The sequence below is a fragment of the Xanthomonas sp. BRIP62415 genome, assembly GCF_003993515.1.
GTDB classification, from domain to species: Bacteria; Pseudomonadota; Gammaproteobacteria; order Xanthomonadales; family Xanthomonadaceae; genus Xanthomonas; species Xanthomonas euroxanthea.
In genome coordinates this window covers 57672-114335 of sequence record NZ_QEZH01000032.1, presented here as the reverse complement: position 1 = coordinate 114335, position 56664 = coordinate 57672, and the positions used below count along the sequence as shown (strand labels likewise).

At 65.4% G+C, this 56664-nt stretch carries 54 protein-coding genes, 1 other RNA gene and 1 pseudogene (2 of these 56 running past the window's edge); 26 read left to right on the top strand and 30 right to left on the bottom strand.

The window, feature by feature from the left end; translation table 11 throughout:
• From EO141_RS17670 to EO141_RS17615, 10 genes are all read right to left on the bottom strand, one after another.
• Nucleotides 1–327, bottom strand: partial view of a hypothetical protein gene (locus EO141_RS17670; protein ID WP_127169832.1) — the beginning only. 465 nt of this gene lie to the left of the window's left edge; the window shows 327 of its 792 coding nt (coding positions 1–327); it begins with the start codon at nt 325–327; its stop codon lies off the left edge, out of view.
• Between the two features lie 72 nt (nt 328–399).
• Nucleotides 400–846, bottom strand: coding sequence for a GNAT family N-acetyltransferase (locus tag EO141_RS17665; protein ID WP_127169831.1), 447 nt, complete (start codon nt 844–846; stop codon nt 400–402).
• Between the two features lie 117 nt (nt 847–963).
• Nucleotides 964–1326: a hypothetical protein gene (locus EO141_RS17660; protein ID WP_127169830.1), complete on the bottom strand. Its 363-nt coding sequence runs from the start codon at nt 1324–1326 to the stop codon at nt 964–966.
• 97 nt (nt 1327–1423) lie between these two features.
• Nucleotides 1424–1753, bottom strand: coding sequence for a hypothetical protein (locus EO141_RS17655; RefSeq protein WP_127169829.1), 330 nt, complete (start codon nt 1751–1753; stop codon nt 1424–1426).
• A gap of 703 nt (nt 1754–2456) precedes the next feature.
• A complete protein-coding gene (locus tag EO141_RS17650; protein ID WP_127169828.1) occupies nt 2457–2810 on the bottom strand; it encodes a SymE family type I addiction module toxin in 354 nt (117 codons plus the stop codon).
• Between the two features lie 1631 nt (nt 2811–4441).
• Entirely contained in the window at nt 4442–4951 is a 510-nt protein-coding gene (locus EO141_RS17640; protein WP_127169827.1) for a hypothetical protein, read from the bottom strand.
• Between the two features lie 70 nt (nt 4952–5021).
• Nucleotides 5022–5633 carry a hypothetical protein gene (locus EO141_RS17635; RefSeq protein ID WP_126961804.1) on the bottom strand — a complete coding sequence of 204 codons (612 nt, stop codon included), beginning with the start codon at nt 5631–5633 and terminating at the stop codon, nt 5022–5024.
• Between the two features lie 321 nt (nt 5634–5954).
• On the bottom strand, nt 5955–6443 hold the full coding sequence (locus EO141_RS17625) for a hypothetical protein (protein ID WP_127169825.1): 489 nt from the start codon (nt 6441–6443) through the stop codon (nt 5955–5957).
• A 70-nt stretch (nt 6444–6513) separates the two neighbouring features.
• On the bottom strand, nt 6514–6834 hold the full coding sequence (locus EO141_RS17620; RefSeq protein ID WP_127169824.1) for a hypothetical protein: 321 nt from the start codon (nt 6832–6834) through the stop codon (nt 6514–6516).
• A 76-nt stretch (nt 6835–6910) separates the two neighbouring features.
• Nucleotides 6911–7600, bottom strand: coding sequence for a DUF2971 domain-containing protein (locus EO141_RS17615; RefSeq protein ID WP_164739279.1), 690 nt, complete (start codon nt 7598–7600; stop codon nt 6911–6913).
• 277 nt (nt 7601–7877) lie between these two features.
• On the opposite strand from EO141_RS17615, the pseudogene EO141_RS17610 reads away from it, so the two are divergent.
• Nucleotides 7878–8343 (top strand): annotated as a pseudogene (locus tag EO141_RS17610) (phage integrase N-terminal SAM-like domain-containing protein); the annotation flags it as partial.
• A 241-nt stretch (nt 8344–8584) separates the two neighbouring features.
• On the opposite strand, the gene EO141_RS17605 reads toward EO141_RS17610, so the two are convergent.
• Nucleotides 8585–9025 carry a DUF2846 domain-containing protein gene (locus EO141_RS17605; protein ID WP_102583183.1) on the bottom strand — a complete coding sequence of 147 codons (441 nt, stop codon included), beginning with the start codon at nt 9023–9025 and terminating at the stop codon, nt 8585–8587.
• Nucleotides 9026–9356: 331 nt separating this feature from the next.
• Nucleotides 9357–11195: a dihydroxy-acid dehydratase gene (ilvD, locus tag EO141_RS17600; protein WP_127169823.1), complete on the bottom strand. Its 1839-nt coding sequence runs from the start codon at nt 11193–11195 to the stop codon at nt 9357–9359.
• A 409-nt stretch (nt 11196–11604) separates the two neighbouring features.
• Here ilvD and EO141_RS17595 point away from each other — a divergent pair, with 409 nt between their 5' ends.
• Together EO141_RS17595 and EO141_RS17590 are read left to right on the top strand one after the other, a co-directional pair.
• Nucleotides 11605–12972 (top strand): cellulase family glycosylhydrolase, encoded by a 1368-nt coding sequence (locus tag EO141_RS17595; protein WP_127169822.1) that lies wholly within the window; start codon nt 11605–11607, stop codon nt 12970–12972.
• A 48-nt stretch (nt 12973–13020) separates the two neighbouring features.
• Nucleotides 13021–13287 carry a YkgJ family cysteine cluster protein gene (locus EO141_RS17590; protein WP_104650573.1) on the top strand — a complete coding sequence of 89 codons (267 nt, stop codon included), beginning with the start codon at nt 13021–13023 and terminating at the stop codon, nt 13285–13287.
• 256 nt (nt 13288–13543) lie between these two features.
• On the opposite strand, the gene EO141_RS17585 is transcribed toward EO141_RS17590, so the two are convergent.
• Entirely contained in the window at nt 13544–14089 is a 546-nt protein-coding gene (locus tag EO141_RS17585) for a gamma carbonic anhydrase family protein (protein ID WP_164739302.1), read from the bottom strand.
• A gap of 731 nt (nt 14090–14820) precedes the next feature.
• Between EO141_RS17585 and EO141_RS17580 the strand changes: the two genes are divergently transcribed.
• The 6 genes from EO141_RS17580 (at nt 14821) to EO141_RS17555 (ending at nt 22035) form a co-directional block, all read left to right on the top strand.
• Nucleotides 14821–16128 (top strand): MFS transporter, encoded by a 1308-nt coding sequence (locus tag EO141_RS17580; RefSeq protein WP_127169821.1) that lies wholly within the window; start codon nt 14821–14823, stop codon nt 16126–16128.
• A gap of 137 nt (nt 16129–16265) precedes the next feature.
• On the top strand, nt 16266–17510 hold the full coding sequence (locus tag EO141_RS17575; protein WP_119130636.1) for an HD-GYP domain-containing protein: 1245 nt from the start codon (nt 16266–16268) through the stop codon (nt 17508–17510).
• 587 nt (nt 17511–18097) lie between these two features.
• Nucleotides 18098–18574, top strand: coding sequence for a MarR family transcriptional regulator (locus tag EO141_RS17570; RefSeq protein WP_104583863.1), 477 nt, complete (start codon nt 18098–18100; stop codon nt 18572–18574).
• 208 nt (nt 18575–18782) lie between these two features.
• Complete coding sequence (locus tag EO141_RS17565; protein ID WP_127169903.1) at nt 18783–19724, top strand: transporter; 942 nt, start codon at nt 18783–18785, stop codon at nt 19722–19724.
• Nucleotides 19725–19757: 33 nt separating this feature from the next.
• Complete coding sequence (locus EO141_RS17560) at nt 19758–20525, top strand: coniferyl-alcohol dehydrogenase (protein WP_127169820.1); 768 nt, start codon at nt 19758–19760, stop codon at nt 20523–20525.
• Nucleotides 20526–20553: 28 nt separating this feature from the next.
• A complete protein-coding gene (locus tag EO141_RS17555; RefSeq protein ID WP_104650575.1) occupies nt 20554–22035 on the top strand; it encodes a benzaldehyde dehydrogenase in 1482 nt (493 codons plus the stop codon).
• A gap of 585 nt (nt 22036–22620) precedes the next feature.
• On the opposite strand, the gene EO141_RS17550 is transcribed toward EO141_RS17555, so the two are convergent.
• Nucleotides 22621–23517 (bottom strand): helix-turn-helix domain-containing protein, encoded by an 897-nt coding sequence (locus EO141_RS17550; RefSeq protein WP_127169819.1) that lies wholly within the window; start codon nt 23515–23517, stop codon nt 22621–22623.
• Between the two features lie 98 nt (nt 23518–23615).
• On the opposite strand from EO141_RS17550, the gene pobA reads away from it, so the two are divergent.
• Both pobA and EO141_RS17540 read left to right on the top strand, forming a co-directional pair.
• Nucleotides 23616–24800 (top strand): 4-hydroxybenzoate 3-monooxygenase, encoded by a 1185-nt coding sequence (gene pobA, locus EO141_RS17545; RefSeq protein WP_127169818.1) that lies wholly within the window; start codon nt 23616–23618, stop codon nt 24798–24800.
• A gap of 257 nt (nt 24801–25057) precedes the next feature.
• Nucleotides 25058–25570, top strand: a complete 513-nt coding sequence (locus EO141_RS17540; RefSeq protein WP_104583857.1) for a nuclear transport factor 2 family protein — start codon at nt 25058–25060, stop codon at nt 25568–25570.
• Between the two features lie 135 nt (nt 25571–25705).
• Here EO141_RS17540 and glpK read toward each other — a convergent pair whose 3' ends face one another.
• From glpK to EO141_RS17505, 7 genes are all read right to left on the bottom strand, one after another.
• Nucleotides 25706–27205 carry a glycerol kinase GlpK gene (glpK, locus tag EO141_RS17535; protein ID WP_104583856.1) on the bottom strand — a complete coding sequence of 500 codons (1500 nt, stop codon included), beginning with the start codon at nt 27203–27205 and terminating at the stop codon, nt 25706–25708.
• A gap of 133 nt (nt 27206–27338) precedes the next feature.
• Complete coding sequence (locus tag EO141_RS17530) at nt 27339–28160, bottom strand: MIP/aquaporin family protein (RefSeq protein WP_104650579.1); 822 nt, start codon at nt 28158–28160, stop codon at nt 27339–27341.
• 179 nt (nt 28161–28339) lie between these two features.
• A complete protein-coding gene (gene glpD / locus EO141_RS17525) occupies nt 28340–29854 on the bottom strand; it encodes a glycerol-3-phosphate dehydrogenase (RefSeq protein ID WP_127169817.1) in 1515 nt (504 codons plus the stop codon).
• A gap of 223 nt (nt 29855–30077) precedes the next feature.
• On the bottom strand, nt 30078–30905 hold the full coding sequence (locus EO141_RS17520) for a DeoR family transcriptional regulator (protein WP_104650580.1): 828 nt from the start codon (nt 30903–30905) through the stop codon (nt 30078–30080).
• A 55-nt stretch (nt 30906–30960) separates the two neighbouring features.
• Nucleotides 30961–31944: a PDR/VanB family oxidoreductase gene (locus EO141_RS17515; protein ID WP_119130288.1), complete on the bottom strand. Its 984-nt coding sequence runs from the start codon at nt 31942–31944 to the stop codon at nt 30961–30963.
• Complete coding sequence (locus EO141_RS17510) at nt 31937–32740, bottom strand: GntR family transcriptional regulator (RefSeq protein WP_127169816.1); 804 nt, start codon at nt 32738–32740, stop codon at nt 31937–31939. The genes EO141_RS17515 and EO141_RS17510 overlap by 8 nt, the downstream gene beginning before the upstream one ends.
• A 22-nt stretch (nt 32741–32762) precedes the next feature.
• Entirely contained in the window at nt 32763–33839 is a 1077-nt protein-coding gene (locus tag EO141_RS17505; RefSeq protein WP_104583851.1) for an aromatic ring-hydroxylating dioxygenase subunit alpha, read from the bottom strand.
• A 256-nt stretch (nt 33840–34095) separates the two neighbouring features.
• Here EO141_RS17505 and EO141_RS17500 point away from each other — a divergent pair, with 256 nt between their 5' ends.
• The 9 genes from EO141_RS17500 (at nt 34096) to EO141_RS17460 (ending at nt 42692) form a co-directional block, all read left to right on the top strand.
• Complete coding sequence (locus EO141_RS17500) at nt 34096–34959, top strand: CoA-transferase (RefSeq protein ID WP_127169815.1); 864 nt, start codon at nt 34096–34098, stop codon at nt 34957–34959.
• The gene (locus EO141_RS17495; protein WP_127169814.1) at nt 34956–35744 is read left to right on the top strand and encodes a CoA-transferase subunit beta; all 789 of its coding nucleotides are present in this window, start codon (nt 34956–34958) and stop codon (nt 35742–35744) included. The genes EO141_RS17500 and EO141_RS17495 overlap by 4 nt, the downstream gene beginning before the upstream one ends.
• The gene (gene pcaF, locus EO141_RS17490; RefSeq protein WP_104650584.1) at nt 35741–36949 is read left to right on the top strand and encodes a 3-oxoadipyl-CoA thiolase; all 1209 of its coding nucleotides are present in this window, start codon (nt 35741–35743) and stop codon (nt 36947–36949) included. The genes EO141_RS17495 and pcaF overlap by 4 nt, the downstream gene beginning before the upstream one ends.
• 80 nt (nt 36950–37029) lie before the next feature.
• A complete protein-coding gene (gene pcaH / locus EO141_RS17485) occupies nt 37030–37758 on the top strand; it encodes a protocatechuate 3,4-dioxygenase subunit beta (protein ID WP_126941557.1) in 729 nt (242 codons plus the stop codon).
• 4 nt (nt 37759–37762) lie between these two features.
• Nucleotides 37763–38326: a protocatechuate 3,4-dioxygenase subunit alpha gene (pcaG, locus tag EO141_RS17480; RefSeq protein ID WP_127169813.1), complete on the top strand. Its 564-nt coding sequence runs from the start codon at nt 37763–37765 to the stop codon at nt 38324–38326.
• A gap of 312 nt (nt 38327–38638) precedes the next feature.
• Nucleotides 38639–40021, top strand: coding sequence for a 3-carboxy-cis,cis-muconate cycloisomerase (locus EO141_RS17475; protein ID WP_206514820.1), 1383 nt, complete (start codon nt 38639–38641; stop codon nt 40019–40021).
• 10 nt (nt 40022–40031) lie between these two features.
• Nucleotides 40032–40820 (top strand): 3-oxoadipate enol-lactonase, encoded by a 789-nt coding sequence (pcaD, locus tag EO141_RS17470; protein ID WP_127169811.1) that lies wholly within the window; start codon nt 40032–40034, stop codon nt 40818–40820.
• A 275-nt stretch (nt 40821–41095) separates the two neighbouring features.
• On the top strand, nt 41096–41500 hold the full coding sequence (gene pcaC, locus EO141_RS17465; RefSeq protein WP_104583844.1) for a 4-carboxymuconolactone decarboxylase: 405 nt from the start codon (nt 41096–41098) through the stop codon (nt 41498–41500).
• 265 nt (nt 41501–41765) lie between these two features.
• On the top strand, nt 41766–42692 hold the full coding sequence (locus tag EO141_RS17460; protein WP_164739278.1) for an alpha/beta fold hydrolase: 927 nt from the start codon (nt 41766–41768) through the stop codon (nt 42690–42692).
• Nucleotides 42693–42708: 16 nt separating this feature from the next.
• Here EO141_RS17460 and EO141_RS17455 read toward each other — a convergent pair whose 3' ends face one another.
• Entirely contained in the window at nt 42709–43566 is an 858-nt protein-coding gene (locus tag EO141_RS17455; protein WP_127169810.1) for an IclR family transcriptional regulator C-terminal domain-containing protein, read from the bottom strand.
• A gap of 147 nt (nt 43567–43713) precedes the next feature.
• On the opposite strand from EO141_RS17455, the gene EO141_RS17450 reads away from it, so the two are divergent.
• Entirely contained in the window at nt 43714–44574 is an 861-nt protein-coding gene (locus tag EO141_RS17450) for a PA4780 family RIO1-like protein kinase (protein WP_115675730.1), read from the top strand.
• 322 nt (nt 44575–44896) lie between these two features.
• Nucleotides 44897–45865, top strand: coding sequence for an alpha/beta hydrolase (locus EO141_RS17445; RefSeq protein ID WP_127169809.1), 969 nt, complete (start codon nt 44897–44899; stop codon nt 45863–45865).
• 131 nt (nt 45866–45996) lie between these two features.
• Here EO141_RS17445 and EO141_RS17440 read toward each other — a convergent pair whose 3' ends face one another.
• The 3 genes from EO141_RS17440 to EO141_RS17430 form a co-directional block, all read right to left on the bottom strand.
• Nucleotides 45997–46644 carry a DUF2490 domain-containing protein gene (locus tag EO141_RS17440; RefSeq protein ID WP_164739300.1) on the bottom strand — a complete coding sequence of 216 codons (648 nt, stop codon included), beginning with the start codon at nt 46642–46644 and terminating at the stop codon, nt 45997–45999.
• 281 nt (nt 46645–46925) lie between these two features.
• Nucleotides 46926–48830 carry a tRNA uridine-5-carboxymethylaminomethyl(34) synthesis enzyme MnmG gene (gene mnmG, locus EO141_RS17435; RefSeq protein ID WP_127169808.1) on the bottom strand — a complete coding sequence of 635 codons (1905 nt, stop codon included), beginning with the start codon at nt 48828–48830 and terminating at the stop codon, nt 46926–46928.
• 578 nt (nt 48831–49408) lie between these two features.
• Nucleotides 49409–49888 carry a hypothetical protein gene (locus EO141_RS17430; protein ID WP_047124571.1) on the bottom strand — a complete coding sequence of 160 codons (480 nt, stop codon included), beginning with the start codon at nt 49886–49888 and terminating at the stop codon, nt 49409–49411.
• A 157-nt stretch (nt 49889–50045) separates the two neighbouring features.
• Here EO141_RS17430 and EO141_RS17425 point away from each other — a divergent pair, with 157 nt between their 5' ends.
• The 3 genes from EO141_RS17425 (at nt 50046) to EO141_RS17415 (ending at nt 52107) form a co-directional block, all read left to right on the top strand.
• Entirely contained in the window at nt 50046–51005 is a 960-nt protein-coding gene (locus EO141_RS17425; protein WP_127169807.1) for a pyridoxal-phosphate dependent enzyme, read from the top strand.
• Nucleotides 50990–51607 carry a YdcF family protein gene (locus EO141_RS17420; RefSeq protein WP_104649188.1) on the top strand — a complete coding sequence of 206 codons (618 nt, stop codon included), beginning with the start codon at nt 50990–50992 and terminating at the stop codon, nt 51605–51607. The genes EO141_RS17425 and EO141_RS17420 overlap by 16 nt, the downstream gene beginning before the upstream one ends.
• 80 nt (nt 51608–51687) lie before the next feature.
• The gene (locus EO141_RS17415) at nt 51688–52107 is read left to right on the top strand and encodes a nuclear transport factor 2 family protein (protein WP_127169806.1); all 420 of its coding nucleotides are present in this window, start codon (nt 51688–51690) and stop codon (nt 52105–52107) included.
• A 270-nt stretch (nt 52108–52377) separates the two neighbouring features.
• Here EO141_RS17415 and lpxO read toward each other — a convergent pair whose 3' ends face one another.
• A complete protein-coding gene (lpxO, locus tag EO141_RS17410; protein ID WP_016903250.1) occupies nt 52378–53283 on the bottom strand; it encodes a lipid A hydroxylase LpxO in 906 nt (301 codons plus the stop codon).
• Nucleotides 53284–53379: 96 nt separating this feature from the next.
• On the opposite strand from lpxO, the gene EO141_RS17405 reads away from it, so the two are divergent.
• Nucleotides 53380–53455: non-coding RNA, sX9 sRNA (locus EO141_RS17405), on the top strand.
• 170 nt (nt 53456–53625) lie between these two features.
• On the opposite strand, the gene bioC is transcribed toward EO141_RS17405, so the two are convergent.
• From bioC to bioF, 4 genes are all read right to left on the bottom strand, one after another.
• Nucleotides 53626–54510, bottom strand: coding sequence for a malonyl-ACP O-methyltransferase BioC (bioC, locus tag EO141_RS17400; RefSeq protein ID WP_047124575.1), 885 nt, complete (start codon nt 54508–54510; stop codon nt 53626–53628).
• Nucleotides 54511–54775: 265 nt separating this feature from the next.
• Nucleotides 54776–55558, bottom strand: a complete 783-nt coding sequence (locus EO141_RS17395) for an SDR family oxidoreductase (protein WP_127169805.1) — start codon at nt 55556–55558, stop codon at nt 54776–54778.
• A gap of 43 nt (nt 55559–55601) precedes the next feature.
• Nucleotides 55602–56363, bottom strand: a complete 762-nt coding sequence (bioH, locus tag EO141_RS17390) for a pimeloyl-ACP methyl ester esterase BioH (protein ID WP_104585657.1) — start codon at nt 56361–56363, stop codon at nt 55602–55604.
• A 275-nt stretch (nt 56364–56638) separates the two neighbouring features.
• On the bottom strand, nt 56639–56664 hold the final stretch of the coding sequence (gene bioF, locus EO141_RS17385; RefSeq protein ID WP_127169804.1) for an 8-amino-7-oxononanoate synthase. The gene runs 1180 nt beyond the window's last position; only the last 26 of its 1206 coding nucleotides appear in the window; its start codon lies off the right edge, out of view; the stop codon is at nt 56639–56641.

Genomic DNA, 56664 nt, shown 5'->3' with positions numbered 1-56664 from the left:
GAACGGCTGAAACCTGATCCCGGATGCCTTGCCGGTCGCAAATGCGTCCGGATCGAGCTGCTCGGTCTGCGAAATGACGCAGTCCGCCTGGCACCCGAGGTTGGGATGTACGCGAACCGAGAAGTGGAACCACCCGGTCGCAGTACCAAGTTCATGCCGGTGCACCTCCCCCGCCGAGTCGGCAAACTCCAGGATGCTATCGGCCCTCAACCACGCAGAAGGCTTGATCTCGCACGGAACATCGCTCTGGTCAACGCGACACAACTCCTGTCCATTGGCTCGAACGATCAATAACGGAGCGGCTTTCTTCTTGAAGATGGAGAACATGCTTTCCTTGGCGGCAGTGCGTGAGTGACAGATTGGAACGCTGGGCGCGAGCGCAGCAGAACAATGGTAGCTCTACCGAAGGTTTGGCGCTGCGCTCGCGGTGTTCCTCTTGAAGGCCATGCCTACACTGGCGGGCGCAGTCAACACGAAACCGAACTGCTGATAGAGCCTGTACGCCTGGCCATCCGCAATCAGGCTGACGTACGCCGAATCAGGAACTTCCTGCTCAATATAATTGGCGATCTCGCCCATGACAGCCTTACCCAGACCACAGCCCTGATGCTCTGGCAAGACGGCAATATCGACCACCTGATAGAAACAGCCGCCATCACCGATAACGCGCCCCATCGCCACCGGCTCGCCCTCGCAAAGTACCTGCACGCTGAAGAGCGAGTTGGGCAGCCCGCGCTCGGCGGCTTCAAGTGCCTTCGGACTCAAGCCGCTTGCTTGCCGAAGATGCCGATACGCCTCGACAGTCGGTGTTTGATGCACAACGCGGTAGGGCGTTGAATGAGTCATTGCAAATCCCTGCAGCACCGAACGGCTACGCTCATTCGATTTGATAGGTGGATGAGGCTTGATTGAAATTCTAGGACGAATCAGCGGGAGAACCAACAAATGCTCTGTTTGCCTCGGTCACTGGAGCAAGTATTTCCAGGAGAGCTTAGCCAACAAGCGAACCTGCTCCCAAGCGGGGTGCTGCATTGCTACAAGATTTACGGTGCGCCCCGAGCCTCCTGGTATGTCATTGACCGGAACAAGATGTGCCGCGCCCATAAATGCAAGAACAGCAGATTCCTGCTGTTCTGTGAAGAAGCCAGTACCTATCAGGTTATGTCCGTACAGAGCATCATCTCGTAGCTCCCAAGCGGTGTTGTAGTCGCCCATCGCTTGGCACTGCTCTTCCGCTGGCTCGGCCAACGTCTCTACAGTAAATAGGAAAGCATTGTATGAGAGGTGTGATGCCTCAATTGCCGACATTTGTGGGGGATCAGACATGGATTTCAATAGCCTGGCTATGTTGGACTGTTAGGCGTCTTCGGCTTGAGCGAATAGCTAAGTCGACCGGCGAAGCGGCTTCGGCTCGAATGAATTGTCAGGCCGCATGCCGATACGTCACGGCTGCAAACCAAATGATTGCTGCAAGGACAAGCATGACGATCCATCCTGATCTTTGATGGAACGGCACGGGATTGCAACCAATCTGCGCTTCTGCCGCCGAAGCGTTAACTATCCAGCCGTGCGAGCAAACAGGACAAATGAGCTGGTACTGCTTGGAGATGACCCACCCGAAGAGATGATAAAAGTGTCCGTACTTGTACTTGAGACGCAGTGTGAAGTCCTGCTTCTGCTCGCACCTCTGGCAGTACTCATGTTCTGCCAGGTCGAAGGTCAGCACTCGCTCGCCCCATCCCCAAAGAATCATCTGTCTCTCTCGAAATATCTCTAACGGTCTAACAACTGGATTAAGCCAGCCCGCGAGGTGGATCCGGCTTGAATGAATTGCCAGGCGTCGCCACTAGTCACTGCTCCCGGCACAGCCAGAGTCCCCCGCATCGCAACCGGAAAAACCAATGTCCTGACCACCCGATGCGCCACCATCGGACGACGAATAGAGCGGGTCACTTGTACTGGACGATGTGGAGCCAGGTACCTGAGAAGAAGCAAACGCAGTACAAACGACTGCGCCGATGACTGGAACAAGCCAGACGACAGCAACTTGCAATGCGCGTTGTGATGGCGACAGCGTCGAAACGCGAAGCACTGCAACCGATGCGACGATATTGCCAAGCGCAAGTACCGCACCCACTAGAAGCATCAACTCCATCCAAACCTCCAAGTCCCCTGACTATTACTGGGGCTGCCCGTGTGGCGTATAAACGATCCTCCCCGAGTCGTCCATGGCCGTCAATTGCTGCAAGCGTTTGCGGCAAACGTTCGTTATGCCAGTGCGGCTTGCCGTGACCGTGTGCTATGCCTTAGTCGAGTTGTTCCAACGTGAGATGCAGGACGACGGTTTGGTGCTCCATCTTTGTCCTGCACGAGGAGCGGCGAGCACGCGCGGCGTGGTAATAAAATGCGTTGCGTTCGATGCGGGCTTGGGCATGTGTGCTGCATGGCTCACCCGCCTAGTCCTTGGGCGCCACAGTCACGACCAGCTCACCGTTGCGCATGCGGATGTCGAGCTTGCTGCCGATGGTGAAGCCCAGTTGTTCCAACCAGCGGCCGCGTAGGCGCAGCGTGGGGATGCGCTGGTGGCTGTCGGGGTAGTAGCCATAGCCAACAGTGCAGTGTTGCGGCGCGCGCGGGTGGCCTGGGCGGCGCGGTTTGGTGGGATCGGGGCGGGGCTCCGGGATAGAGGGGCGGTCGAGGTAGGGCCGCGGCGTGATCGTTGGGTCGAGCGAGCGCCAGACGATCTCGGTGGGCGGTGGCACCGTGGCGCGCTTGCGCGCTGGCTTGGGACGGGACGTGGATCGACGCATGGCAAAGCCCTCCTTGACGAACAGGCCCCGCCGCCGGGCGGCGACGGGATGTCGGGAGGTTAGAAACCGCGAACAGTCGGCGGGCGTATTTCCCCGGAGGGTATTGTATTAGCCGCCCTCCCGACGCAGGCATCGCGTCGGTTGCACCCGCAAGAAGCTGCAGGCACAAAAAACCCACCGGTTTGACGGAGGTGGGTACCGCTGTTCGAGGAGTTTCTACGCTCCTTGAGGAAGAGATTGCTGCGTGTTTGTTGGGATGTCAACTGCCTCGACAAGCAGGGAGCCGATCAGCGTCCAACGAAGCCGTTGCCCATACCGATGAGGAATCTGGAAAACAAGTCTGGCCTCTTATTCTCAATTGCTAGCAGCTACCGGAGCCATGCGTAATACATACACTTGTTTGCCTGCTGCTCGCAGAAGAACACCCACGTGGTATCGGAGTCTCGATACTGCCATTGAGTGTGTCTGGTATCGGCGTAGTCTCCTACGATTCCGACCAGCTGCCGATTCTGGATGATGTGGGGAGTCCGGACTGAAGATTTGAGTAGAAAGCGAAGCTTTCTCCACTCTTGAAGCTGAACTCACCGACAGATGTATTGCTGTCCAAGTCGTTGGATGTGCGGATGTCAGTTGTACTGGGCGGAAGTATGTCGGGAAGCCAACCGCGACCGAACAGTTGATCGGATCTTGCATCGGCCAGGGTGGGGTAGTTGCTCGTCACAGTGTCTGATAGATGGTCGCAACCTCCAGCCAAGAGGCATGAAATCAACAGTACTGGCATCTTTTTCATGCGGCTAACGCCTGAGTGAAGCCGAGCCGCGAAGCGGCTTCGGCTTGTATGAATTGTTACGCCCCGCCCGGAGTGCCCGGTGCGCGCTCTAGCTCAGACGCGAATACATCTGCTAGCCAGATAGTGCAGCCGTCCGAATCTACGCGCTCGACCACGAAAGTCGCCGAGTGGCCCGGCTGAGCCGCATGAGCAAGAACGACTGCCCCAAGGTCTCCAATCTGAGGAGGCCTTTTGCTGGCGCCGTGATCTATACGGTCGGTCGGGATGTTTGCGATGACACGTACTACTTCGTGCTTAGAGATGGGCATTGCGGACAATAATTCTTGAACTAGGCGGAGACGCGTAGTGGAGAAAACATAACAAGCTCTTTCTGCCGTGTTTGCTCTTACGAACGTGTTCGACCTGAGCGAATGGTTAGGGCGTATCTGACAGAATGAAAGAATTACTTACCTGCAGCAAGATGCTCACGTATAGCTTGAAGCTTGGCTCGACCAATCTCCGTATCCACGTCTGCTAGTAGAATTAAAAAGATGAGATCAATCTTTGCTGCCTGTGACTTCTTACCCCAGCGTGAGTCAGAGCCAAGTCGCGCCACCATTGGAGCGAAAAGCGGCGCGACGAAATGCACAATATCTTGTTCATCTTGGTCCGGGTTTTCTGCCTTGTAAGCGAGCCACCACTCTTGGACAACTGCAAGGCCGTGCTCATATCTTTGTCAGCACTCGAGCTTGCTAACGAGTCGATAAGTTTTTTGAACACCACGGATAGTATCCTGTCCATCCTAACGTCTGAGTTAAGCCGCGCGGCGAAGCGGCATCGGTTTTAAAAACCTGTGGGAGGTCTATCCGAGCAACCCTTTGTTGAACAAGTCCTGCGCGCGCCCCAACTGTGCCCGCACTTCTTGCGCGCAGAATAGCGCAGAGTCGTGGGCCACGCGGTCATTCTCAATTAGCGAACGGAATCTCGGTGTGTGGTGTGCGAAGGCACTTCTACCCGACTTGTCGCGCCATGCATGAATCTCATCCCAGAGCAGGTCGGCTTGTCGCTCTGAATCCACAAGCCTCGGCAGGAACTCAGTGAACAAATTGTCGTAGTTCTTTAGGGCGCCCTGCACCTGTGGTGGCTGGTGGAACAAGACAAATTGAAGTTGCTCGATCTCGCGGCGCGACGACGAGAATAGGTTGCGGCTTTGCTCCACGTGCATCAGTAACTCAGATTTATCTCTCTCAAATGCTAGTGTCGACTCGAGCTCATGCACACTGACGGAATGTGAGAAGGCTCTGTAGCTGATGTAGGCAGATGCCAAGCTAACAATGAGCGCGAGAACTGCAATGATATCGGAACTTCCCATGGCTCTCTGACGCCTGTATTAAGCTGACCCGCGAAGCGGGTTTGGCTTGAATGAATTGTTAGACAACGGGCTAGGGAATGCGCCCGTTGAGGTCGTCGAGAATGTTGCGGATATCATCAAGCTTGTCATCAAGATCATCAAGGCTTGCAAATCCACTGCCGGACATGTTGCTGATGTGTTCAAGTAGCTTTTCCGCCAGATCAGGATCTGTTTGAAGCAGCCGAACATTTTTGGCTAATGAAATCGGTGAGTCTGCTTTGTGGCCGGACATAAATTCTTTGACATGGCCGTCCAGATCGCTCTTTGCACTCTCAATACTGTCCGGGTCGGTCAAATCAACAAAGATGGTGCGGAGTCCAGAAATATCAAAGGGTATCTTTTGTCCAGCGATGGCCACCTGAATGAACGGCTTTGCTGTGGCATGCCGAAGTGCGAGTTCGTAATAGACGTTTGGATTGTTATCAGTGAGGTCCGCAATAACAAGATCAGCCTCAATAATTAGATTAATGATCTGGCTCGTGATGAGGCCAGACTTGAGTATCTTGTCTGCTCGAACGATCTCGTAGCCAAATTTTGCTAAAGCCGGCTCATGCACATACTTGAGCATTTGATCGGAGCGACGGCGAGTTTCTGAACCAGTTTCGCCGATCGGACAAACTACAAAGCATATTTTGGACACCATCTAAATTGATCCTGTTATCCGACGCCTGAATTAAGCCGACCCGCAAAGCGGGTTCGGCTTGAATGAATTGTTAGCGCCCACCTTTGCTAATTTTTTCGACTCGGTCGCTGCGTCAACGCTGAACCAGCTGAAGTTTTTGATGACTTGCTTGTTGACGAGTCTCTAAGCGTCTTTGACGCGGCAGACGCTGCAGATGAGGAAGTGACTTTTTTGCTCCGAGACTGAGACAGGGCAGAGCCAGCGGCTGATTTTGAAGACTTGCTGCCGCTACCGTCACTTAGGATCTTAGATGCGGCTGATGCTGCGCGACGAGACGTCTTTTCACTTGCCATTGGGTGACTCCTGCAGTTGGCGGATCAAAGCAACGGGCGATGGATCTTTAAGAACGACAGCAGCCAGAATGACAAGAACTACTGAGAAAATAAGTGTGCTTACGAGCCCAGCGGCAACGTTAGCGCCAAATTGTGGCCAGAATCTATTGTGTGACCGAATCTCTCGGATAAGAGTGCTTTGTTGTATCTCCTGACGGTAGTCTTCCTCTAGCGTCGAAGCAACCTCCTGTGCGTAAAGTTGCAAGGCGCTCTCAGCTGCACCGCTTGCTCTCAATAGTACGCCGCTCGGCTGCTGCAGGTACCAGTCGTGGACTAACTGATCTGAGGGCAGTGCGCCATTTTTAGTTTCGTAATGTCGCATCCATTCAATGCGCTGCTCTTCGATCGTTGCAAATGCTAATAGGCCGAGCAGCCAGCTCTTGTCGGACTGTTCAACCAGCTGCCTGTATGTGTCTTCTGGCCCGTTCAGGTTAATCATGTGGTCTCCATGTGGGCGCTAACGCTTGAATTAAGCCGTGCCGCGAAGCGGCATCGGCTTGAATGAACTGTTAGGTGGAACCCAGTGGGCCGCCATGGAGAACGTAACCATCCCAGTCGAACTGGGAGATATGCTTCTCAGCGCAAGCGAGAATTCCGTCCTTCTCGTCCGGCGAGATCTCTTGCGAGAACTCAAACGAACAGCAGTCGCTCTTAGAGTCATAGAAAACATTAGATACAAGCGGATGCAGGCCGCGAGCGGATAAGGCGCTTGTGAACATGAGCATCTCGGCCATCTGCCAAGCCTTTCCGTAGCGCGTAATCACGCCAATGCCAAAAGACGTCATCGAATTAACGGATATTTCTTCGCTTTTCTCTTCAAAATAACTCATTTGATATTATCCTTTGTGTGCCGCCTAGCGCCTGAGTTAAGCCGAACCGTGAAGTGGTTTCGGCTTGAGCGAATTATTAGCCCCCGTACTGCGCAAGTTGAAACTCCATCTTGAACTCAGCAGCACTAGGCTTTGATATGTAGAGAGGCACGCGCTGCTCATAGCCTTTCAGCATCGCAGCAACCAGATTGGCCATCTCGTTCGTAATGCGCGGTCCTAGATACACTCCGGCCAGACTATTTGACTCGTAGCCAAATTTCGTCCCAGCTGTCTCGTGAAAAGAGCGCCACTCCCGCTCGTAAGACCAGTCTTTAGACTTTGTGCAATAAAGCTCAAAGATTCGGGAGTAGTTTTTGTCTATGAGAAGTTCATCCGCAGCTACAGCAGGAAACGCATCAACGTACTTCACGCGATGCACTTTGCTGAAAATGGCGTCTTTTGTGTCGAACTGCAAGCACATCCCCGTTCCACTGTCCGCATAGTGCGACCACATAAGAAGATTTTCATTAGTCTCAGAAAAGCAGGTAACGCCCCGCTTTTCTAGGAATTCTCCAGCCATCTCCTGCAAAGTAGATCGGGCTTGTGCAGACAACATCTTTCGGATATTTGGCTCGATTGCCGCAATGTGTGAAGCATCAATCCTTGACAGGAGTTCAGTTAGCCCCTCATCGGACAATTCTTGAACGATTGCGCTGACAGCGCAGTCGTAAGGATCGTTGAAATTCTTTGGCGATCCAAAATACACAACCCGAGCCAGTAGGCTCACGAGCGAGTTTAGATCTACTCGCTGGTACTTAAAAAGGTGCGGCGGCAAGATCATAGATTAGGGGCCAATTACTTTGGACCGCCGAAATGCGGTGTTGTGGCGAGTATCTTCGATCACGGATACTTTGTGAATGGGGAACTCCTAGCCCCAGTCACAGGGTCGCACGGTAGTAAGCGGCCGCGACCATGCGGATGCTTGCGGTGTTAGCCAGCAAGGACGCAGGCGTACGAAATACACCCCCAAACACGACGGCGTAACAGCACGTCCACCGGTTCGGTTGCTCGATCAGGTGCGCGACCACCTGCGGTTACGGCATTACAGCCTGCGAACCGAGCAGGCTTATCTCAGTTGGATACGACGCTTCATCCTCGCCAGCGACAAGCGCCATCTGGCGCAGATGGGGCAGGTGGAGGTCGAGGCGTTCCTCACCCGGTCGGCGACCGATGGGCAGGTGTCTGCGGGTACGCAGAACCAGGCATTAGCTGCGCTGCTGTTCCTCCACCGCGAAGTCCTGCGCATCGTGCTGCCGTGTATGGAAAACCTGGTGCGTGCCAATCGTCCGAGGCGTATTCCGTGGCGCTTTCGCGCGAGGAGGTTGCACGCCTGCTGGCGGTGCTGGCGGGCCGTGTTGGTTGATGGCTAGCCTGCTCTACGGCAGCAGCATGCGGTTGATAGAATGCCTGCAGCTGCATATCAAGGATGTGGATGCCGTACGCGGTGAGCTCCTGGTGCGCGATCGAAAACGCAGATCGGTGGGAGCTACTGTAAATCAGCTTGTGCAGTGCGAATAGACGGTGATCTTGCACAACCAAATCAGTTCGGAAGGGCGCGCGCATGCTTGCTACTTTATTCCTGAAATGCTCAAGCCTATTTATAGAACATATTTTTACTGACGATCTGATAGATGAATCATGTGATGCTCGGGATCAGGAGAGGCATGAATGGATGTCTGGAGCCAGGCCAAACATCCATTCTTGATATGAATTATTTGGCGAGTCCAGAGTTTAGAACGCCTTTCTTGCCTTCTTGCTCAGACACAAGTTTGACGTTTGCACCGCCTACAAAAACGCCGATTTTGATATACTGCTCAATGAAATAATTCATGCCTGCCTGCGCGATGAAGTTGAACGCGTTGTCACTGAACTCGGACTCGGTCGAAACCGTGTGTTCGCCAGGCTTGACCTGTTGATAGAAGTAAGTTTTATTTGCGCTCTCGCCCAAAAATTTGCCATCAATATAAACGTTCTTCTTAAGGGCATGTCCGGCAAAACTGTTTCTGTAGATATACACTCCCGCTTGCCCCTCTGCGGGGGCGGGAAAATTTTTCAGTGCTGCATCTTGTGCGGCAGGCCCCATCGGCACCGAGGCGCAGCCAGATGCAAGGGCAACGAATGAGACTAGCGCGAGAGCAAAAAATTTGGTCATGGGTCCCCTGGCATATCAAGTAAGTATCTGATCGACGACTCGCACCACATCAGCTGCAGACCGCAACTGTGCCCCCGGTGCTCATGTCTGACTTAGTGTGCCACAGTCGCCAGAGAACGTCTTACCCAAGACTTGACGTCGGTATTTGCTTTAGCGAATGATGGAGACTAGGCCGTGAGTAGCCGATCAGTTGAGTGCACACCAGTATCTGTGCCACCGGTACTCATTTAAGAGAAGCGCGATTCACCCGCGCAACACTAATCGAAGCCTGTACCGATGACGCCACCATGTCAATCTACATGCATCACATCAGGTTGCTCTGCGTGCAATCTCAGCCGTCCAACAACGCCTTGTCGCGCACCGCACCCTTGTCCGCACTGGTCGCCAGCAACGCATACGCCTTCAGTGCCGTGGTGACCTTGCGTGGACGTACCTCGACCGGCTTCCAGCCCTTGGCATCCTGCTCGGCGCGACGCAGGGCAAGTTCCTCGTCGGAGATCAGTAGGTTGATCGAACGATTCGGGATATCGATCAGGATCTTGTCGCCGTCGCGCACCAGGCCGATCGCGCCGCCTGCGGCGGCTTCCGGCGAGGCGTGGCCGATCGACAGGCCCGAGGTGCCGCCGGAGAAGCGGCCGTCGGTGAGCAGGGCGCATTGCTTGCCCAGGCCCTTGGATTTGAGATAGCTGGTGGGGTAGAGCATTTCCTGCATGCCGGGGCCGCCCTTGGGGCCTTCGTAGCGGATCACCACGATGTCGCCGGCCTTCACTTCGTCGGCGAGGATGCCCTTGACCGCCGAATCCTGGCTCTCAAAGACACGCACATTGCCTTCGAACACGTGGATGGATTCGTCCACGCCTGCGGTCTTCACCACGCAGCCGTCGCGGGCGATATTGCCGTACAGCACGGCCAGGCCGCCTTCCTGCGAGAAGGCGTGTGCGACATCGCGGATGCAGCCTTCACTGCGATCGGTATCCAGGCTGTCCCAGCGGGTGGCCTGGCTGAAGGCAATCTGCGTGGGGATGCCGGCCGGGCCGGCCTTGTAGAACGTGTGCACGGCCTCTGCGTCGGTCTGGGTGACGTCCCATTGCGCGATGGCATCGGCCAGCGTGCGTGCGTGCACTGTAGCGGCGTTGGTATGCAGCAAACCGCCGCGTGCCAGCTCGCCGAGGATGGCCATGATGCCGCCGGCGCGATGCACGTCTTCGATGTGGTACTTGGGCGTATTCGGCGCCACCTTGCACAGCTGCGGCACGCGCTTGGACAGGCGGTCGATGTCGCGCATGCCGAACGGCACCTCGCCTTCCTGCGCCGCTGCAAGCAGATGCAGGATGGTGTTGGTGGAGCCGCCCATGGCGATGTCCAGCGTCATCGCATTCTCGAACGCTTCGAAGGTGGCGATGCCGCGCGGCAGCGCGGTGGGGTCTTCGCCGCCATACCAGCGATGGCACAGCTCCACCGCCACGCGCCCGGCGCGCAAAAACAATTGCTCGCGGTCGGCATGCGTGGCCACCACGGTGCCGTTGCCGGGCAGCGACAGGCCCAGCGCTTCGGTCAGGCAGTTCATCGAGTTGGCGGTGAACATGCCCGAGCACGAGCCGCAGGTGGGGCAGGCACTGCGCTCGAACTCGGCCACCTTTTCGTCGGAGGCGCTGTCGTCGGCGGCGATCACCATCGCGTCGATCAGGTCGAGCTTGTGTTCGGCCAGCTTGGTCTTGCCGGCTTCCATCGGCCCGCCGGAGACGAACACGGTGGGGATGTTGAGCCGCAGCGCGGCCATCAACATGCCGGGGGTGATCTTGTCGCAGTTGGAAATGCACACCAGCGCGTCGGCGCAATGCGCGTTGACCATGTACTCGACCGAGTCGGCGATGATCTCGCGGCTGGGCAGCGAATACAGCATGCCGTCGTGGCCCATGGCGATGCCGTCGTCCACGGCGATGGTGTCGAACTCCTTGGCCACGCCGCCGACGCGTTCGATCTCGCGCGCGACCAGCTGGCCGAGATCCTTCAGGTGCACGTGCCCGGGCACGAACTGGGTGAACGAGTTGGCGATGGCGATGATGGGCTTGTGGAAGTCGCCATCGCGCATGCCGGTGGCGCGCCACAGTGCGCGGGCGCCGGCCATGTTGCGGCCGTGGGTGGAGGTCTTGGAGCGGTACTCGGGCATGGCGAAGTCGACGGCTGATTGGCGAGCGGTGGCTGGCAATTAGACCGCGTCGCAACTGTTGCTGCTGCAACGGTCGCGGCGCGTTCCGGTGATCTGGCACGGTAGCACGCGGGCGCATGCACGCCGTGCTGGCGGGCGGGCGAGGGCATCGTGCGCAGCGCACGCGGAATGCAGCAGCGCCGGCCGGCACTGCACGTGAACGCGCGCCTTTGGTCCCGCTGCATCACGTCGTCGGCCCGGCATGTAATGCGATGTAAACGTATGCGGGCGCGCATGCAGTGCCCGGAGTGCGAACCGGAGCGCAGATCGCGCCGCCGGGACATCGGCAGGATTGTCCCTAGACCGGTGCGGCCAATGGGGGGAGCAGCACCGCCAAGGATCTCCACCAACGGCACCGCAGGAGGCGCCCATGTCCGACCATCCTCATTCACGCCGCACGGCGGCAACGTCGCATCCCATCGACCAGACGCCGGCGGCAACGGCCGGCATCACGCGGCGCCGCGTGCTGCAGGGCGCAGCCGGCGCGGCGGCGCTGGCCGGCCTCGGGTGGGGCGGCCGCGCGGCCGCGCAGAGCGCCACCCTGCCGTTCGCGGGCCTGAACCTGTCGGGCCTGGCCTCCAACAGCTATGTGGAGAATGCCGAGATCGGCACGCACTACCGCGCCATCACCGCGCAGCACGTGGCTGCCGCCGGGGCCTGCCCGCTGTTCCGGCTGCCGACCACCGCCGCGCGCTTCACGCGTGGGCAGGGCGTGGCCCTGAACGAGACCTACTGCCGCCAGGTCCAGGACGCACTGGACCACATCGCTGCACGCGGCAAGCGCGCCATCGTGGAGCTGCACGACTACATGCGCCTGCCGCAGCGGGTGGCCGTCAAGTCCGGCTACCGGCGCGACGCCAGCGGCACGCTTGTCGATGCACGCGGCAACCGCGTCGACAACCCGGCCGCAGCCGAGGTCTGGGCCGACACCTATCCGCTGCGCAGCTTCGGCTACCAGGGCTATTTCGATCGCCGCGACCAGTTGCTCAAGCTCTACGAATACCGCGTGATTGGCACGCCGGGGTGCACGCTCTACAACGAGGCCGGCCTGCCCGACCTGTGGGCACGCATCGTCAACCGCTTCAGGCAACACCCGGCGGTGTTCGGCTGGGGCGTGATGAACGAGCCATACCAGGGAAAGGAGCGCAACGCCGATGGCAGCGTGTTGTCGATGTCGGCGCACTGGCAGAACACCGCCACCGCGTGCTGCAAGACCATCATCGATCGCGACCGCGACCACTTCATGTTCGTGTGCGGCAACGGCTATGCCAGTGCCCGGCTCTGGCAGCAGGACTCGATGGGCCTGTTCGACATCCCCGATCCCTACAACCGCATCGTCTACGAAGCGCACAACTACCTGGATAGCGACGGAGCTGGCGGCGGCAACTGGGTCGGGCCCGGCGGGCGCAACGAGGTGGTCAAGCCGGACACCGGCATCGAGATGGTGGCGCCCTTCATCGAAGCCCTGCAGCATGCCGGCAAACGCGGCTATCTGGGTGAGCATGGCTATCCGGCCGGCAACCACAGCGCGGAGGTCGCCACCACCCAGATGCTGGCGCATCTGCAGGCCAACAATATCCCCAGCACGCAGTGGTGCTTCGGCCCCGGCTGGCCGGATGACGATGTGCTGGGCATGAGCTACGACGTGGGCGCGGACATCCAGGCCAAGAGCAATCTCGCTGCGGTGCAGGCCTTCTTCGACGTGCGCCTGTCCGGCTACGTGCCGCCACCTCTCTAACCCCGGCGCCGCCGCGGCCCGGAGGACGCGGCGGTTTACACTGATGGCATGCGCATGGACTTCCCGTGCCGCGCCGGCTGCGCGGCCTGTTGTATTGCCCCGTCGATCAGTTCGGCGATCCCCGGCATGCCGCAGGGCAAGCCGGCGGGCGTGCCCTGCGTGCAGCTCGATGGCCGGGGCCGGTGTCGCCTGTTCGGCTTGCCGACGCGGCCGGCGGTGTGCGCCAGCCTGCGTCCATCCGAGGACATGTGCGGCGCTTCGCGCGCCCAGGCGCTGGCCACGTTGACGGCACTGGAGCAGGCCACGCGGCCGTAAGCGGCGCCAGGTCACCGGCGTCCTTGCTGCCATGCAACCCCGCCGCCATGCAACCCGCGGCTGGCTGCAGCTGCGCTGCATCCCGGGCGGCCAGGGATGCGCGGCGTGTGGCGCGTTGCTGCCGTCATCTCTCTGCGCGTCGGCCTGCCAGCATCAGGCCACGGGCGTCTGCGGCAGGTGCATCCAGCTCGAAGGCGGTGTACCCGTGTCGCAGAGGGCCGATGCTGGCCTGCAGCCGCAGGGCGGGGACCCGGATTCAGCCCGCGCTGGCGCCGCCCAGATACTGATCCTTGAGCCGCACGTAATGCTGAGCGGAGTAATGCAGGCTTTCGATTTCCTTGTCGCTGAGGGTGCGGGCCAGGCGCGCGGGATTGCCCAGCCACAATTCGCCTTCGCCGACGATCTTGCCCGGGCCGACCACCGCGCCGGCACCGACAAAGCCGTAGCGCCTGACGGTGGCGCCGTCCAGCACGCAGGCGCCCATGCCGATCAGGCACAGGTCTTCGATGGTGCAGGCATGCAGGATGGTGCCGTGGCCAACCGTGACGTCGGCGCCGATCAGCGTCGGGTAGCCGGCCTTGTTGAACGGGCTATGGTGACTGACGTGGATGATGGTGCCGTCCTGCACGTTGGTACGCGCGCCAATCTGCACGTGATTGACGTCGCCGCGAATCACCGTGCCCGGCCACACCGATACGTCATCGCCCAGGCTCACCTTGCCGATGATGGTGCAGGCAGGGTCGACATAGACGCGTGCGCCCAGTTGCGGGGTGTGGTCCAGGAACGAGCGAATCGGGGTCACGATGATCTCCAGCATGTCGGCGTGCCGCTCGGTGCGGGCACTGCCGGCATGATAGCGGGGCGACTGTCGCATGCGGCAAGCGCTGGCGTGGCAAATGACCTGTCTGGCTGTGGCCGTGGATGACGCAGCAGCGCGGCGTGTTGAAACGACCGACGCCAGAACCTGTGGGGCTACGCCTGAATGTTTGCTGCAGCTTCGAAGGGATCGAGTTGCACTGCGTGTGGAGGTTTGCAGTCATGCGCATCTTGCGTCGTTCAAAGTTCGCTACCGCGAAATCTCGCATGCCATGCCTGCGCGACGAGTGCAGCAATGCGCTTCGCACCCCGGACCAGACGAACGTGATGGTTACCCGGTCCGATCGCACGCCAGGTCACGCGCTGCCGCAGTAGGCGCGAGGTCGATCGTGTCCGTGCAAGCAATCCGCATACCCCGGGTGCCGCCATGCAGACACCTCAACGAATGCATGGAGAGCCAGGCGAAGCGCTCTGCCGGCCTGTTCGATAAGCGCACACCAGTGCGTGCGGGTGTATTGAACGTCCCCTGCGATCGGCCTAGCGTGCCGATGGCGCTTTGCAACGCGGCGCTCGTGCTGCGTTGCAGTGCCGATGCATTGTCGAGTGCCGCTGCTGCTTCGAGGCTTGCCCGCATCTTCGTCGTGCTGCCGCTGCACGCTCGCATGGCCACGCATGCGGCTGCCGACGCACCTGCCATTCCTACACCAGGATCACCCGATGACCCCGAGCGCCGCGACACCTGCACCTTTCGTACTGGAACGCATGACGCCGTTCCAGTGGAGGGCGGTGGCGGTGTGCGTGTTGCTGACCATGCTCGATGGTTTCGATGTGATGGCGATGGCCTTCACCGCCCCACATGTGTCGGCGCAATGGCAGTTGTCGGGCAAGCTGCTCGGGGCCTTGTTCAGTGCCGGATTGGTTGGCATGGCGGCGGGTTCGTTGCTGCTGGCGCCGCTGGCCGATCGCATCGGGCGGCGCGCGACGATCCTGGCCTGCCTGGCGATACTGACCGTGGGCATGGGCGCCTCGGCGCTGGCCACCGGCGTGTGGCAACTCGGCGCGTTGCGTGCGTTCACCGGCATCGGCATCGGCGGCATGCTGGCCTGCGTTGCGGTCATCGCTGCCGAGTATTCCACCGCCCGGTGGCGCAGCACGGCATTGGCGCTGCAGGCCACCGGTTACCCGATCGGCGCGACGCTGGGCGGCGCAATCGCGGCGTTGCTGTTGCAGCAATGGTCCTGGCACGCGGTGTTTGTGCTCGGTGCGCTCGGGTCGCTGCTGTGCGTGCCCTTGGTGCTGGCGTTTTTGCCCGAGTCGCTGGATTTTTTGATCGCGCGGCGCCCGCCCGGTGCAGCCGCACGCTTCAATGCGGTGCTCGCACGCATGGGCATGCCGCCGCATGCGGTACTGCCGTCACCGCCGCAGATTCCCAATCGGGCGCAGGGCTATGCGGCCCTGTTCGTACCGGCATTGCGGCGGCAGTCGCTGTTGATCGCGCTGGCGTTCTTTCTGCTGATGTTCGCGTTCTATTTCGTACTCAGCTGGACCCCGAAGCTGCTGGTCGTGGCCGGCTTGTCGGCGGCGCAGGGTGTAACCGGTGGTGTCTTGTTGAATCTGGGCGGCATTGCCGGCGGGGCGGTCTTCAGCGCATTGGCCGCACGTGCGCGCCTGTCGCGGCTGACCGCCGGCGCGCTGGGGATCTCGGCGCTGGCGCTGCTGGCCTTTGGCCTCTACAACACCGTGCTGAGCTGGGCGTTTGCCACGGCGGTGCTGAGCGGCGCGGCGCTGTTTGCCGCCATCGCCGGGCTGTATGCGGTGGCGCCGGTGGTCTTCACGGCGGCGGTGCGTTCCACCGGCATGGGCTGGGCGATCGGGGTGGGCCGCTTCGGCGCGATCGCCTCGCCGCTGTGCGTGGGCCTGCTGGTGGACGCGGGCTGGTCGCCGGCGGCCCTGTACCTGGCCTGCAGCGTGCCGTTGCTGCTTGCGGCCATCGCCGTGCTGGGCATGCGCCTGCCGGCGCGCTGAACTGCCCGGCTGGCGGTTGTCACGCAGCCGAGCGAGGTCGACCGGGCCAAAGAAATGCTGCGCACTGCCGATACCCCGACAGACCCTCCATCGTTGTGGCGGGCTCTTCCGCGGACCATTTGCAGATCAGCGCCGGCATGCTCAGAACCATCGACTCCGATCAACTCCGCCCCGGCATGTATGTCTACAAGCTGCTGGGCGCGTGGGTGCACCATCCGTTCTGGAAGACCTCGTTCCTGGTCGATTCGGATGACGTGGAGAAGATCCATGGCAGCCGGATCGAGCAACTGGTAATCGATACCGCGCGTGGCCTGGATCTGGAAACGGCGGCGCCGGACGCAACCAGTCCGGAGCCCGAGCCGGCGGCACCATCACCATCACCATCACCGACGCCCGAACCGCCCACCGCCACGCGCACCGCGCGCACCAACAGCGTCACCGCGCAGGTCGGCATCGAGTCCGAAGTGGTGCGCGCACGCAAGATCTTCGAAGACGGGCGCGACACGGTCGAGGCGATGTTCCGCGATGTGCGGCTTGGACGTACCGTCGACACCGAGGCGGCGATGCCGCTGGTGGAAGCCATCAACGAGTCGGTCCTGCGGCATCCGCAGGCCCTGATCAGCGTAGCGAGGCTCAAGACCGCCGACGACTACACCTATCTGCATTCGATGGCGGTGGCCGGCCTGATGAGCGGGCTGGCGCGCCAGCTCGGCTTGCCCGAAGGGCAGGTCGTCGAGGCGGCCATGGGCGGCCTGCTGCACGACATGGGCAAGGCGGTGACGCCGCTGGACATCCTCAACAAGCCGGGCAAGCTCACCGACGACGAAATGGAGGTCATGCGCCAGCATCCGCTGGATGGCCATCGCCTGCTGGTGGCCGGCGGCGTGCAGAACGCGGTGGTGCTGGAGATCGCGCTGCACCATCACGAGAAAATGGACGGCAGCGGCTACCCGAATCGGCTGGTGGGCGAGAACATCGCGCTGATGTCGCGGATGGGTGCGGTGTGCGATGTGTACGACGCCATCAGCTCCGACCGCCCCTACAAGCGCGGCTGGGATCCGGCCGAATCGCTCAAGCGCATGGCGTCGTGGCAGGGGCATTTCGACCCGGTGGTGTTCCAGGCCTTCGTGCGCCGGCTGGGGATTTATCCGGTCGGCTCGCTGGTGCGGCTGGAGTCGCAGAAACTGGCGGTGGTGATCGAGCAGACCGCCGATGCGCTGCTCAAGCCCAAGGTCCGCGTGTTCTATTCGGCCAAGTTGCGCAGCCATGTGCTGGTGCAGGACATCGATCTGTCGCGGCCGGATTGCCAGGACCGCATCGCACAGATGGAAAGCCCCACCGACTGGGGCTTCCGCGATCTCGAGAAGCTATGGTTGCCGTAATCGGTAATTCGTAACCCGTAGGCCGCCAGTTAGCAGTTGGCCTAGCTGGCACGCAGATGCATCGAGCGAGCGCCACGCCAGTTGAGGAATCCCGCTGGGCGATTGGGCTGGATGCGCAAGCGTCGCGTGGTGACAACCGCAGCGTTGTCCTCGTGCTTGCCACCACCGCTGCCAGGCCCGGCACACCGCACGCACCCGTGCCCGGCGCGCCGGCCGCAAGCCGGTTGCCGCCACCACCACCAGGCGCATTGGTCAGCCTGGCGAGCGCGACCATGCTGCGCTGCAGCTTGGCAATGTAGTTATGATCCATAACTATTCCGGAACGCAATCACTTGCCGACCTGGAACCCATGTCTCAGCCGTGCCTGGATGACCGTCGCTTCCCACACCTGCCTGCCGCCGCAGACGCCCGCCATGTGCTGGCGCTGGACCGGCACCTGCATGCTGTGGCCTGCCTGCACGACGGGGCCAAGGCCCCCTCGGCATGCCTGAGCGCGTCTACAATGCAGCTCACGCCGCGGACCGGCGTTGCGGGCAGTGTGCGTTGCGCGCACCGGTCCGCCCGTCGTCTTCGCTGCGAGAACCGTCATGTCCGTCACTGCCAATGCCGCCCTGCCGCCGGATGCCGTCACCACGGTGGATCAGGCGCGCCTGCTGCGGCTGCTGGGCTACCGCATCACCCGCACCGAGTTGCTGGTGCGGCGGATGTTTCAGGACTGCGTGGCAGCGTTCGATCTCAAGCCGGTGGACTTCTCGCTGCTGATGCTGGTGGACGGCAACCCGGGCATCAATCAACGCCAGATCGGCGATGTGCTGCACGTGTCGGCGCCCAACCTGGCGATCGTGGTGGCACGCCTGGTCAAGCGCCGCCTGTTGCGGCAGGTGCGGGGACGCCAGGACCGACGCATGCAGCACCTGTCGCTGACCACCGCCGGTGTGACCCTGCTGAGCGCCGCCGAGGCCGAAGTGCTGCGGATGGAACAGCAACTCAGCGTGGTGCTTGGCAGCAGCGAGGCGCCGTTGCTGCGCGCGCTCGACCGGCTGGACCGTCTGGACACCGCCTGATCCGCAGCTGCCGTGCAGGCGCACGGCCCGCTTTCTACCTGAACTTTGCACGCGCCGTCGCCGGCGTGTCGATCGCGCCTGCCTGACCGTTGTTCCGCCGCAGTGTCCGCTGTCCCTCCCCATGCTGGAGATGTTTGCAGTGAACTATCGATCGGTCCTGCTTGGGTTGTCTTCCCGCGCGTCGGGGCTGCGCCGCGCAGCGCTTGCCATGGTGGCGCTGCTCGCTGCCGGCACCGCCGGGGCGCAGAACCTGCCGCAGAGTACGACGCTGACCAACGGCATCAATACCGGCGGTACCAGCTACCTGGACGGCTTCACCCGCACCACGCCCGGCTGGGCGGTGATCACCTATCTGCGTCAGAGCTCACTGGATGCGATCAAGGATTCCCGCGGCAACGACGTGCCGGTGTTTGATCGCCCGCGCATCGATTCGACCCTGCTGCTGACCCAGGTCGCCTATGTCACGCCGTACAAGCTCTTTGGCGGCGCGGTTGGCATCAACACGCTGCTTCCGCTGATCAACCTGGATGCCTCGTTCGGGCGCAACAGCATTGCCAGCTTGCGCGACAACGGCGCCGGTGTGGGTGACCTGACCTTTGGCCCCTATCTGCAGATGCTGCCGGTGATCCGCAATGGCAGGCCGGTGTTTTCGCAGCGTTTCGAAATCAATGCGATCGCGCCGACCGGCAAGTTCGACCGCGACCGCGACCTCAATCAGGGCGCCGGCTACTGGTCGCTGGTGCCGCAATACGCGTTCACCGTGTTCCCGACGCCCAACTGGGAAGTCAGCGCACGCATCAACTACATCTACAACTTCCGCAGCGAGCGGCGTCCGAACCTGCCGCCGGGTTTTGCGTTCCGCAACGGCCAGGCCGGCGATGCGGGCTGGATCAACTTCGCCACGTCCTGGGAAGTGGTGCCCGACATCCGCCTTGGCGTGAATGCCTATTACCTCACCCAGTTCCGCGACAACCGCACCAACGGGCAGCGCGTGGCCGACACCCGTCAACGCGTGTTCTATGCCGGCCCCGGCGGTGTGTGGCGGATGGATGCCAACAATATGCTGTTTGCCAATGTGTATCTGCCGGTGGAGGTCAAGAACGCTGCCTCCGGCAACAACGTCAACCTGCAGTACGTCCATGTGTTCTAGCGCCGGTACGGCCGGCCTCTTCGGAGAGTGGCAATGAATTTGCAGAACAAGACGATCGTGGTCACCGGCGTGGCATCGGGCATCGGTGCCGAAGTCGCACGCCTGGCCCGTTTCCATGGTGCCAGGGTGATCGGCGTCGATCGCATGCCGGTGCAGATGTCGCTGCACGGGTTCCACCAGGCCGATCTTGGCGATCCGGCATCCATCGATGCGCTGGTGCAGGCCTTGCCGGAGCGCATCGACGCGCTGGCCAACGTGGCCGGCGTTCCCGGCACCGCACCGCTGGAGGTCGTGGCGCGGGTCAACTACCTGGGTCTGCGCCATTTGAGCCAGGCGCTGCTGCCGCGCATGACGGCTGGCGGTTCCATCATCAACGTGGCCTCCATCCTGGGCGCAGAATGGCCGCAACGCCTGGAACTGCACAAGCAACTGGCCGCCACCGACAGCTTTGCGTCCGGCACTGCGTGGTTGCAGGCGCATCCGGTGAGCCACGACACCTGCTACCAGTACTTCAAGGAAGCGCTGATCGTCTGGACCCTGCTGCAGTCGCGGCCCTGGTTCGCCGAGCATGGCGTGCGCGTCAACAACGTCGCGCCCGGACCGGTGTTTACGCCGATTCTCGGCGATTTCGTCACCATGCTCGGCGAGGAGCGCGTCAAGGAAGACGCCAAGCGCATGACGCGTCCGGCGTACGCCGACGAGGTGGCCGAGGCCATCGTGTTTCTCGCCTCCGATGCTGCGCGCTGGATCAACGGCATCACCTTGCCGGTCGATGGCGGGCTGGCGTCCACCACTCTGTAACACCACCCCCTCAGCAGGAGGCTAGACCATGAACGCTCTCCCCAACACCGCGATTGCCGCGTCGTCCGTCCCGGCGTGGCATGGCTGTATCTTCAATGGCGACTGGGTGCCCGGCAACGGCGGCACCGCGCAGATCATCGAACCGGCCACCGGCAAGCTGCTGCACGAAGTCGGCAAGGCCGATCTGGCTGATGTCGCCGCTGCCGTGGCGCTGGCGAAAAAAGCGCAACGTGCCTGGGCAGCCACGACGCCGCGTGAGCGCGCTGCCGTGTTTCACCGTGCCGCGCAGCTGATGGAAGCACGCAGTGCGGAAGCGGCGCTGCTGATCGCGCGCGAAACCGGCGGCATCCTGCCCAAGGCCCAGCGCGAAGTGAACGAGTCGGTGGTGTTCTATCAGCAGGCGGCGGCGCTGCCGCTGCAGGCCGTCGGCCAGGTGCTGCCCACCGGCGCCGGCCAGCTCAGCCTGGCCCGGCATCTGCCGCTGGGCGTGATCGCGGTGATTTCCCCGTTCAATTTTCCGTTGATCCTGTCGCTGCGGTCGGTGGCTCCGGCGCTGGCGATGGGCAATGCGGTGGTGCTCAAGCCTGACCCGCGCACGCCGTACACCGGTGGCGTGGTCATCGCGCAGGTGCTGGAGGAAGCGGGCCTGCCGAAGGGCTTGTTGCACGTGCTGCATGGCGATGCCGCCATCGGCCAGGCGCTGGTCGAATCGCCGGATGTCCCGATGATTGCCTTCACCGGTTCCACCGCTGCCGGGCGACGCATCGGCGAGATCGCGGGCCGGCACCTGAAGAAGGTGTCGCTGGAGCTGGGCGGCAACAACGCGGTGATCGTGCTCGACGACGCCGATCTGGACAGGGCGGCCTCTGCCGTGGCGTTCGGCGCCTACATGCATCAAGGGCAGATCTGCATGGCCACCGGCCGCGTGCTGGTCCAGCGTGGCATTGCCGATGCGCTGACCCAGCGGCTGGCTGAAAAGGCCAGGCATCTGCCGGTTGGCGATCCGGTCAGCGGCACCGTGGCCCTGGGCCCGATCATCGACCAGCGCCAGCTGCAGCGTGTGATCGATATCGTGGACGACAGCGTTGCCGCCGGTGCGGTGGTGGAAGCCGGTGCCAGCAACGAAGGCCTGTTCTATGCGCCGACGGTGCTGTCCAACGTGCGTCCGGGCATGCGTGCATTCGACGAGGAAGTCTTCGGGCCGGTGATCAACATCACCGTGTTCGACACCGACGAAGAAGCCGCGGAACTGGCCAACCATGGCGAGTACGGCCTGGCCGCCGGCATCCTGTCGGCATCGGTGTCGCGCGCGATGAACCTGGGCGACAAGCTCCATACCGGCCTGTTGCACATCAACGATCAGACCGTGTCCGACGAAGTCATCAACCCCTTCGGCGGTACCGGTGCCTCGGGCAACGGCACCAGTGTCGGCGGGCCGGCCGACTGGGAGCAGTACACCCACTGGCAGTGGCTGACGATCAAGAACGAAGTGCCGCAATACCCGTTCTGACCGGCGTGGGGCAAGGGCCCTTCAGCAAAACTCGCAGCGTCGAGGGCGCGGTGCCCTCACCGCTTGCAGGACACGCCGTGAACCCGTCCTTGGGGGCTCGGTGGCGGCATCCATGCCGCCACACGGTCCCGCAACCGGCAAGGACACCGCACCAGACAGTTGGCCGGCACTCATCTGAATAGCTGTCTCTCGTGCGGTGTGCATCAGACATGGAGCCGATGCTCCATGGTCGAACAAGGCGCATCCAGCACGGCTCTTAGCCTTGCACACCGACCATCTCGCCTGGGTCCTTGCCCGCTCACCGTCGCGGGACCCTGAGCGGCATGGATGCCGCGCCGGAGCCTACAAGGACGTACTTGCGGCGTGTCCCGCGATGGTGGGCGGGCAAGGGCCGTGCAGCCAGCTAGCAGCGTCGAGGGCGCGGTGCCCTCACCGCTCGCGGGACACGCCGTGAACCCATCCCCGGGGGCTCGGTGGCGGCATCCATGCCGCTACACGGTCCGGCAATCAGCGAGGACACCGCACCGGACAGTCCGCTGGTTACTTTGTTGAAAACCCTGCAACCAGCCCACGGATCGGTCGCTCTTAATCGCCAGCGCGAAAGCGCGTCGGCGAACAGCCGGCGTGACGTACGAAATAGCGGCTGAAGTACGCAGCGTCGAAAAATCCAAGGTCGGCGGCGATCTGCTGCACGCTCAGGCTGGTGTAGCGCAGGCTGCGGCGGGCTTCGAGCATGATGCGGCGCTGCAGTAATTGCAGTGCCGAGGCGCCGGCCAGTCGCTGGCACAACGCGTTGAGATGGCCCGGCGTCAGGCCCAATTGCTCGGCATAGCGGGAGATCGGCCAATGCGCACGGTAATGCTCGTCGATCAAGGCCTGATAGCCGCGGAGATGGCGTAGTGCCGGGTCGGCATACGGACTCACCGCAGCGGCATCCTGCGCGTGTTCCAGCGCCGTGCGGGCGGTCCAGATCAACAACTGCGCTGCGGCAGCGTGCAATGCAGCCTCATGGCCGACGCGTCGGCAGGCATGGTCGTCGGCAATGCTGGCGAACAGCACGTCGAGCAGCCCGCGTGCGCGCTGTGCGCGCAGGACCTGCGGGATGGTCAGGGCAGCCTGCAACAGCGGTGCAGCACTCAAGGCGTCGCGCACCAGCGGCATGCACAAGGTGATGATGTGGCCGCGCACCCGCGGATCGAACCCGAAGCCATGCACGCACAGCGGCGGCAGCCAGATCACGCGCGCGCCACGCACGCGCTGGCTGCGGCCATCCAGCTGCAGCGTCGCCGGCCCGCGTTGCACGTACAGCAACTGTGCCAGGTCCTCGTGCCGGTGCGGAGCGATGTGCCAGTCATGTAGCCGGCTGCGTGCGGCAATCGACTCCCAGTGCAACAACTCGGGCGTGTCGGCGTGCTGCTCGCCGTACAGGCCGAAGGCGGGCACCGCGGTGGCTGCAGCAATGGCGTGCGCGCGTCTGGGCATCGTCGAAAAGTCCAAGCACTGCGCGCAATCATCCCTTCACTGCACGCGCTTGGCTACCCACACTGGCGTGCATCCGTCAGCTGGGGCAGGAGCATTGCATGCGCACCCAAATCGCGATCATCGGCGCCGGCCCGTCCGGCCTGTTGCTGGGCGAGCTGTTGCTGCGGGCCGGCATCGACACCGTGGTGATCGAGCGGCAGACGCCGGACCACGTGCTGGGACGGATTCGTGCCGGCGTGCTGGAACAGGGCAGTGTGGCGCTGTTGCAGCGGGCAGGGGTTGGCGAACGCGTGCAGCGCGAGGGCCTGCCGCATCACGGCTTCGAACTGTCGCTGGATGGCCGCCGGGAGCGGATCGACCTGCTGCGCGGTTGCGGACGCAGCGTCACCGTCTACGGCCAGACCGAGGTCACTGCCGATCTGATGCAGGCACGTGCACGCAGCGCTGCGCCGACGTACTACAGCGCGCAGGACGTGACGCTGTGCGGGGTGGAAAGCGACGCACCCGCGGTGGAGTTCACCCATGACGGGCGGCGCCAGCGCATCGACTGCGACTACATCGTCGGCTGCGACGGCTTCCATGGCATCAGCCGCGCCAGCATTCCGCCCGAGCGACTGCGCCTGTTCGAGCGGGTGTATCCGTTCGGGTGGCTTGGCGTGCTTGCCGACACCCCGCCGGTCCACGACGAGTTGGTCTACGCGCAGCACCCGCGCGGCTTCGCGTTGTGTTCGATGCGCTCGCCGACGCGTTCGCGCTACTACGTACAGGTACCGGCCGATGCGCGGGTAGAGGCATGGAGCGACCAGGCGTTCTGGGATGCATTGCGTGCGCGGTTGCCCGAGACGCTGGCTGCGCAACTGATCACCGGGCCATCGATCGAAAAGAGCATTGCGCCGTTGCGTAGCTTCGTCGCCGAGCCGATGCAGTACGGGCGCCTGTTCCTGGCCGGCGACGCGGCGCATATCGTGCCGCCCACCGGCGCCAAGGGCTTGAATCTGGCGCTGGCCGATGTCGGCCTGCTTGCGCAATTGTTCGAGCGCTGGAACGCGTGTGGCGATGCCGAGGTGCTGCAACAGTACTCGGCGCTGGCGCTGCAACGCGTCTGGAAGGCCGAACGGTTTTCATGGTGGATGACCACCTTGCTGCATACCTTCGCCGACCAGGACGCGTTCACCGCACGCATTCATGCCGCGGAACTGGAGTATCTGCTGGGCAGCGAGGCAGGGCGCGCGACGGTGGCTGAAAACTACGCCGGCCTGCCACTGGTGGAACTGCCGGAGTAAGTGTGGCCATGACCGCTGCCGGAGATCCCTCGTGTGCGCCTGAGAATTCGGCCGCAGTGGTTACCTATGGATTACCACCAATGTCGGAAGTGCCCTGGTGCACTCCAGGGCGGCTAGCGGGCGAGCAGACGCGGCCGTTAGGCTGGCGGCGACGCGTAGAAACCCTGTCTGCCAAGGCGCGTCATTCCCCCAATCAGCGGCGCACCGTGCTGGCGTTCCAGCCAGCGTAGCGCCCGTCTCCACATGAGGAGTCTTCCATGAATAAGCTGTTCTCCCGCGCCTTGCTACTGGTCATGCTGGTAGCGCCGGTGGCTGCGTTCGCGCAGACCGCGGTGACCGAAAATCCCAACCACCAGAAGATGCTGCTCGGCTCCACCTGGCCGGAGACTGTCAACAAGCGGCTGGTTTACGACTTCTGGCGCATCGTGTTCGAGGCCGGGCAGGTGCAGGAAGCGCCGAAATACATGGACAAGAACTACATCCAGCACAACCCGAACGTGGCGAACGGCCGCGATGCCTTCATCGCGTTCCTGACCGCGTTCGTGCCGCCGACACCGGTGCAGGAACGCGTGCAGCTGCCGCTGGTGGCCATCACCGCCGACCGTGACCTGGTCACGCTGGTGTCGGTGCGCACGCTGCCGGATCCGCGCGATCCGAGCAAGACCTACACCACCACCTGGTTCGACATGTTCCGCATCGAAAAGGGCCTGATCAAGGAGCACTGGGATCCGGACACCATTGCCGGCCGCGCCAATACCGGCGGGCAGTAATCGCTGCTGCGTTGCAGGGCTGCAGTGTGCAGCTCTGCAATGCGTGATCCGTGCAGGGAGTAACAACCGTGCAAGCGGTTGACGAAAACGAAAACGCCCGCCTGATGGCGGGCGTCGTCGTCTTGATGACAGCGGTCAGCTGATACGGAAGCCCATCGTCGCTTCCACCGCCTGCTGCCAGCCGGCATACAGTTGTTCGCGCTTGTCCTCGGCCATGGTCGGCTCGAAGCGGCGATCCACCGCCCACTGCTTGGCGATCTCTTCGCGGCTGCTCCAGAACCCGGTTGCCAAGCCGGCCAGATAGGCGGCGCCGAGCGCAGTGGTTTCGGCCACTTCCGGGCGCAGCACCGGCACGTTGAGCATGTCGCTCTGGAACTGCGCCATGAAATCGTTGGCGATTGCGCCGCCGTCGGCGCGCAGTTCCTTCAGTTCGATGCCCGAATCGGCCTGCATCGCGGTCAACACGTCGCGGGTCTGGTACGCCATCGATTCCACCGCCGCGCGCACGAAATGTTCCTTGGTGGTGCCGCGGGTCAGCCCGAACACCGCGCCGCGGATATCGCTGCGCCAGTACGGCGCGCCCAGGCCGACGAAGGCCGGCACCAGATAGACCCCGTCGTTGTCGCCGGCGCGTTCGGCATAGGCCTGCGAGTCGCTGGCCTTGCCGAGCATGCGCAGGCCGTCGCGCAGCCATTGCACCACCGACCCTGCGACGAAGATCGAGCCTTCCAGCGCATATTCGACCTTGCCGTCGATGCCCCAGGCAATCGTGGTCAACAGGCCGGCCTTGGACGCGACCGCCTTGTCGCCGGTGTTCATCAGCGCAAAGCAACCGGTGCCGTAGGTGTTCTTGGCCATGCCCGGTTCGAAGCAGGCTTGGCCGAACAACGCCGCCTGCTGGTCGCCGGCGATGCCCGCGATCGGCACCTGCTCGCCATAGAAATACTGGGTCTGGGTCATGCCGTAGATTTCGCTGGACGAGCGCACCTCCGGCAGCATCTCCTTCGGCACGTCGAGCATGGCCAGCAGCTCGGCATCCCACTCCAGCGTGTGGATGTTGTACATCAAGGTGCGCGATGCATTGGTGTAGTCGGTGACGTGCACCTTGCCGCCGGTGAGATTCCAGATCAGCCAGCTGTCGATGGTGCCGAAGGCCAGTTCGCCGTTGCGCGCGCGTTCGCGGGCGCCGTCGACGTGATCCAGGATCCACTTGACCTTGGTGCCGGAAAAATACGCATCGATCAGCAGGCCGGTCTTGTCGCGCACCATCTGCTCGTGCCCGGCCTCCTTGAGTTGCGTACAGATGTCCTTGGTCTGCCGCGATTGCCAGACGATGGCGTTGTAGATCGGCTGGCCGGTGGCCTTGTCCCACACCACCGCGGTCTCGCGCTGGTTGGTGATGCCGATGCCGGCGATCGAGCGCGCATCGATCTGCGCATTGTTGAGCAGCTCGGTGATCGTGGTGTAGACGCTGGTCATGATCTCGCGCGGGTTGTGTTCCACCCAGCCCGGCTGCGGAAAGATCTGGCCGAACTCGCGCTGCGCCACGCCGGCCACCTTGCCGTTGCGATCGAACAGCATCGCGCGCGAGCTGGTGGTGCCTTGATCGATCGCAAGGACGTATTGCTTTTCCATCGGAGATTCCTCGAACAATGCCGGCGCTGGCGCACGGCGAGAAAGTGGGCAATGCACGCCGCTGTTCGAGAGGCCAATGAAACCGGGGCCTGCTCCACAGCGGAGCGGTGCTGTCAGTCGTGCAGTAGTGCGGTCAGCGCGGATCGAGCGGCGCTTTGCCGCCTTGCAGGTGGCGCACGCGTGCCGGCAGGAACGGCAGGATCAGCCACTGGTAGGCAAGCGCGCCGATCGGGCCGCCGATCAACGGGCCGACGATGGGGATCCACCAGTAGTTGTCCTTGGCCGGCAAGGCGGCTTCGCCCCAACCGGCAAGGTAGGCGAACAGGCGCGGGCCGAAGTCGCGCGCCGGATTCATCGCCCAGGCTTCCAGATAGCCCATCGATGCGCCCAGCGTGGCCACCAGCAGGCCGATCATCAGCGCGCCGGAATTGGCGGTCGGCGCAGCTTCGTTGAACTGCTCGGTGATGGCGAAGATGCCGAAGATCAGGAACGCGGTGATGATGATCTGGTCGACCAGCGCATGCATCGGCGTGACCGCAAGGCCGGGGGCGGTGAAGAACACCCCGGCGGCGCCACCGGCTTCGCGGGTGAGCTGCTGCACCTGGTTGTAGTGGTCGATCACCGGGCCATACAACTGGTAGACGATGGCCGCGCCCAGGAACGCACCGATCACCTGCGCGCCCCAGTACGGCAGCACCTTCTTCCAGGAGAACCCGCGGAACAGTGCCAGCGCCAGCGTCACTGCCGGATTGGCATGCGTGCCGGACACCGAGCCGGTGACATAGATCGCCAGCGTCACCGCCAGGCCCCAGGCGATACAGACGCCCCAATAGGCGTTCTGGTACGGGCTGGGATCGTAGAGGACGTACATGGCCGCGACCGAATCGCCGAGCGCGATGATGATGAACATCGCCACCGCTTCGGAAATCAACTCACCCACCAGTTGGCGGCTCATGCGCGCGACCCCGTGCCGAGGGCGACGACGCAGGCAGGGTGGTGCGATGCGCGCATCGGCGCGCAGGGGTGCTGGGTAATGCTCATCTGGGGGTGCCCTCCACGTGACTCAGGATGATGCCGGCGAATGCGCCAGGATACGTTGCCGAACGACCCGTCCTCGCCGGCAACGCGGTTCGATCAGGCCGGCACGGCATCCGCCTGCTGGACCGATTGCGTCTGCAGGTACGCTTCCAGGCGCGCGCGCCCGGCCGCGTCGATGCGCAGACCGAGTTTGCTGCGGCGCCACAGGATGTCGTCGGCGGTCACGGCCCACTCGTGGGCGCACAGGTAGTCCACCTCGGCCTGGTACAGATCGGCACCGAAGTGCGTGCCCAATGCCGCGATATCCTGCGCATCGCCCAGCAGCTGCTCCGCGCAGGTGCCGTAGTTGCGCACCAGCCGCTGCGCGGTGGGTGCCGGCAGCCACGGGCGTGCCGTGCGCACGCGTTCGAGCAGGCTGGCGATATCGCGCTGTTCGCCGCCCGGCAATGCATCGCCGCGCGCGGTCCATGCCGGCTTGCGTGCACCCAGTGCCTGGGTCAGGCGGTCGACCGCTTCTTCGGCCAGTTTGCGATAGGTGGTCAGCTTGCCGCCGAAGACGTTGAGCAATGGTGCGCCGTCGGTGAGCACTTCCAGCTGGTAATCGCGGGTGACTTCGGCGGCGTTGTCTTCGGCATCGTCGAGCAGCGGGCGCACGCCGCTATAGCTCCACACCACGTCGGCAGGGCTGATCTGCTGCTGGAAATACAGGTTCACCGCCTCGCACAGGTACTGCACCTCGGCCGCATCGATGCTGGGTGCGGCGGGGTCGGCCTGGTAATCCACGTCGGTGGTGCCGATCAGGGTGAAGTCGTGCTCGTACGGAATGGCGAACACGATGCGCCGATCCGGTTGCTGAAAGATGTACGCATGGTCGTGGTCGAACAATTTTGGCACCACGATATGGCTGCCCTTGACCAGGCGCAGTGCGTGCTTGTGCGGCACTGCGGCGACCTTGTCCAGGAACGACACCGCCCACGGCCCGGCCGCATTGGCGAGCGCGCGCGCCTGCACGGTGCGGCGGCGGCCGTCGCGGTCTTCCAGTTCGGCGTACCAGAAGCCCGCATCGCGCCAGGCACCCACACAGCGCGTGCGCGTGCGGATCTGGGCACCGCGCTTGGCGGCGTCCATCGCATTGAGCACCACCAGCCGCGCGTCCTGCACCCAGGCATCGGAATAGACAAAGCCGGTGCGCAGCGATTCCTGCAGCGGCTGGCCGACCGGGTGCGTGCGCAGCGACAGCCGGCGCGAGCGCGGCAGGCTGCGCTTGCTGCCGCCGAGATGGTCGTACAGGAACAGGCCGGCGCGAATCATCCAGGCCGGGCGCAGATGCGGTTGATGCGGCAGCAGGAAGCGCAGCGGCCAGATGATGTGCGGGGCCAGCCGCAGCAGCACTTCGCGCTCGGCCAGCGCCTTGCCGACCAGTGCGAACTCGTACTGCTCCAGGTAGCGCAGGCCGCCGTGAATGAGCTTGGTGCTGGCGCTGCTGGTATGCGCGGCCAGGTCGTCCTGCTCGCACAGGCACACCGACAGGCCACGCCCGGCCGCATCGCGGGCGATGCCGACCCCGTTGATGCCGCCGCCTATCACCAGAAGATCGTATGTCTCGCCCATTGGTGTCTCCGTCCGGGCGCGCAGGAGCGAACCCAAGTTGTCATGTTCGAACATATTCGAACATCAAACCTTTTTGGAACGTGAAGAGCTGCGACGCCCGGGCTGCGGGCGACGTTCTAATGTTTGAGCCTATCGGGAACTCAAATTCGATCGCCAGGGTGGATCGATCGGGCGATTCAATCGGGGTGTGCATTGCGCAAACGCACACAAACGAACAAACGGCTCAGCCGGCGTTGCCGGGTGCGGCCAGATGCACGCGGGTGCCGGCCTCGGCCAGCACGGCGGCCAGCTCCTGCGGCGGCGGCCGGTCGGTGAACCAGTCGTGCACCTGGGCGATTGCGCCCAGTCGCACCATGGCGTTGCGGCCGAACTTGCTGTGGTCGGCGGCCAGCAACACCTGCCGCGAGTGTTCGATGATGGCCTGGGCCACGCGTACTTCCTGGTAGTCGAAGTCCAGCAAGGTGCCATCCAGGTCGATGCCGGAAATGCCGATCACCCCGAAGTCCACCTTGAATTGCCGGATCAGCTCCACCGTCGCCTCGCCGGTCACGCCCTGGTCGCGCCCGCGCACCACGCCGCCGGCCACGATCACCTCGAAGCTGGGATTGGCGCTGAGCATCACCGCCACGTTGAGGTTGTTGGTGATCACGCGCAGGCCGCGGTGCTGCAGCAAGGCGCGCGCGACCTCTTCGTTGGTGGTGCCCAGGTTGATGAACAGCGAGGCATCGTCGGGGATGAAGCGGGCGACCTGTGCGGCGATGTGCTGTTTCTCGCGCGCCTGCAGCGCCTTGCGCGCGGTGTAGGCCAGGTTTTCCACGCTCGAGGGCATGCTGACGCCACCGTGATAGCGGCGCAGCACGCCGGCATCGCACAGCAGGGTCAGGTCGCGCCGGATGGTCTGCGGCGTCACCTCGAAGCGCGTCGCCAGCCCTTCCACCTCGGCAAAGCCCTGCTGCCGCACCAATGCCACCAATTGTTCCTGGCGCGGGTTGAGTGCCGGCGCCGGGACCGTCCTGTAGTGAGTCGACTCCATGCGCAGATGATCGCGCATGCGCGTGAGGATGCAAACACGCGCCGCGTGAGCGCCGGCGTGTCGATGGCCGCGCTCAGCCCAGCTCGCCCCGGTAGCCGGTATCGATGGTGATGCTGCCGCCCACCGCGCGCGAGACGCAGGCGCACAGCTTGCGGTTCTCGCGGCGCTGTTCGTCGCTGAAGAACACATCGCGGTGATCGATATCGGCCGCGCTGTCCAGCACCTCGACCGCGCACAGCCCGCATTCGCCGCGCCGGCATTCGGCGATCAGCTCCACCCCGGCGTCGGCCAGTGCATCCAGCATCGATTCGTTCTCGGCCACCGGCACTTCCAGCCCGAGCCCGGGCAGCTTGACCACGAAGGCCTGCGCCGGCACCCGCCCGCTGTTGCCGAAGGTTTCGAAATGCAGCCGCGCGCGCGAACGCCCGGCCGCGTGCCAGTGCTGGCGCACCGCTTCGAGCATGCCGAGCGGGCCGCACACGTACACCTCGGCAGTGGGCGACAGCCGCGCCAGCTCGGCAGCAAGCTCCGGCCGGCCGGCATCATCGTCGCAGTGCAGTTGCAGGCGCTCGCCGAGCAGCGCTTCCAGTTCGTCGACATAGGCCATTGCACGGCGCGTACGTCCGACATAGAGCAGGCGGAACGCGCGGTGGCGGCGCGCCAGCCGCTGCGCCATGCCGATGATCGGGGTGATGCCGATCCCGCCGGCGATCAGCAGGATCTCCTCGCCGCCTTCATCCAGCGCGAAGTTGTTGCTGGGCGGGGAGATCTCCACCACATCGCCGGGCTGCAGCGTCCACATGTGCCGCGAGCCGCCGCGGCTGTCGGGCATCTGCCGTACCGCGATCTGGTAGTAGCCGTCGGCACGCGGCTCGCCCACCAGCGAGTACGAGCGCACGTCGGCGCGGCCATGCAGCTGCAGGCGAAAATCCAGATGGCTGCCGACCTCGAAGCCGCGTGCCGCGGTGCCCGGGTCGAGCACGATCTCGCGCACGCCCTCGCAGGCATCGGCGATGCTGACGACATGGGCACGGTGCCACTGGGTGTCTTTACGCATGGGGAACTCCAGGCAGAAGGGCGGGCTGGCTGCTGCCAGCGGTGGCGGGATGGGCGCGGCCGATCAATGCACCACCGCGCACCCGGGTGATCGCCGCCGGGGTCTGCAGCACGTGACGCAGATTGCGATGGGCCAGCCGTGCGTGTTCGCGCATCAGCGCTTCGGCACGCGCGCCCTGGCGGTCCTCGATGGCGGCGATGATTTCGCGGTGCTGGTCCTGCGCCAGGGTCAGGATCAGCCGCGCCTCGGTGCTGGTGGTCTGCGCCATGACCAGGCTGTTGGGCGAGGCGAACGGCAGCTGCAGCACGCGGGTGAGTTCGCGGCCCAGCACATCGCTGCCGGCCATGGCCACCAGCAGCGCGTGGAACTGCGCATTGGCCTGCACGTACGCGCTGAAGTCGATGGCCTGCAGCGGCGGGCCGACGATGCCGTCGAGCGTGTCCAGCAACTGGCGTGCCTGGGCCAGTGCCGCGGCCGATGCGCCGCGTTCGGCCGCGATGCGCGCGGCCAGGCCTTCGAGCGTGCCGCGCAGCTCGATTGCATCGTGCACATCGCGTTCGCTGAAGGCCTGCACCGCATAGCCGCCGCCCGGCAGTGCGCTGGCCAGGCCTTCCTCGCACAGCCGCTGCAATGCCGCGCGTACCGGGGTGCGCGACATGCCCAGCCGCTGCACCACCGCCAGCTCGGACAGGCGCGTTCCGGCGGGCAGGGTGCCGTCGAGGATCAGTTCGCGTAGCGACAGCAGCGCACGCGTGGTCTGCGCGGCACTGCTGCGAAACGGAGTGCTGGGCGACATACGGAGCTCCCGGCGCGCTGCCTCAGCCCACCATGCGCAGCGACAGTTCCTGCGCGCGCTGTTCCTGGGCGATCAGCCGGTCGATCACGCGGCGTGCCCACATCCCGCCGGCATCGACGTTGAGGTTGTAGAAGGTGTGATCCGGATGCGCGTCGATGGCGCGTTGCTGCGCTTCCAGCACCGCCTCGTCCTCGCCGAACACGCCGGTGACGCCTGCGCGGGTGAGCGTGGTCAGGGATTGATCGTGCAGCGCGTAGTTGCGCATGAACGCCCAGAAGTAGTGGCAGGTGGTGTCGGTTTCGGGCGTGATGGTATTGAGCACGTAGCCGTTGACGCCCTGGCTGCGGTCGCCCTCCGGCGCGCCGGTGCCGGCGATGGCCACGCCGACATCGATGGCGATGGTGCCGGGCGCTTCGAAGCGGATGATCTGCCAGCGGTCGACCTTGCCGCGGTAATCCAGATGGCGCGCGATCTGGCTGGCCCAGAACGGTGGCGCGTCGATATTGCGCATCCAGCGCGACACCACCACCGAGCGGTCGCCATGCATCACCTCGAACGGCGCTTCGGCGATCTCGTCCTGGCCGATGCTGGAGCCATGCACGAAGGTCTCGTGGGTCAGGTCCATCAGGTTGTCCAGCACCAGCCGGTAGTCGCACTTGGCGTAGATGGTGCGGCCATCGCCGGCCCAGGCCGGGTCGTGCGCCCAGTGCAGGTCGGGAATCAGGCGGGTGTCGGCCTGCGCCGGGTCACCCGGCCAGATCCACACATAGCGATGCTTCTCGGCCACCGGAAAACTGCGCACGCACGCAGAGGGATTGATGGTCTCCTGCGAGGGCATGTGCACGCAGCGGCCCTGGCTGTTGTAGACCAGCCCGTGATACCCGCACACCACATCGTCGCCACGCAGCTTGCCCATCGACAGCGGCACCAGGCGATGCCAGCACGCATCTTCGAGCGCGATCACCGCCCCGGCGGTGCTGCGGTAGACCACCACATCCAGGTTGCAGACCTTGCGCGGGGTCAGCGCGTGCTTGATCTCGTGGTCCCAGGCGACGGCATACCACGCGTTGAGGGGAAACAGCTGCTTGGACTGGGACATGACCGTGACTCCTGGGGTTTGTATACAACCTGGGGTGCGGATCGGCAGTAGTGCGCCGGCTGGCAACCAGTTGACGCCCATGCCAGCGCTGGCGTCTGCTTGCGAGCGAAGTTATGTATACACCGGAGACAATGTTGGAGTATCAGTCGCGCAGCGAAATTGTGCGATTATCGAGTTGGTACACCGATAATCGCATTGACCGGGCCGTGCAGCTGCGCCTAACGTGACCGCACGCTCGCTGCGCAGGACCCAGGCAATGGCCCAGATCGTCCCCCTTTCAGAAGCGGTGTCCCAGCTGATCGCCGATGGCGACTGCGTGGCGATGGAAGGCTTCACCCATCTGATTCCGCATGCGGCCGGCCACGAGGTGATCCGCCAGCGCAAGCGCGACCTGCGCCTGGTGCGCATGACCCCGGACCTGATCTACGACCAGCTGATCGGCGCCGGCTGCGCATCGGCATTGCGGTTTTCCTGGGGTGGCAATCCCGGCGTCGGCTCGCTGCACCGGCTGCGCGATGCGGTCGAACGCGGCTGGCCGCAGCCGCTGCAGATCCGCGAACACAGCCATGCCGACATGGCCAACGCGTATGTGGCCGGTGCCTCGGGCCTTCCGTTTGCGGTGCTGCGCGGGTACGTCGGCTCGGACCTGCCGCGCGTCAACGACAGCATCCGCTTCCTGCAATGCCCCTACACCGGCGAGACGCTGGCCACCACGCCGGCGGTCAACCCCGATGTCACCGTGATCCATGCGCAGCAGGCCGACCGCCGCGGCAATGTGCTGCTGTGGGGCATCCTGGGCGTGCAGAAAGAGGCCGCGCTGGCCGCGCGCAAGGTGATCGTCACGGTGGAGGAGATCGTCGACACGCTGGAGGCGCCGCCCAACGCCTGCATCCTGCCGCGCTGGGTGGTCGATGCGGTCTGCCACGTGCCCGGTGGCGCCGCGCCCTCGTACGCGCATGGCTATTACGCCCGCGACAACCGCTTCTATCTGGCCTGGGATGCGATCGCGCGCGACCGCGCACGCTTCCAGGCCTGGATCCAGACGCACATTCTCGACACCGACGATTTCGCAGCGTTCCAGCGCGTGTACGCGCACTCGCTGCTGCAGGTGGCCGCATGAGCGACCACAGCACCAACGAGATGATGACCGTGGCCGCGGCGCGGCGCCTGCCCGATGGCGCGGTGTGCTTCGTCGGCATCGGCCTGCCGTCCACGGCCGCCAACCTGGCGCGGCTGACGCATGCGCCGGATGTCACCCTGATCTACGAATCCGGCCCGATCGGCGCGCGCCCGGATGTGCTGCCGTTGTCGATCGGCGACGGCGAACTGGCCGACACCGCCGACACCGTGGTCTCCACGCCGGAGATCTTCCGCTACTGGCTGCAGGGTGGCCGCGTGGACGTGGGCTTCCTGGGCGCGGCGCAGATCGATCGCCATGCCAACCTCAACACCACGGTGATCGGCCCGTACGCGGCGCCCAGGACGCGGCTGCCCGGCGCAGGCGGGGCACCGGAGATCGCGGCCAGCGCCAAGCAGGTGTTCATCATCATGCGCCAATCCACACGCAGCTTCGTGCCCGCGCTGGACTTCGTCACCACGGTCGGGCATCTGGACGGTGGCGATGCGCGGCAGCGTGCAGGCCTGCCCGGCGCCGGCCCCAGCGTGGTCGTCACCGACCTGTGCGTGATGGAGCCCGACCCCGTGACCCGCGAACTCACCGTCACCGCGCTGCATCCCGGCAGCACCCGCGAGCAGGTGCGCGCGGCCACCGGCTGGCCGATCCGCTTTGCCGACGCTCTGGCGCAGACCACCCCGCCCAGTGCCGCGGAATTGCAGGCGCTGCGCGCGCTGCAGGCACGCACCGACGCGGCGCACGGCAAGCAGGCAGCCGGAGCCGAGGCATGAGCGCGGTCTATCTGATCGATGGCATCCGCACGCCGATCGGGCGCTACGGCGGTGCACTGGCCGGGGTGCGCGCCGACGACCTGGGCGCGGTCCCGATCGCCGCGTTGATGGCACGCAATCCGCAACTGGAGCCGGCGCTGATCGATGACGTGTATCTGGGCTGCGCCAACCAGGCAGGCGAAGACAATCGCAATGTCGCGCGCATGAGTCTGTTGCTGGCGGGGCTGCCCAGTTCGGTGCCGGGCAGCACGCTCAATCGCCTGTGCGGCTCCGGGCTGGACGCGGTCGGCACCGTGGCGCGCGGCATCCGTGCCGGTGAACTGGGGCTGGCGATCGCCGGCGGGGTCGAGTCGATGACCCGCGCGCCCTGGGTCATGGGCAAGGCCGAGAGCGCGTTCGCCCGCACGCAACAGCTGGAAGACACCACGATGGGCTGGCGGTTCGTCAATCCGCGCCTGCAGGGCGCCTATGGCGTGGAGCTGATGGGCGAAACCGCCGAAAACGTCGCCCAGCGCCACGCCATCGCGCGCGAAGACCAGGATGCGTTCGCGCTGCGTAGCCAGCAACGCGCCGCCGCCGCACAGGCAGCGGGATTTTTCGAGGGGGAGATCACCCCGGTGCCCGTGACCGCACGCAAAGGGGGCGAGGCGACCGCTGTCGATCGCGACGAGCATCCACGCCCGAACACCACCGCCGAGATGCTGGCCAAGCTCAAGCCGGTGTTCCGCCAGCCCGGCACGGTGACGGCCGGCAATGCGTCCGGTCTCAACGATGGCGCTGCCGCCATGTTGCTGGCATCCGAGCAGGCCGTGCACGCGCATGGGCTGACCCCGCGCGCACGCGTGCTCGGCTTCGCCTCGGCGGGTGTGGAGCCGGCCTACATGGGGATCGGCCCGGTGCCGGCCACGCAGCGCCTGCTGGCACGCCTGGGCCTGGGCATTGCGCAGTTCGATGCGATCGAACTCAACGAAGCCTTCGCCGCGCAGGTGCTGGCCTGCACGCGCGCGTTCGGCCTGGCCGACGATGCCGCGCACGTCAACGCCAATGGCGGCGCCATCGCGCTGGGCCATCCCCTGGGCATGAGCGGCGCGCGGCTGGCACTGACCTTGTTGCGACAACTGGAAGCGGTCGACGGGCGGCTCGGGCTGGCCAGCATGTGCATCGGGGTGGGGCAGGGCGTGGCGCTGGCAATCGAGCGCGTGTAGTGCGCCGATTGCAACCGCCGCTGCCGTGACCGCACACCCACGTCTTGATCCTGCCGCAGCGCCACCGATGGAGATCCCGCATGCGCGACCCCAGCTCTGACACATTGATCGATCCGCTGCTCGGCTATCGCCGGCCGCGGATCGGCACGCAGCCGGCCTATCTGCATCCGCCCTACGCATCCACCGCATTGCGCGGGCCCACGCGCGCGCCAATCGAGATCCCGGCCACGCTGTCGGAAGTCACCGGCCCGCAGTTGAATCGGCTCACCCTGGGCGCGCATGCGGCCGACCTCACTGCCGGCTTTGCGGGCGAGCCGCTGGGCGAGCGCATCATCGTGTCCGGCCGCGTGCTCGACGAAAACGGCAAGCCGGTGCGCAACAGCGTGGTCGAGGTGTGGCAATGCAATGCCGCTGGCCGCTATCAACATGCCGGCGATCGGCACGACGCACCGCTGGACCCCAACTTCCGCGGCACCGGCCAGGTGCTCACCGACGACCACGGCCGCTATGCATTCAAGACCATCAAGCCGGGCGCGTATCCGTGGCGCAATCACTACAACGCCTGGCGGCCGGCGCATATCCATTTTTCGCTGCATGGCGATGGCATCGGGCAGCGGCTGATCACCCAGATGTATTTCCCCGGCGACCCGCTGCTGGCGCACGACCCGATCTACAACTGCGTGGACGATGCGCTGGCGCGCGAACGCATGGTGTCCCGCTTCGACTGGGAAAACGCGGTGAGCGAATACGCGCTGGCCTACCGCTTCGACATCGTGTTGCGCGGCCGCAAGCAGACGGTCTGGGAGTGAATCGATGAGCCTGCACACCACCCCGTCGCAAACCGTCGGCCCGTACTACCGGCTCGGGCTGGAGCCGCTGTATCGCCAGCAGCTCGCGCCTGCGCAGGCCGCAGGCACGCAGGTGCGGGTCAGCGGTTGCGTCTTCGACGGCGCCGGCAGCCCGGTGGCCGATGCGGTGCTGGAACTGTGGCAAGCCGATGCGGCCGGCATCTATGCGCATGCCGCCGACGCACGCTGCGAGGCGCACGATCCCGGCTTCGATGGCTGGGGCCGCGTGCCGACCGACGCGCAGGGGCGTTTTTCCTTCAGCACCATCAAGCCGGGCCGGGTCGCCGGCCCCGGCGGCGTGCCGCAGGCCGCGCATCTGACCGTGCTGGTGTTCATGCGCGGCCTGTTGCGCGGCGTGTCGACGCGGCTGTACTTCGCCGACGACCCGCAGCTGGGCAGCGATCCCATCCTGGCCCTGGTGCCGGCAGAACGTCGCGGTACGCTGCTGGCCCAGTCGCGTGGCGGCAGCGACTACGTGTGGGACATTCATATGCAGGGTGATGCAGAAACCGTGTTCTTCCACTATTGATCGCATCGTCGGCGCGCTGTTGGCTGCTGCGATGTGTCCGCATGAGCACGACGCCTGCATCCGCGTGCAGACGCTGCACGCAGATGCAGCGCGGCAAGCAACCACGTGGCAATACGCGATGCCGTCGATGACCCGTCGCGATCGGCACGTGACCGGCGCGCGGCGCCGTGATCCGCAGCGTCAGTTGCATTGGCGAAACACGCAGGCCGCGTGCATGACCATGCCAGACAAACGCGTGTGCACGCCACGCACACCTGCGTTTGCACCACGCCCCACCGCGCACGCCAGTTGGCACTCCCACGCATCGGTGCCATGCTGCCGGCACGCCACCAGAGGCCATGCATGACTGCGACGTCTTCCCTGCTGGGATCCCTGTTTGGCGAGCCTGCCTGCAACGCATTGTTCGACGATGCGGCGCGCGTGCAGGCGATGCTGCAATTCGAATCCGCGCTCGCCCGCGCGCAGGCGCAATGCGACGTGATTCCCGCCGATGCCGCGCAGGCCATTGCGGCCGCCTGCGACGTGCAGCATTACGATCTGGCCGCGCTGGCCCAGGCCACCGCACTTGCCGGCAACCCCGCCATTCCGCTGGTCAAGGCGCTGACCGCGCGCGTGGCCGCCCACGATGCGCAGGCCGCGCGCTGGGTGCACTGGGGCGCCACCAGCCAGGACGTCATCGACACCGGCACCGTGCTGCAGCTGCGTGCCGCGCTCGGCCTCCTGCTGCCGCGCCTGCAAGGCCTGTGCGCCGAGCTGGCTGCGCTGGCCGACCGCGAACGCAACACCGGCCTGCCTGGTCGTACCTTATTGCAGCAGGCGGTGCCGGTCACCCTCGGGCTCAAGGTCGCCGGCTGGCTGGATGCGCTGCAGCGCGCGCACCACCGCCTGCAGGCCCTGCAGCATGATGGCCTGGTGCTGCAGTTCGGCGGTGCGGCCGGCACGCTGGCGTCGTTGCAGGAGCGCGGTCTCGCTGTCGCCCAGGCGCTGGCAACGACGCTGGCGCTGCCGCTGCCCGCGTTGCCGTGGCATACCGCCCGCGATCGCCTGGTCGAGGTTGGCTGTGCGTTCGGCCTGCTGGCCGGCACCCTGGGCAAGATCGGTGGCGACGTGGTGCTGCTGATGCAGTCGGAAGTCGGCGAGGTGTTCGAGCCGGCCGCGGCCGGCAAGGGCGGCTCCTCGGCGATGCCGCACAAGCGCAACCCGGTCTCCAGCGTCGCCGCGGTTGCCGCCGCCACGCGCGTGCCCGGCCTGGTCGCGACCCTGTTCAGCGCGATGGCGCAGCCGCACGAACGCGCCGCCGGGCAATGGCATGCCGAATGGGAGACCTTGCCGCAGATCGTGTGCCTGACCGCCGGCAGCCTGGCGCAGATGCAGGCCTGCCTGGCCGACCTGCAACTGGATCGCGCCGCCATGCGCGCGCACCTGCACAGCCATGGCGGCGCGCTGTATGCCGAGGCGGCGGTGTTCGCGCTGGCACCAAGGCTCGGCAAGGCGCAGGCGCATGCGCTGGTCGAGCGCGCGGTGGCGCGTGCACAGGCGCAGCAGCGCCATCTGCGCGAGGTGCTCGGTGACGACGCGCAGGTGGGCGCGGTGCTCACGCAGGCGCAACTGCAGGCGGTGTTCGATGTGGACAGCTGGCGCGGCATGTCCTCGGTCTGGATCGATCGCGTGCTGGCCGGTTCCTCATCCCGCTGACGGTGCTCCGATGGCTTATCTCCAGTTGCCCACGCATCGCCTGCATTACCGTCTCGACGGCACCGAGGGCCGCCCCTGGCTGACCTTCTGCAATTCCCTGGGCACCGACCTGCACATGTGGGACGCGCAGATCGCCGCGTTTGCGCCGTATTACCGCATCCTGCGCTATGACCGCCGCGGCCATGGCGATTCGGACACGCCGCCCGGCCCGTACCGCGTTGCCGACATGGGCCAGGACGTGCTGGCGCTGTGGGATGCGTTGCAGATCGCGCAGAGCGACTTCTGCGGCCTGTCGATCGGCGGACTCACCGGGCAATGGCTGGGCCTGCATGCGCCGCAGCGCCTGCGCCGGCTGGTGGTGTGCGCCACCGCGCAGAAGATCGGCAGCAGCCAGAGCTGGAACGCGCGGATCGAACAGGTGCGCAGCGAAGGCCTGCCGGGGCTGGTCGATGCCACCTTGCAGCGCTGGTTCACACCGCCATTTGCCACCCGCCATGCGCAGCGCCTGGACATGATCGTGGCCGCCTTCGTGTCGACCTCGCCGCAGGGCTATATCGCCTGTTGCCAGGCGGTGGCCGACGCCGACTTCCGCGGCGCGCTCGACACCCTGGAACTGCCACTGCTCGCACTGGCCGGCGACGACGACCCGGTCTGTCCGCCGGCCGATCTGCGCGAGATCGCCTATGCCGCCCCACGCGGCCACTACGCGCAGGTGCCCGGCCGGCATATCTGCAACCTCGAATCGCCGGCCGCCTTCAACGACAGCGTGCTGGGCTTTCTGCAGGCCGACCACGTGTGACCCTCGCACGCCCAGCCAGGCAGTTGCCCCATGCGCGAAGCCGGCACCCCGATCCGGCAGGTGCGACGCTCGGCATTCCCGGTCGTAGCTTGCATCTGTGCCCAGCTGACGCATCACAACCGCATCAGGTCGGCAACGTCGACGGCCACCACGCCACCTGACACGTCAGCATCTACCTGCAGCCGCTGCGGATCTGCAGCGACCATTTCCGATTCCCGATTCCCGATTCCCGATTCCCCATTCCCCATTCCCCATTCCCACGCAGGAGAACTCCGATGCACGAAGACGAGCGTTACCAGGCAGGTCTGCGCGAGCGCCGACGCGTCTTGGGCGATGCGCATGTCGAGCGCTCGCTGGCCGCACGCACCGCGTTCACCGACGAGTTCCAGGCGCTGATCACCCGCTATGCCTGGGGCACCATCTGGACCCGCGATGGCCTGCCCGCACACACCCGTTCGCTGCTGACCCTGGCGATGATGGTCGCGCTGGGCCACGACGAGGAATTCAAGCTGCACGTGCGCGCCGCGCGCAACAACGGCGTCACCCCCGAGCAGATCAAGGAAGTGTTGCTGCAGGCCGCGGTCTATTGCGGCGTGCCTGCCGCTAACCATGCCTTTGCGCTGGCCAAGCCCATCCTCGAGGAGCAGGCGGGCGACGCAGGGCCGGCAAGCGAAGGCTGACAACCACGGCGACGCGCCAATGCAGCAGGCGCGTGTGGCTGGCGCGCCAGGCGGCGATGCACCGCGATCGGTTCGGATGGCGTGCCGCTGCTAGGCCAGCAGCGCAGGTGCGGCAAGGATGCAGATGCAATGCATCTGGTTGCGTTCTGGCGGCGCCGTGAGCACACCGGCCGGTGATGACATCGCCCATCGACAACGGGATGATGGAAATACGGCGACGGACAACCGCTTCCGGTCGCACAGGACATTCCCCACGAGGTTGCCGATGCTGCTGCGTACCGTTTGCCTGCTCTTGCTGCTGCTCGCCGCCTCCGGGCTGCAGGCACAACCGCATCCCGGGCCCGGGACCCGCCTGGCGCAGGTGCGCACCGACGATGGCCAGACGCTGGCGGTGTGGTCGCGCGTGCCGGCGCAGCCGCGCGGCGCGATCCTGCTGGTGCATGGGCGCACCTGGAGTGCGTTGCCCAATTTCGACCTGCAGGTTCCCGACGAACCGCGCGATGCGCGCTCGGTGCTGGCGGCATTGGCGCAGGCCGGCTATGCCGCCTACGCGGTGGACCTGCGCGGCTATGGCGGCAGTGCGCGCGATCCCAGCGGCTGGAACACGCCCGCGCGCGCCGTGGCCGACGTCAGTGCGGTGCTGGCCTGGGTGGCCCGTCAGCACCCGCAGCTGCCGGCGCCGGCGTTGCTCGGTTATTCCAATGGCGTGCGGGTGGCGCTGCTGATCGGCCAGCAACACCCGCAGGCAGTGTCGGCGCTGGTGCTGTACGGCTTCCCGGACGATGTCGACGCAGCCCCCGACGCCACCCCGGCGCCTGCGCAGCCAGTGCGTGCGCGCACCACGGCCGCGGCGGCCGGCGAGGATTTCATCACCGCCAACGCCGCCCCGCCCGGCGTGCGTGCGGCCTATGTGGCGCAGGCGGTGTCGGCCGACCCGGTGCGCACCGACTGGCGCGCCATGGAGCAGTTCGCCTTCCAGCCGGAGCAGGTGACCACGCTGCCGGTCTTGCTGCTGCGTGGCGTCGACGATCCCATCGCGACCCAGTCCGACAACGCGCACCTGTACGCACGTCTGCGCAGCCAAGACCGCAGCTGGGTCACGCTGCCGCACGCCGATCACGTGGCACATGTCGAGGACACCCACGCCGCCTGGGTGGATGCGGTGGTGAGTTTCCTGCGCCGGCCACGCTGAGCGCGCCGGCAGCCCGCTAGCTCAACAACGCGCCCAGCCGCTGCGCGGCCTGCTTCAACGGCTCCAGCAGCGTCTGCATCGTCTGCAGGCTCACGCGCCCGGCCTGGGCGCCGATATTGAGCGCGGCGATCACCTCGCCGCGCAGGTTGCGCACCGGTACCGCGATCGAGCGCAGGCCGATTTCCAGTTCCTGGTCGGTCAGGCACATGCCTTCGCGGCGCGTACGTGCCAGCACCTCCAGCAATGCCGATGCCTGGGTCACGGTGCGGTCGGTGCGCGGGCGCAGCGTGGTGCGCTTCAGGTACGCCTGCAAGGTGTCGCCGGGCAGGGCGGCCAGCAGGACGCGGCCCATCGAGGTGCAATAGGCCGGCAGGCGTGTGCCCGGGCGCAGCCCGATCGACATGATGCGCACCGTCTCTGCGCGTGCCACGTACAGCAGGTCGTCGCCGTCCAGCACGCCCAGCGAGCAGGATTCGTGCAACTGGTCGCGCAGCCCGTCCAGCACCGGCTGCGCCGCCGCCGTCATCGACGAAGACGCCGCATAGGCGCCGCCGATCCCCAGCACGCGTGGCAGCAGCACGTAGCCGCGGCCCTGCTCGCCGACATAGCCCAGCTTGGCCAGGGTGTGCAGCACCCGCCGCACCGCCGCGCGCGAGATGCCGGTCTCCAGGCTGATCTGCGACATCGTCACCTCGCGCGCGTGCTGGGCGAACACGCTCAGCACCACCAGCCCGCGGCCCAGCGAGGTCATGAAGTCCGGGTCGCCCTGGGCCGCGGCGATCTGCTGCATCAACTCATGCGGCAGGCCGCGTTCGCTACCGGCGGTGGCCACGGCGGTGGGGCGTTTGCGTCGGCTGGAGGCGGGCTCGGGCATCAGATCGCGGGCTGGAGGGGTCCATGCATGGTAAGCGCTCACGCCGATGCATGCGCCCGGTCGCAGCTTGTGCCCGGACATGTAAGCGCTTCACCCTGGTTGCCGCATAATCGTTGCTGGTTTGTTTCGGATCGGTCCCCTTAGTCCATGAAAACCCCCAAGGGCCTGCAACCGCTGATCGACGACGGCATCATCGACGAAGTGTTGCGACCACTGAAGAGCGGCAAGGAAGCATCCGTCTACGTGGTCAGCACAGGCGCCGACATCCTGTGCGCCAAGGTCTACAAGGACATGGCGCAACGCAGCTTCCAGGCGCGCGTGCAGTACCAGGAAGGCCGCAAGGTGCGTGGCAGCCGCCAGGCGCGCGCGATGGGCAAGGCCACCAAGTTCGGCCGGCGCGAAGCCGAGACCGCATGGAAGAACACCGAAGCCGAGGTGCTCTATCAGCTGATGGATGCCAGCGTGCACGTGCCCAGGCCGCGCGGCTATTTTCATGGCGTGCTGCTGATGGACCTGGTCACCGACGAGGCCGGCCACAGCGCACCGCGGCTGGGCGAGGTGGACCTGGAACCGGAACAGGCGCGCAGCTTCCATGCCAGCCTGATCGGCGACGTGGTCAAGATGCTGTCGCTGGGCCTGGTGCACGGCGATCTGTCCGAATACAACGTGCTGGTCTCGCCCGAGGGCCCGGTGTTGATCGACTTCCCGCAGGTGGTCAGCGCCGCCGGCAACAACGCCGCCCGCGACATGCTGCTGCGCGATGTGCACAACCTGCGCGATTGCCTCGGCCGCTTCGCCCCGGAGCTGCTGGAAACCCATTACGGCGAAGAGATGTGGGCGCTGTTCGAAAAGGGTGAGTTGCGCCCGGACAGCGTGCTGACCGGACGCTTCAAGTTCGACACCCGCCGGGCCGACGTGCGTGCCATCCGCGCCTCGATCGAAGACGCGCGCCAGGAAAACCTCATCCGTCAGCAGGGCCGCGAGGCCGCTGCCGAGGACGACGACTAGACTGCCGCTGCCCTGGCGCGCGCGTCGGCGCGACAGCGGCGGCACAGCGACAGCGCTGCCGGCATGCAGCGCGCAGGGAGATCGAACAGGTGCGCGCCGGGCAGGCGCGTAGGTGCGTTGCAGCGCAGCAAAAAACCGGCGATGCCCGATCGCGTCGACCATTTGCTGGACACCGCCACTGCGGCTGCATGCGTCGGCAGCACCGGATTTTGCGGCGCTGTGGCGCACAGTCGGCAACGCCATTGAAATGATTGATGACGGTCGATGGTGATTGATCATAAGTATCTGGCAGGCTCAGCCATCGTCTCCTGGAGAGTCCGTCATGTCGTTTGATCCCGATGTCGTGCGCCTGTTTGCCCAGCTTCAACACGCCGCTCAACCACCCATGGAAACCCTGCCGCTCGAGGGTGCCCGCGCAATGATGCGTGCACTCGGCGCGCAGATGGGTTTTCCACGCGTGGAGATGGCCGAGGTGCGCGACCTGCAGGCCGATACCGCAGCCGGCCCGGTGCGCCTGCGCCTGTATCGCCCACCAGGGCTAACCGCCGGCCCCGCACCGACCTGCCTGTTCGTGCACGGCGGCGGCGGTGTGGTGGGCGACCTGGACTCCCATGACGATGTCTGCCGGCAACTGGCGGCGCGCGCCGGCTGCCAGCTGCTGGCGGTCGACTATCGCCTGGCGCCGGAACATCCCGCGCCGGCGGGCGTGGAAGACGTGCTGGCGACCCTGCACTGGCTGGTTGCCCAGCCTGATGCGGTCGGTGCCGATGCACGGCGCCTGGCAGTGGCTGGCGACAGTATCGGCGGGGCCATGGCCGCGGTCGCGGCGCTGGCCGCGCGCGACGCCGGGATCGCGTTGCGCTGCCAGGTGCTGGTATATCCGCTGACCGATGCGCGCGAGGACAACGGGCAGTATCCGTCGCGATCGCACAACGCCGGCCTGCCGCCACTGACCACCGAGGCGGTGCGCTTCTTCAACCGGCATCTGTTGCCCGATCCTGCCATTGCACAGGACTGGCGCGTCTCGCCGATGCTGGTGCCGGAGGTGGCCGGCGTTGCGCCCGCACTGGTCATCGTGGGCGACCGCGACATGCTTTACGACGAAGGACGCGGCTATGCCGAACGTCTGCGCGCGGCCGGCGTGGAAGTCACCCTGCACAGCTTTCCCGGCATGATCCACGGCTTCATCAATATGGGCGGGGTCCTGCGCGCCGCCGCCGAAACGCTGGAGATGGCGACGCTGCTACTGCGCCAGCGCTTGCTGCCTGCCGTCGAGCGCAGGGCGGCGTAAGGCATGCATGCGGCAGGCGTGCATGCGCGCGCTGCCGCGGCACTGCAGCCACTCGCGCATGCAGGTCACCGGCGTCGGGAAGCCCCGGCCGAGCCGGTGGCCGCGCAAGCCTTGCGGCCGCCCATCACGCTTCAGAAATTGAAGCGGAAGGTGGTCATCAGCACATGGTTTTCGCGGTCCACCGTGCTGGTATTGACGAACTGGTTCAGATAGCCGACATCGACATTGGCAACGTCGTTGAACTTCCAGTTGATGCCGACGAAGACGCGGTTCTGGTCCAGGCCGCGTCGCGCACCCCATTCGGTCTGATCGAGATTGACGAACAGTTCGTTGAACGCCACCCACGACAGTTGCGCAGACCACGCACTGGGCCGGACCGCTCTGATCATCTGGCGCACCCGATACCCTTCGTCGCTGAAACCTTCGCGGTGACGCTGCTCCAGGCGGGTGCGGCTGGTGATGGTGATGTTGGCAATCGGATCGAACTGATATTGAAACTGGCCCCACCAGCGGTTTTCGCGGTTGGAGGATTGCCCGGCCGGGTGGCTGATGATGGTGTCGTAACCCATCCAGACACTGGCCTTGGGAGTGAACCGGTAAAACACCGCGGGACGCAGGATCAACTGGTCGAACTGCTCGCCTTCTTCGCGCCAGCGCGGATGCACATCCATGCTCCAGTACAGGTTCTCGACCGGCAGCTTGCCCTGGGCATACACGCTCAGCCAGTAACGCCCGTCTTCCTCGGTCTGCGCGGCCGCTTGCGAGGTGCCGCCCAGCATCAGCAGCAGGGCGGGGCAGGCGATTCGGTAGGTTGCCGACAGCAGCGCGCGCAGTGGGTTCATGGTCAGGACGTCGTCAGTGGTGCCGGAGCATACCAACTCGGTCGCGACCTCCATCAAGCTTCCCGGCATCGCCCGTGCGATACCGGCGCATTGCTTCGCGTGCGGCGACATGGAGTCGCGCCATGACATCGGTTGACAAGCATCCACGCATTTTCGGCGTGTAAAGCGATGAGGCGATCAGGCCGCCGACATCAACGTGTCAGCGCATCGGCGGGCACTCACGCCACCTGGCTGCGGCGCGCCCGTTCCAGATGCACCAGCAGCAGCGAGATGGCCGCCGGCGTCATGCCGGGAATGCGTTGCGCCTGGCCGATGTTCTGCGGGCGCACGCGTTCGAGTTTCTGCTGCACTTCGATCGACAAGCCACGCACGCCGGCATAATCGAATCCTTCCGGAATCGGCGTGGTTTCGTGGCGCTGCTGGCGCGCGATGTCGTCGCGTTGGCGATCCAGGTAACCGGCGTACTTGACGCTGATCTCCACCTGCTCGGCCACCTGCGCATCGTCCACGCCCGGACCCAGGGTCGGCACGCGCATCAGCGTGGCGTAGTTGAGTTCGGGGCGCTTGATCAGGTCCAGCACGTTGGTTTCGCGGCTCACCGCCACGCCCAGAGTCTGGGCCACTTCGCGGCCCAGCGCATTGCCCGGGGTCGCCCACAGCAGCGACAGGCGCGCGCTTTCGCGCTGTACCGCCTCCTGCTTGGCCGCAAACCGCGCCCAGCGCGCATCGTCGACTAGGCCCATGGCACGGCCGACGCCGGTCAGGCGCGCATCGGCATTGTCCTCGCGCAGCTGCAGGCGGTATTCGGCGCGGCTGGTGAACATGCGATACGGCTCGGTGGTGCCGTGGGTGATCAGATCGTCCACCAGCACGCCCAGGTAGGCCTGGTCGCGGCGCGGCGACCAGGCCGGCAATCCCTGCACGTGGCGCGCGGCATTGAGCCCGGCCAGCAGGCCCTGTGCGGCCGCCTCCTCGTACCCGGTGGTGCCATTGATCTGCCCGGCGAAGAACAGCCCGCCCACCGCCTTGGTTTCCAGCGAGGCCTTGAGCCCGCGCGGGTCGAAGAAGTCGTATTCGATCGCATAGCCGGGGCGGGTGATATGCGCCTGTGCGAAGCCGTGGATCGAGCGCACCAGTGCCAGCTGCACGTCGAACGGCAGCGAGGTGGAGATGCCGTTGGGATAGATCTCGGCCACTTCCAGGCCTTCGGGCTCGACGAAGATCTGGTGGCTGGTCTTCTCGGCAAAGCGCACCACCTTGTCTTCGATCGACGGGCAGTAACGCGGGCCGATGCCTTCGATCTGCCCCGAATACAGCGGCGAGCGATGCAGCGCGCTGCGGATGATGTCGTGGGTCTGCTCGGTGGTCTGGGTGATCCAGCAGCTGACCTGGCGCGGGTGATCGCCGAGCTGGCCCATGAACGACATCACCGGCAGGGGATCGTCGCCGGGTTGTTCGGCCATCACGCCGTAGTCGAGCGTGCGCCCGTCGATGCGCGGCGGGGTGCCGGTCTTGAGCCGGTCGATCGCAAACGGCCGCTCGCGCAGACGCGCGGCCAGCGTGGTGGCCGGCGGGTCGCCCATGCGCCCGGCCGCGTACTGGGTTTCGCCGACATGGATCTTGCCGGCCAGGAAGGTGCCGGCGGTCAGCACCACCGCCGGCGCTTCGAAACGCAGCCCGGTCTGGGTGACCACGCCGCGCACGCTGTCGGCTTCGGCAGCGCCGTGGTGGATGATCAGATCGTCCACCGCTGCCTGGAACACGGTCAGGTTTGGCTGCGCCTCGACGATGCGGCGGATCGCATTGCGGTAGAGGTTGCGGTCGGCCTGGCAGCGGGTGGCGCGCACCGCCGGCCCCTTGGAGGCATTGAGGGTGCGCCACTGGATGCCGGCCTGATCCGCCGCGCGTGCCATCGCCCCGCCCAGCGCGTCGATCTCCTTGACCAGATGGCCCTTGCCGATCCCGCCGATGGCCGGGTTGCAGCTCATCGCGCCCACCGTCTCGATGTTGTGGGTCAGCAGCAAGGTACGGGCACCGGCGCGCGCGGACGCCAGCGCCGCCTCGGTGCCGGCATGGCCGCCGCCGATCACGATGACGTCGTAGCGATAGAAGGAGTCGGACATGGGCGTGGACCAGGAGCAGAAGGAGGTTGGCGGCCGCGAAAGTATCGGCTGAAGGGCGGGCGAGGTCACGAAATCACTAAAAGTGTGACTCCAATCACATTATCGAACAGTGGCGCTCAAGTTGGCATGTTCCGTGCGGATATCCCTACTGCACCCGTCGTGGCATTGCGACATGGGCGCAAGGCTGGAATTGGAACAGGGGCCAGCCACGCGTGCGACGGGGTCGCGTAAGGGTCGGTAGTCGGGGGACTGCCGGCCCTTATTTTTTTCTGCGATCCAACAGCGACCGCAACCGCGCCTGCCGGGCTTGGATATCCACGGGTACGGCAGAGCGGGCGACAAAAACATAAAGCCCCGGCATGCCGGGGCTTTATGCATTGGAGGCGCCGATATCCGACAGGGCCGGAACAGGGGGGATCCAGATTTCCCTGTCGGACATCGACATAAGTCGGTCAGTGAAGCGAGTCAGGTCAAAAAATGACGTGGCGGGTCACACAGAGCACCTAGCTTGCGACCAAGTGCCGGCTGAACGCAAGCCCCCAACATCACCATTTGTGGGCCACGTCGCAGTCAGCCACTCAGGGAATCTGCTGGCGTGTGTTGCGGGGCGCGGTCTGCCGTTGAATCTCACGGATCACCCGCGGTGGTGCACCGATGCGTGGCGGCGGCCGCGACGGCGGCGCACCGGTCGCCGGGGGGCGATTGGGTTGCTGCGGGCGCGGCCCGTTGGGGCGGGGGCCGTTCGGACGCGGGCCGTAGAACGAGCCATTCGGACGCGGCGGCCGGTACTGCGGGCGTCGATCGTTCTGGCGGTAGTAATAGCCGCCACCGCCGCGGTAGACCGGATACACCGGGTAGTCGTACAGCCCGATCGACCCGGCACCATAGGGGTAGCCGTACGGGCTGCCGTAGGAATACGGTGAGTACCCCGGCGGGTAGCGATACTGCACCGCGGGCGCGCCGCGGTAATAGCCGCCCGACCCAGCGCCGGTGTAGTCGTACGTTGCGCAGCCGCCCAGGGCCAACAGCCCGGCGGCGAAGATCAGACGGAATTTCATCGATGGTGCCCTCCTGCAACCATGGTGTCACTTTCGAACCGATGCATTGAATCGGTCCTTAACTGTGCCGCAATGTGGCGCTTCTTCATCGATCCAGCATGCGCGGGCAGTGCGCCTGCAGCCGTGAAGGCGGGGACGATACGTTAATCTTGCAGGCATGATCGAGACGGTCCCTCTTGCCCATTCCGACGTCCTGCAAGCCGCTGCGCGCATCGCGCCGCAGTGCGCGCCGACACCGCTGCTGACCGCGCACAGCCTGGACGCCCTCTGCGGCGCGCAGCTGTTCTTCAAGGCCGAACACCTGCAGCGCAGCGGCGCATTCAAGTTCCGTGGTGCCTGCAACGCGGTGTGGTCATTGCCGGCCGGGCTTGCCGCACGCGGTGTGGTCACCCATTCGTCCGGCAATCACGGCGCCGCACTGGCGCTTGCCGCGCGCACGCGCGGGATCGGCTGCCATGTGGTGGTGCCCGAAGGCGCGGTGGCCGCCAAGCTGGCAAATATTTCCCGTCACGGCGCCACGCTGTGGCGTTGCGCGCCCACCATCGCGGCGCGCGAGCAGATGTGTGCCGAGGTCCAGGCCGGCAGCGGCGCGACGCTGGTGCATCCGTATACCGACCCGGCCGTGATCGCCGGGCAGGGCACCGCCGCGCTGGAGCTGCTGCGGCAGAGCGGCGGGCTGGACGTGCTGGTGGCACCGGTCGGAGGTGGCGGGCTGGCGGCAGGCACGGCGCTGGCGCTGCAAGCGGCGCCGGGCTGCACGCTGGTGCTGGCCGAGCCGAGCGGGGCGGCCGATACCGCGCGCTCGCTGGCGGCCGGCGAGCGCTTGGTCGACTTCGTGCCCGACACGCTCTGCGACGGCCTGCGCGGCACCCTGGGCGCGCCGAATTTCGCGCTGTTGCAGGCCGCCGGCGCTCAGGTGATCACCGTGGACGATGCGGCGGTGGTGCAGGCGATGCGGTTGATTTGGCAGGTCCTCAAACAGGTCGTGGAGCCGTCCTCGGCGATTGCGCTGGCGGCGGTGCTGGCCGACCCGGCACGCTTCGCCGGGCGGCGGGTCGGGCTGATCCTGTCCGGCGGCAATGTCGACCTGGACGCGCTGCCCTGGGCCGCGGCGTGAGCAGGCGCTCGCGCGGGATCGGTCTGTGGGGCTGGTGCTGGCGCCTGTGCATGCTGGCGCTGATCTGGCTGGTGGGCGTGGCCGGCTGGATCGTCTGGGTCGGCGATCGCGACCAGGCCGCGCCGGCCGACGTGATCATCGTGCTGGGTGCGGCCGCCTACGACGCGCGCCCCTCGCCGGTGTTCGAGGAGCGCATCCGGCATGCGCTGGACCTGTACACGCAGGGCTACGCGCCGCGGCTGCTGTTCACCGGCGGCTTCGGCAACGGCGCGCGCTTTGCCGAATCGCAGGTGGCGCGGCGCTATGCGCTACGCCACGGCGTCCCGCCGGAAGCGATCGTGATCGAGACGGTCTCGCGCACCACCCGGCAGAATCTGCAACAGGCGCGCGCGCTGATGGACCGGCACGGCATGCACCGGGCGATCATCGTCAGTGACCCCTTGCACATGGCGCGCGCGCTGCGGCTGAGCCAGGAGCTGGGGGTGGACGCGCTGGCCTCCTCCACGCCCAGCACGCGCTTTCGCAGCTTCCACACCAGCTGGCGCTTCCTGCTGCAGGAGGTCTATTACTTCCACCGCGATCTGGTGGTGCAGGGCGCCTGAGGCCGGGTGTGCTGCATGGCAGGCGTGTCCAAGCGCAGCACGCGCTCTATGATGCGGCTTTCCCAGCGGCAGGTGCGAGCATGAGCGAGCGCAATCGGCAACACGCCATCGGCCTAGTCCAGGCCTATTACGACGCCTTCAACCGCGGCGATTGGGATGCCATGCTGGCGTTCCTGGCCGACGATGTCGCGCACGACCTCAATCAGGGCCCCCGCGAGATCGGCCGGGCGGCATTTGCCGCCTTCCTGCAACGCATGAACGACAGCTACCGCGAGCAGCTGCGCGATGTCGTGGTCACCGCCGACGAGGACGGCACGCGGGTCGGTGCCGAGTACGTGGTGCACGGGGTCTACCACACCACCGACGAAGGCCTGCCGGAGGCCAACGGGCAGACCTACGTGCTGCCGGGCGGTGCATTCTTCGCTGTGCACGACGGCAGGATCACCCGCGTCACCAACTACTACAACCTGCAGGAATGGATCGCGCAGGTGGCGCGCTGAGTGCATCGATCGGCGCGGGCCAGCCCTGCGTAGGAGCGCACCCGGGCGCGACCAGGCATTGCGGTAACGCCTCATCGCGCCCAGGTGCGCTCCTACGTGGTGGGTTCGGTGTTGTGGCATGACTCCGGCGTTGCGGCATGACGCGGTGCATATCCTGCCTGGACCGATCGGCATGGGCAGCCAGACCTGCGCAGGAGCGCACCCGGGCGCGATGGGCGTTACCGGTAACGTCCCATCGCGCGCAAGCACGCTCCTGCGCGGTGGTCCGGGTTACAGCAGCACGATTCCGACCACCACCAGGATGAAGATGCCCCACTTGAGCGTCTGGTACAGCGGGTTGTTGCGTTCCTTCAGCGCCTTGGCCTTCAGCCGCGCGGCATAGAAGTAGCGGAACACGCGGTTGATGCCGCCGGTCTTGTCGCCTTCCTGGTTGGGCGAGGCACCGGCCGAGAGCAGGCTGCGGCCGACGAAGCGGTTCACCGCCGCGGCCCAGCGCCAGCGCATCGGGCGCTCGATGTCGCAGAACAGGATGATGCGGTCCTGGTCGGTGTCGTTGCGCGCGTAGTGGATGTAGGTCTCGTCGAACATCGTCCATTCGCCATCGCGCCAGCTGTGGCGCTGCCCGTCGACGTCGATGAAGCAGCGGTCGTCGTTGGGCGTGGCCAGGCCCAGGTGCAGGCGCATGGACCCGGCGAACGGGTCGCGGTGCGGGCGCAGTTCGCTGCCCGGCGGCAACTCGGCGAACATCGCGGCCTTGACCGTGGGGATGGACTTCAGCAGCGCGGTGGTCTGCGGGCACAGCTCGGACGCCGACGGGTGCGCGGTGCCGTACCACTTCAGATAGAAGCGCTTCCAGCCGCGGCGGAAGAACGAGTTGAAGCCGATGTCGGTATAGCCGTCGGCGGCGCGGATCTTCTGCATCTGCTGCAGCGCCACCGCTTCATCGCGGATCAGCGGCCAGTTGGCGCGCAGCGGCGCCAGTTCCGGGAACTCCTTGCCGGGATCGATGAACGGTGTGGTCGGCACCCGCGAACACAGATACATCAGCGTGTTGATCGGCGCCATGAAGGTGGAATGGTCCAGCAGCTGCCGGCTGAGCCGGTGCCGCACGCGACCGCGGTAATGGATGTACAGCGCTGATGCGATGAACAGCGCGATGATGAGCCACTTCAACATTGGGAAGACCAATTGGGGGGCGGGGGCCGCAACCATCAGCGCGGCGATCAAAACGACAAAACGGCCGGGCGGGCGCTGGCGGTGCTCGGAACCTGCATGTATCACGCGTACACGGCGGTTCCTGCGCGCCGTCTGCAGCCACCTGGCGATCGCTTGCGACGTAGTGCTCGCCACGCTGGTTGAGGCATTGAACAAGGTGAGCCGCAACAGGAACCTGCGGCCGTTGACTGCTGAATTCTACCGGGTGTCGGGACCGAGCCTGACAGGTCGGCATTGGTGTGGTCGCAAAACTGTGTGTCTCGCCGGCAACGGCTGCGGTGTTGCCGGCGATCTGCACCGTCGCTAGTCGATGCGGCGGCGGATCGGAATCGAGGCCACCGGCACGCTGGCGACGTCATGCCCCTGCTCGCGGATGGGCGCGCCCGGTGCCGGTGCCCAGGCATGGGCATAGATCACTTCCCAGGAGCTGGGCAAGGTGCCGTCCGGCCGCCGCAGCGGCTCGTAGGCGGCGCTGGCGGCGGCAAAGCGGCCGCGCCCGGTCAGGGTGGCGCGGCGATTGCTGAGCGCGTTGGTGGCGCCCATCGCGCGCAGCTCGCGCATCAGCGCGGGCAGGTCGCTGTAGGTCAGCGTGAACAGGTCGCGGTCCAGCACCGGGTCGCGGAAGCCGGACATCAGCAAGGCATCGCCGAACTGGGCGATCGGCGGGAAGCGGCTGACATGCGGGGCCGGGTCGGCCTGGGCGAAGGCCTCGCGCAATTCGATCAGCGTCTCCGGGCCGAAGGTGGAGCACAGCAACAGGCCGCCCGGCCGCAGCGCGCGGCGGAAACCGGCGAATACTGCCGGCAGGTCTTCCACCCACTGCAGGCACAGGTTGCTGAAGATCACATCCACGCTGCCGTCGGCCACCGGCAAGGCGCGCGCATCGGCGCAGACCTGCGCGAACGGCTTCCACCAGCCCGCCGCCTTGCGCGCCTGGCGCAGCATCGGCATGGCCTGGTCCAGCGCGATCACCTGCGCCTTGGGCCAGCGCTTCTTGATCGCGGCGCTGGCATGGCCGGGGCCGGCACCGACATCCAGCACCACCTTGGGCACCTGGTCGCCCAGATAGTCGAGCGATTCGAGCAGGCGCGCTTCGGCTTCGCGCTGTAGCGCGGCGGCGGCGGCATAGCTGCTGGCGGCACGCGCAAAGGCGCGCCGGACGTGGCGGGGGTCGAAAGTACTGTTCATGAGCGGCGCTATTGTCGCCTGTGGCCGGGGCGGAGGGAATCGATGTGTGGTGCGGACCGGCGATCGGCCCGGAGCAGTGCAAGCGGTCGGTCCGCCAGCGACAGCATGGCGACCGCAAGGGACCGGCAGGGTGTCTCGACGCGCGCGTCGTGGCCGGAGGCAACCGGAACGTCCGCCGCAGTAGCCACAACCATCGGCCCGCAACGTCCGCCTAGAGCGCGTCGGTCACCGCATTGGCCACACCCATCGGCATGGCCGGCGCGTCCTAGAACGTGCCGGGATAGCTGCCGCCGTCGATCAGCAGGTTCTGCCCGGTGATGTAGCCGGCCTGCGCGCTGCACAGGAACGCGCAGGCCGCGCCGAATTCGTCCGGCTCGCCGAAGCGTGCGGCCGGAATGCCTGCACGCTTGCGCTCGGCGACCTCTTCGGCGCCGAGGCCTTGCTGTTGGGCGATCGCCGCGAAGTTGCCGCGCAGGCGGTCGGTGGCGAACTGGCCGGGCAATAGATTGTTGATGGTGACGTTGTCGGCGACCGTGCTGCGCGCCAGCCCGGCGACGAAGCCGGTGAGGCCGGCACGCGCGCCATTGGACAGGCCCAGGATGTCGATCGGCGCCTTCACCGCACTGGAGGTGATGTTGACGATGCGGCCGAAGCGCCGTGCGCGCATCGCATCGACGCTGGCGCGTATCAACTCGATCGGCGCCAGCATGTTGGCATCCAGTGCGCGCAGCCAGTCGTCGCGCTCCCACTGGCGAAAATCGCCGGGCGGCGGGCCACCGGCGTTGTTGATGAGGATATCCACCTGCGGGCAGGCGGCGAGGGCATCGCTGCGTCCCTGCGGAGTGGCGATATCGGCCACCACGCTGCGTACTTCGCCGGCGCCCGGCAGTGCGCACAGCGCATCGGCGGACTGCTCCAGGGCATCGCGGCCGCGCGCGACGATCACCACATTGACGCCTTCGCTGGCCAGCGCGCGTGCGCAGCCCAATCCCAGGCCCTTGCTGGCGGCGCACACCAATGCCCAGCGCCCGGCGATTCCCAGATCCATGCGTGTGTCCTCGATCAGCGATGGCGCATGATCGACGATCGGTTCACGGCACGGACGCAACGAAGCGTTGCAGCGCCTCGGCGACCTGGTCGGCGTGGCCAAGAAACGGTGCGTGGCCGCCACCGGCAATGGTCAATGCCTGGGCGTGCGGAGCCAGCGCCGCGGCCGCCTGCATGCCGGCGGCCGGCACCAGCCGGTCGCGCTGGCCGGCAATCCACAGGCTGGGCCGTGTCAGTTGCGGCAGCGCGCGGCGCAGGTCGGTGCGTTCCAGCAGGCCAAGACCTTGCTGCAACGCTGCGGCCGCCGGTTCGCCGCGCGCCACCAGCGTCTCGCGCAGGCTGCGCAACTCGGCGCGGGCATGCGCCGAGCCCAGCGTGTCCAGCGCCAGAAAGCGCTCCAGCGTGCCGCGATAATCGCGCGCCAGGTCCTGGCCGAATTGCACGAATACCTCGCGCTCGACCGCGTCGGGCCACTCGGGGCCACGCACAAAACGCGGCGTGGCCGCGATCATCGCCAGCCCGCGCACCTTGGGCTGGGTGGCTGCGGCATGCAGTGCGAACAGCCCGCCCAGCGACCAGCCGACCCACACCGCCGGCGGGGTGGCCGCGGCGATGCCGGCGACCACGTCCGGCAGCGCCAGCGGTGTGCTGTCCTCGCGGCTGAAACCGTGCCCGGGCAGGTCCACCAGATGCAGTTGATGGTGCGCGGCCAGGCGTTCCACCAGCGGCGCGAACACGCCGCCGTGCAACGCCCAACCATGCAGAAGAACCAGCGCAGGCCCGTGGCCGATGACATCGATATGCATGCGGGGATTGTCGCCGATTGGACAATCGGTGCGCGCAGATCCGTGCCGAGTCGGCGCATGGCGCTTGTACGTGGCGCGTTGACCCCGGGATCCGAAGCAGCTCCGTTGCGTGCGCACATGACCCTGATCGCGGCAGTGGCAACGCCAATGATCCATCAGGTGTCAGCTGGGTGTGGATTGTGCGCGCAGCGCTGCGGTTTCAGTCGAGCGATCCGTGCCATCCCGGGCACCGGCGGCGCTGCCCGGCTGCTGGGCAAGCGTCTTGATCGTCGCCTTCAGGCCAACGCACGCAGTGGCTGCC

Bases quoted from the DNA above. Each gene is read 5' to 3' on its own strand.
- EO141_RS17595 (WP_127169822.1), top strand. From the start codon at position 11,605: ATGTCCGACCATCCTCATTCACGCCGCACGGCGGCAACGTCGCATCCC.
- EO141_RS17450 (WP_115675730.1), top strand. From the start codon at position 43,714: ATGAAAACCCCCAAGGGCCTGCAACCGCTGATCGACGACGGCATCATC.
- EO141_RS17580 (WP_127169821.1), top strand. From the start codon at position 14,821: ATGACCCCGAGCGCCGCGACACCTGCACCTTTCGTACTGGAACGCATG.
- bioH (WP_104585657.1), bottom strand. From the start codon at position 56,363: ATGCATATCGATGTCATCGGCCACGGGCCTGCGCTGGTTCTTCTGCAT.
- EO141_RS17665 (WP_127169831.1), bottom strand. From the start codon at position 846: ATGACTCATTCAACGCCCTACCGCGTTGTGCATCAAACACCGACTGTC.
- EO141_RS17460 (WP_164739278.1), top strand. From the start codon at position 41,766: ATGCTGCTGCGTACCGTTTGCCTGCTCTTGCTGCTGCTCGCCGCCTCC.
- glpK (WP_104583856.1), bottom strand. From the start codon at position 27,205: ATGGAAAAGCAATACGTCCTTGCGATCGATCAAGGCACCACCAGCTCG.
- EO141_RS17430 (WP_047124571.1), bottom strand. From the start codon at position 49,888: ATGAAATTCCGTCTGATCTTCGCCGCCGGGCTGTTGGCCCTGGGCGGC.
- EO141_RS17445 (WP_127169809.1), top strand. From the start codon at position 44,897: ATGTCGTTTGATCCCGATGTCGTGCGCCTGTTTGCCCAGCTTCAACAC.
- EO141_RS17515 (WP_119130288.1), bottom strand. From the start codon at position 31,944: ATGCGTAAAGACACCCAGTGGCACCGTGCCCATGTCGTCAGCATCGCC.
- EO141_RS17425 (WP_127169807.1), top strand. From the start codon at position 50,046: ATGATCGAGACGGTCCCTCTTGCCCATTCCGACGTCCTGCAAGCCGCT.
- EO141_RS17555 (WP_104650575.1), top strand. From the start codon at position 20,554: ATGAACGCTCTCCCCAACACCGCGATTGCCGCGTCGTCCGTCCCGGCG.
- ilvD (WP_127169823.1), bottom strand. From the start codon at position 11,195: ATGCCCGAGTACCGCTCCAAGACCTCCACCCACGGCCGCAACATGGCC.
- EO141_RS17510 (WP_127169816.1), bottom strand. From the start codon at position 32,740: ATGTCGCCCAGCACTCCGTTTCGCAGCAGTGCCGCGCAGACCACGCGT.
- EO141_RS17395 (WP_127169805.1), bottom strand. From the start codon at position 55,558: ATGGATCTGGGAATCGCCGGGCGCTGGGCATTGGTGTGCGCCGCCAGC.
- EO141_RS17530 (WP_104650579.1), bottom strand. From the start codon at position 28,160: ATGAGCCGCCAACTGGTGGGTGAGTTGATTTCCGAAGCGGTGGCGATG.
- EO141_RS17520 (WP_104650580.1), bottom strand. From the start codon at position 30,905: ATGCGCGATCATCTGCGCATGGAGTCGACTCACTACAGGACGGTCCCG.
- EO141_RS17565 (WP_127169903.1), top strand. From the start codon at position 18,783: ATGGTGGCGCTGCTCGCTGCCGGCACCGCCGGGGCGCAGAACCTGCCG.
- pcaH (WP_126941557.1), top strand. From the start codon at position 37,030: ATGCGCGACCCCAGCTCTGACACATTGATCGATCCGCTGCTCGGCTAT.
- EO141_RS17560 (WP_127169820.1), top strand. From the start codon at position 19,758: ATGAATTTGCAGAACAAGACGATCGTGGTCACCGGCGTGGCATCGGGC.
- glpD (WP_127169817.1), bottom strand. From the start codon at position 29,854: ATGGGCGAGACATACGATCTTCTGGTGATAGGCGGCGGCATCAACGGG.
- pcaF (WP_104650584.1), top strand. From the start codon at position 35,741: ATGAGCGCGGTCTATCTGATCGATGGCATCCGCACGCCGATCGGGCGC.
- bioC (WP_047124575.1), bottom strand. From the start codon at position 54,510: ATGAACAGTACTTTCGACCCCCGCCACGTCCGGCGCGCCTTTGCGCGT.
- EO141_RS17475 (WP_206514820.1), top strand. From the start codon at position 38,639: ATGCTGCCGGCACGCCACCAGAGGCCATGCATGACTGCGACGTCTTCC.
- EO141_RS17640 (WP_127169827.1), bottom strand. From the start codon at position 4,951: ATGGGAAGTTCCGATATCATTGCAGTTCTCGCGCTCATTGTTAGCTTG.
- EO141_RS17650 (WP_127169828.1), bottom strand. From the start codon at position 2,810: ATGCGTCGATCCACGTCCCGTCCCAAGCCAGCGCGCAAGCGCGCCACG.
- EO141_RS17540 (WP_104583857.1), top strand. From the start codon at position 25,058: ATGAATAAGCTGTTCTCCCGCGCCTTGCTACTGGTCATGCTGGTAGCG.
- pcaD (WP_127169811.1), top strand. From the start codon at position 40,032: ATGGCTTATCTCCAGTTGCCCACGCATCGCCTGCATTACCGTCTCGAC.
- EO141_RS17440 (WP_164739300.1), bottom strand. From the start codon at position 46,644: ATGCTGGGCGGCACCTCGCAAGCGGCCGCGCAGACCGAGGAAGACGGG.
- EO141_RS17590 (WP_104650573.1), top strand. From the start codon at position 13,021: ATGCGCATGGACTTCCCGTGCCGCGCCGGCTGCGCGGCCTGTTGTATT.
- EO141_RS17620 (WP_127169824.1), bottom strand. From the start codon at position 6,834: ATGAGTTATTTTGAAGAGAAAAGCGAAGAAATATCCGTTAATTCGATG.
- lpxO (WP_016903250.1), bottom strand. From the start codon at position 53,283: ATGTTGAAGTGGCTCATCATCGCGCTGTTCATCGCATCAGCGCTGTAC.
- EO141_RS17660 (WP_127169830.1), bottom strand. From the start codon at position 1,326: ATGTCTGATCCCCCACAAATGTCGGCAATTGAGGCATCACACCTCTCA.
- pcaC (WP_104583844.1), top strand. From the start codon at position 41,096: ATGCACGAAGACGAGCGTTACCAGGCAGGTCTGCGCGAGCGCCGACGC.
- mnmG (WP_127169808.1), bottom strand. From the start codon at position 48,830: ATGTCCGACTCCTTCTATCGCTACGACGTCATCGTGATCGGCGGCGGC.
- EO141_RS17570 (WP_104583863.1), top strand. From the start codon at position 18,098: ATGTCCGTCACTGCCAATGCCGCCCTGCCGCCGGATGCCGTCACCACG.
- pobA (WP_127169818.1), top strand. From the start codon at position 23,616: ATGCGCACCCAAATCGCGATCATCGGCGCCGGCCCGTCCGGCCTGTTG.
- EO141_RS17625 (WP_127169825.1), bottom strand. From the start codon at position 6,443: ATGATTAACCTGAACGGGCCAGAAGACACATACAGGCAGCTGGTTGAA.
- EO141_RS17505 (WP_104583851.1), bottom strand. From the start codon at position 33,839: ATGTCCCAGTCCAAGCAGCTGTTTCCCCTCAACGCGTGGTATGCCGTC.
- EO141_RS17575 (WP_119130636.1), top strand. From the start codon at position 16,266: ATGCTCAGAACCATCGACTCCGATCAACTCCGCCCCGGCATGTATGTC.
- EO141_RS17500 (WP_127169815.1), top strand. From the start codon at position 34,096: ATGGCCCAGATCGTCCCCCTTTCAGAAGCGGTGTCCCAGCTGATCGCC.
- EO141_RS17415 (WP_127169806.1), top strand. From the start codon at position 51,688: ATGAGCGAGCGCAATCGGCAACACGCCATCGGCCTAGTCCAGGCCTAT.
- pcaG (WP_127169813.1), top strand. From the start codon at position 37,763: ATGAGCCTGCACACCACCCCGTCGCAAACCGTCGGCCCGTACTACCGG.
- EO141_RS17495 (WP_127169814.1), top strand. From the start codon at position 34,956: ATGAGCGACCACAGCACCAACGAGATGATGACCGTGGCCGCGGCGCGG.
- EO141_RS17635 (WP_126961804.1), bottom strand. From the start codon at position 5,633: ATGGTGTCCAAAATATGCTTTGTAGTTTGTCCGATCGGCGAAACTGGT.
- EO141_RS17550 (WP_127169819.1), bottom strand. From the start codon at position 23,517: ATGCCCAGACGCGCGCACGCCATTGCTGCAGCCACCGCGGTGCCCGCC.
- EO141_RS17605 (WP_102583183.1), bottom strand. From the start codon at position 9,025: ATGACCAAATTTTTTGCTCTCGCGCTAGTCTCATTCGTTGCCCTTGCA.
- EO141_RS17655 (WP_127169829.1), bottom strand. From the start codon at position 1,753: ATGATTCTTTGGGGATGGGGCGAGCGAGTGCTGACCTTCGACCTGGCA.
- EO141_RS17455 (WP_127169810.1), bottom strand. From the start codon at position 43,566: ATGCCCGAGCCCGCCTCCAGCCGACGCAAACGCCCCACCGCCGTGGCC.